The following is a 56,975-nucleotide window of genomic DNA, read 5'->3' on the forward strand; positions in this document are numbered from 1 at the left end:
CACGTGCGCACCGGGCCCGTGACCGGTCCCTGGGTGCTCATCGTGGTGTCAGTGGAGTGCTGGGCGTCGGACCCAGCCGCGAGCAGTCTACCGCTCCGTCTCACGGAGCGTGACCGGTCGGTCCCTCGCCACCCGGCGCGGCCCGGTGCGAGCCCCCGACGTCGTCCGCGGGTGCCGCCGCCCCGGGAGCCGCGACGTCCGACCGGATGTCGATCCGCCAGCCGGTGAGCTTGGCGGCGAGCCGCGCGTTCTGCCCCTCCTTGCCGATCGCGAGCGAGAGCTGGAAGTCGGGGACGACGACGCGCGCGGACCGGGTCTCGGGATCCACGACCGTGACCGACAGCACCCGGGCGGGCGAGAGCGCGTGCGCGACCATCTCGGCCGGGTCGTCGCTGTGGTCGACGATGTCGATCTTCTCGCCGTGGAGCTCGGCCATCACGGCGCGCACCCGGGACCCCATGGGGCCGATGCACGCGCCCTTGGCGTTGAGGCCGGGCGCCGTGGCCCGGACGGCCATCTTCGTGCGGTGCCCGGCCTCGCGCGCGATCGCGGTGATCTCGACCGTGCCGTCCGCGATCTCCGGGACCTCGAGCGCGAACAGCTTGCGGACGAGGTTGGGGTGCGTCCTGGACAGCGTGATCGAGGGTCCGCGCATCCCGCGGCCGACGTCGAGGACGTAGCCGCGCAGCCGCTCGCCGTGCACGTACTTCTCGGTCGGGACCTGCTCGTGCGCGGGCAGCACGGCCTCGGTCCCCCCGACGTCGACGAGCACGACCCGCGGGTCGCGGCCCTGCTGGATGACGCCGGCCAGGACCTCGCCCTCCTTGCCCCGGAAGGTGCCGAGCACCTGGTCGTCCTCGGCGTCGCGGAGCCGCTGGACGATGACCTGACGGGCGGTGGCGGTCGCGATGCGGCCGAAGCCCTCCGGCGTGTCGTCGTACTCGGGTCCGGGGTCGCCGGGGTGCCCGTCCTCGCCGAGGACCGGGTCGTCCGTGGCCCACACCGTCACGTGACCGGTCTTGCGGTCCACCACCACGCGCGCCTTCGAGCGCGCGCCCGGCGTCCGGTGGTATGCCGAGAGCAGCGCCTGCTCGATCGCCGAGACCAGGACGTCGAGGCTGATGTCGCGCTCACGCTCCAGCAGCCGCAGCGTGGTCATGTCGATGTCCATGTCAGCCCTCTCCGTCGTCGAGGTCGTCCGCGGAGCCCGTCCGCGAGAGCTCGACCTCGACCTGACCGCTCGCGACGTCCGCGAGCGGGATGAACGTGGGATCGCCCGCGACGTCGCGCAGCGTGGCCGGCTCGACCGGACCGAGCTCGAGCGCACCCGCCGCGACGTCACGCAGGCGTCCGACCACCTCGGCGCCGGTACGAAGCCGCAGGCGCACGAGCCGGGTCCGTGCGCGCGTGAAGTGACGCGCCTCGGTGAGCGGGCGTGACGTCCCGGGCGTGCTGACCTCGAGCGTGTACTCGCCGTGCACGGGGTCCGCCGCGTCGAGAGCCGCGCCGACCCGCCGCGAGACCTCGGCCAGCGTGTCGAGGTCGAGGCTGCCCACGGCGTCCTCGTCGAGGTCGATCGTCACCCGGACGACGGAGCGTCGGCCCGCCGACGTCACCTCGAGGTCCTCGAGGACGAGGCCGCTCCCGAGGACCACGGGCTCGACCACCGCCCGGACGCGTGCGGTGGTTGCTGGCGTCGCCATGCTCGTCTCCTGTCGGCTCCAGCGGGCGGTGCAGCGCTGTGCTGTTGTCGGACCGTGGGCGCGTCCCAGCCTATCGAGTCCGGTCCGTCGGCCCCGCATGGCAGGATCGCCGCGACATGAGCCGCCCCCTGTCCCCACCCACCTCGACCCGGCTGTCGACTCCCCCGACGACGTCCCGCCCTCGGCGCGATCACGCCCGGACGCGTCTCCTGGTGGCGCTGACCATGGTCGGGATCCTCGCGGGCTGCGGCCTCCGTCTCGAGACGCCCCCGCCCTCGCCGCTGACGCCGGACGTCCTCGAGTCCGCGCGCCAGCGCGCCACCGCAGACGCGGTCGGACTCGAGGTCCTGGCCGCGGCGCCCGCGGGCGACCCGGCCGGCGACCCGGCCGACCCGGTGCTGTCGACGCGCAGGACGATCGCCGCCCACGCACGCGAGCACGTCACGCAGCTCGGCGGGACCTACCGGTCCGGGCTGGAGCCGACCACCTCGCCGTCGAGCGCACCCACGCCCGTCGTCACACCGGGAGCCGTCCCCGCGGCCGCGACGCCCGAGGTCCTCGTGGACCGGCTCGAGGAGGCGGCCGCGAGCGCACGGGCGGACGCGTCGTCCGTCCCCGACGGTCCGTTCGCCCGGCTGCTCGCCTCCGTGGCGGCCGAGCGCCTGCTGGCCGCACGCGCGCTGGCCGCCGCGGCCGGGATCGAGGGCCCCGCCCTTCCCCAGGTCGTGGCGCCGGACGCGGTGCCGGGCGGGCTGGCGCCGAGTGCGCTGAGCGAGCTCGTGGCGGCCGAGGACGCCGCGGGCTACGGGTACGAGGTCGTCGCCGCCAAGCTGTCGGGCGCCGCGCGCGCCGCCGCGGTCGACCGCGCGCTGGTGCACCGCACGCGCGCCGAGCAGTGGGCGGAGCTGGCCGAGATCGCGCGGACCGGCTTCGACCCGCGGCGCACCGTGTACGCCGTGCCGCCCGGGCTCGAGGACCCGGCCGCCGCTGCCGCTCTCGCCCGGTCGATGGAGCAGTCGCTCGCGGCGACGTACGCCTCGCTCGTCGCGTCCGCAGATCCCGAGCTGCGCTCGGGGCTCGTCGACGCGCTCGCGGAGTCGTCCGCGGCGGCGGTCGCGTGGGGCGCGCCCGTCCCGGCCTTCCCCGGGCTGCCCGAGCGCGCGGCGCCCTGAACCCGGTACCGCAACCCGGTACCGCTCGAGGGCTGAGGAGCGCGCGAGGCGGTGGACGACCCGGCTCGGTGGACGACCCGGCTCGGTGGACGACCCGGCTCAGTGGACGAGCAGCGCGTCCACCAGCTCCAGGATTCGGTCGGGCGCGTCGGCGACCGGCACCTGCTCGGCGCCCACGTCGCCGTCGCCCGTCCGCCGCGGGCGGACCTCCACCACGCCCTCCGCCAGCCCGCGGCCCACGACGACGACGAGCGGCACGCCGAGGAGCTCCGCGTCGGCGAACTTCACGCCGGGCGAGACCTTGACGCGGTCGTCGTACAGCACCTCGATGCCGCGCCCGGACAGCGTGGTGGCGAGCGACTCCGCCGCCTCGAGCACGGCCGGGTCCTTGCCGGTCGCCACGACGTGCACGTGCGCCGGTGCGACCTGGGCGGGCCACGCGAGCCCGGCGTCGTCGTGGTGCGCCTCGGCGAGCGCCGCCATGACGCGCGAGACGCCGATGCCGTAGGAGCCCATCGTGACCACGACGGCCTTGCCGTTCTGGTCCAGGACCGTGAGGCCGAGCGCCTGGGCGTACTTGCGGCCGAGCGCGAAGATGTGGCCGATCTCGATCCCGCGCGCCAGCTCGAGCGGACCCGAGCCGTCGGGCGCCTCGTCCCCCGCGCGCACCTCGGCGGCCTCGACGGTGTTCTGCGCGCCGTCCTGCCCGGCAGCGAGGAAGTCGCGGCCCGCGACGAGGTCGACCACGTGGCGGCCCGGCTCGTTCGCGCCGGTGATCCAGCGCGTGCCCGCGACGATGCGCGGGTCCAGCAGGTAGCGCACTCCCCGAGCGACGCCGTCGGCGTCGACACCGGCGTTCTCCCCCAGCACGGCGGGGCCGATGTAGCCCTTGACCAGCTCGGGCCGCGCGGCGAGGTCGGCCTCGGTCGCCGTCTCGACCTCCGCGGGCGCGACCGACGCCTCGAGTCGCTTGGGGTCGACCTCGCGGTCGCCGGGGAGCCCGACGACGAGCAGCTCACGCTCGCCCGTCGGGTGCACCAGCGCCAGCACGACGTTCTTGAGCGTGTCGGCGGCCGTCCACGGCCGGTCGGAGCGCGGCAGCTTCTCGTTCGCGAACGCGACCAGGGTCTCGATCGTCGGCGTGTCCGGCGTGCTCTCGACGTGCGCGGCCGGTGCGTCGTGGAACGGGATCGCGGGCGGTGCCGGGGTCGTCACGGCTTCGACGTTGGCGGCGTAGCCGCCCGCCGACCGCACGTAGGTGTCCTCGCCGATCGGCGTCGGGGTGAGGAACTCCTCGCTGCGCGAACCCCCCATCGCGCCCGACGTCGCGGCGACGATGACGTAGTCGAGCCCGAGCCGGTCGAAGATCCGCTGGTACGTCGCGCGCTGCACCTGGTACGACCCCTCGAGCCCGGCGTCGTCGACGTCGAACGAGTAGGCGTCCTTCATGATGAACTCGCGACCGCGGATCAGGCCCGCGCGCGGCCGCGCCTCGTCGCGGTACTTCGTCTGGATCTGGTAGAGCGTGAGCGGCAGGTCCTTGTAGGAGGAGTACAGGTCCTTGACCGTGAGGGTGAACAGCTCCTCGTGGGTCGGGGCGAGCAGGTAGTCGCCGCCCTTGCGGTCCTGGAGCCGGAAGATGTTGGGCCCGTACTCGGTCCAGCGACCCGTCGCCTCGTAGGGCTCCTTGGGCAGCAGCGCCGGGAAGTGCACCTCCTGGGCGCCGGCGGCGTCCAGCTCCTCGCGCACGACGGCCTCGACCTTGCGCAGCACGCGCAGCCCGAGCGGCAGCCAGGTGTAGATCCCGGGGGCCGCCCGGCGGATGTACCCGGCGCGCACGAGGAGCCGGTGGCTGGCCACCTCGGCGTCGACCGGGTCCTCCCGCAGGGTCCGCACGAACAGGGACGACATCCGCAGCAGCATGGGCGCCAGCCTAGTGGCCGGGCGTGACGACGCCCGTCCCGTGCGCCACGATGGGGCGGTGCCCGAGCTTCCCGAGGTCGAGGCGCTCGCCCGGTTCCTGCGCGAGCGGGCGGTCGGTCGTGGCGTCGCCGCCGCCGACGTCGGAGCCATCAGTGCGCTGAAGACGTTCTCCCCCGCGCCGTCGGACCTGCTCGGACGGGAGCTCACCGGAGTCGAGCGGCACGGGAAGTGGCTCGACGTCACCACCGGCCCGTCCGGGGCCGACGACGTCGCGCCGCACCTGGTCTTCCACCTCGCCCGGGCCGGGTGGCTGCGCTGGTACGACGAGGCCCCGAGGACGCCGGCGCGGCCCGGCAGGTCGCCGCTCGCGCTGCGCGTGCGGCTCGACGACGGGGCCGGCTTCGACCTCACCGAGGCGGGGACCCGCAAGCGCCTGGCCGTGCACGTCGTGCGCGACCCGCGCGAGGTGCGCGCGATCGCGACGCTCGGCGTGGAGCCGCTCGGGCCCGAGTTCACGGTCGAGCGGCTCACCGCGCTGCTCACCGCGAAGAATCAGCAGGTCAAGGGTCTCCTGCGCGACCAGTCGGTGATCGCCGGCATCGGGAACGCGTACTCCGATGAGATCCTGCACGCCGCGCGCCTGAGCCCGTTCGCCCTGACCCGCTCGTTCGACGCCGAGCGCATCGCGACCCTGCACACCGCCGTCCTGGACGTGCTGACCGACGCGGTCGCGGCGTCGTCGGGCAAGCCTGCCGCGGAGCTCAAGGACGCCAAGCGGCGCGGGATGCGCGTCCACGCGCGGACCGGTCGACCGTGCCCCGGCTGGGACGGGGTCCCGTGCGGGGACACGGTCCACGAGGTCTCGTTCGCCGACTCGTCGCTGCAGTACTGCCCGACGTGCCAGACCGGCGGCACGCCGCTCGCCGACCGCCGGCTCTCGCGCCTCCTGCGCTGACGCGGCGCCGCGTCGACCGACCTCGACGACCGGGCGACCGGGGTCAGACCGGCGGCTCGAAGTGGCGGCGGCAGCGCGCCTGGTAGGCCTCGATGCCTCCGACGTGCTCGAGGGAAGCCACGCGGGCGTCCGCGGCGTCGCCGGCCCGTGCCCGTTGGTGGAACGCCGCGTCCGCTCCGCAGACGGCGCACACGGCCGTCAGCTTGGTGACGTCCTCCGCCAGCGCCATGAGCGCGGGCAACGGCTCGAACGGAGCGCCGTCGAACGTCACGCACAGGCCCGCCACCACGACCGTGGTCCCCCGGCGCGCGAGACCGTCCACGAGCGGGACCAGCCCGGCCCCGAAGAACTGGGCCTCGTCGATCGCCAGCAGGTCCAGGTGCCGGTCCCGGACCAGCCCCGCCAGGGAGCCCACGTCCGGCACCGCCTGGGAGGCGACGTCGAGCCCCGAGTGGGAGGCGACCCTGCCTGCGCCGTGCCGTTCGTCGAGCGCGTGGTTCACGACCTCCACGGCGAGCCCGGCGAGCCGCGCCCGACGTACCCGGCGGAGGAGCTCCTCGGACTTGCCGGCGAACATCGGCCCGCACACCACCTGGAGCCGACCGAGCCTGTCGCTGCGCATGGGCGCAGCCTAGAAGAGCGCAGCCTAGAAGAGCACCGTGGCGTACGTGCCCTCCTGGCGGAAACCGACGCGGCGGTAGGCGGCGATGGCACGCTCGTTGTAGTCGTTGACGTAGAGCGAGACCGTGGGTGCCACCTCGGCACGCGTCGTCACGACGACCGCCGCCATCCCGGCCTCCGAGAGCCGCCGACCGCGGAACGGGGGCGCGACCCAGACGCCCTGGACCTGCGCGACCCCGACCGCGACCGCTCCGAGCTCGGCCTTGAACGCGACCTCCGCCCCGTGCGTGCCGTGCGCCAGCCGGATGAACGAGCGGCGCTCGGCGATCAGCGAGCGGACGCGCTGCTCGTAGGGCCCCTGCGGTCCGGAGGCGGGCGAGTAACCGACCTCTTCGGCGAACATGCGCACGCAGGCCGGGAGCACGAGGTCGTACTCGGTCGGACGCGAGTACCGGACGAACGGGTCGGGATCCACGAGCGGGTCGCCGTCGATCACGAGCGAGGGCTGGTTGGCGCGGACCTCGCGCGGTCGTGACCACGATCCGGCGAGCAGGTTCCAGAGGCCGAGGGCGGCGTGGGCCTCGCCGACGATGGACGAGCACCGCCGGCCCTGCGCCAGGGCCATCGCGGCGAACGCCTCCACGGCGCCGTCGACGCCCGGCGGGACGAGGGGGACGAGGTTCGCGCCCGACCAGCACAGCGCCTGGAGGCCGCCGTCCTGCTCGAACCCCCAGAGCTGCCCGCCCGACGCCGCCATCCCCATCCTGCGCGCCGCCTCGATCCGGCTCGCGGCCAGGACCGACTCGACCGGGAGCCGGGCGCACAGGTCGAGGGCGGCGGGCAGGTCGGCGTCGTCGAGGAGGCGGCCGCCGACTGCGGTCCCACCCAGCGTCGAGCCGCGCCAGCGTGCCATGGGGGGATTGTGCACCACCCGACTGGACGGCGCCCGGACATGCTCGGTCCAGCTGACCCGAGCCGACGACGTGCTCGAGACGGTGCCTCAGGAGACGGTGCTCAGAGGACGGTGCTCAGGACACGGTGACGACCGGCGACGAGGCCTCGACCGTCTCCATCGACTCCGCGATGCGCATGGCCTCCTCGATCAGGGTCTCGACGATCTGCGACTCGGGCACGGTCTTGACCACCTGGCCCTTGACGAAGATCTGACCCTTCCCGTTCCCGGACGCCACGCCGAGATCGGCCTCACGGGCCTCGCCCGGTCCGTTCACGACGCAGCCCATCACGGCGACCCGCAGCGGCACCTCGAGGCCCTCGAGCCCGGCGGTGACGCGCTCGGCCAGCGAGTACACGTCCACCTGGGCGCGGCCGCAGGACGGGCACGAGACGATCTCGAGCTTGCGCGGCCGGAGGTTGAGCGACTGCAGGATCTGGATGCCGACCTTCACCTCCTCGACCGGCGGGGCCGACAGGGAGACGCGGATCGTGTCGCCGATGCCCTTGCTCAGCAGCGCGCCGAACGCCGTCGCGGACTTGATCGTGCCCTGGAACGCGGGTCCCGCCTCGGTCACACCGAGGTGCAGCGGCCAGTCGCCGCGCTCGGACAGCAGCTCGTAGGCGCGCACCATCACGACCGGGTCGTTGTGCTTGACGGAGATCTTGAAGTCGTGGAACCCGTGCTCCTCGAACAGCGACGCCTCCCACACGGCCGACTCCACGAGTGCCTCGGGCGTCGCCTTGCCGTACTTGGCGAGCAGCCGCGGGTCGAGCGACCCGGCGTTGACGCCGATGCGGATCGAGACGCCCGCCTCGGATGCCGCGCGTGCGATCTCCTTGACCTGGTCGTCGAACTTCCGGATGTTGCCTGGGTTGACCCGGACGGCGGCGCAGCCCGCGTCGATCGCGGCGAACACGTACTTGGGCTGGAAGTGGATGTCCGCGATCACCGGGATCTGCGACTTCCGCGCGATCACCGGCAGCGCCTCGGCGTCGTCCTGGCTCGGCACCGCGACACGCACGATGTCGCAGCCCGACGCCGTGAGCTCGGCGATCTGCTGCAGGGTCGCGTTGATGTCCGTGGTCGGCGTCGTCGTCATGGACTGCACGCTGATCGGGGCGTCGCCGCCGACGTCGACCTTGCCCACCTTGATCTTGCGGGTCGGTCGACGCGGGGCCAGCACCGGGGGCGGCGCTTCCGGCATGCCAAGGTTGATCGGGATCGTCACCGTGCCAGTATCCCCCTTCGGCCGCCGAGCGCCCTCACAGGGTGACCGGGCGCACGATGTCCGCGTAGACGAGCAGCAGGCCGACGCCCACGAGCACGACGAACATCCCGTACGCGACCGGCATCATCCTGGCGACGTCCGCCGGGCGAGGTCGTGGGAGCCCGCGCACCCGCGCGACCTGGCGCTTGGCCCCTTCCCACAGCGCGCCGACGACGTGCCCCCCGTCGAGCGGCAGCAGCGGGATCAGGTTGAAGACGAACAGCGCGATGTTCAGCGCGGCGAGCAGGCCGAGCAGCGTGCGGACCTGTCCCGTGAGACCGAGGTCACCTCCGCCCTCGGCCGCCACCTCGCCCGCGAGCCGACCGATCCCCACCGGGCCGATCACCGACGTCTGGTCGCGCTCCTCGAGCCCGAACGCGGCCTGGGCGACGTCGACGATCCGCGCCGGGAGGGTGAGGACGATCGCCGCCGTCCCCGAGACCCCGGTCCACAGCGCGGTCGGGACGGTCGCGAGCGGCTGCCGCTCGAGCGCCCACGCGGGACCGACACCGAGGTATCCCACCGGTGCGAGGCGCGGCTCGCCGCCGGCATCGAGCACGACGGCCCCGTCCTCGACGACCGGACGATCCACCGTCACCGGGGTCACCATGAGCTCCCGCTCGGCACCGTCGCGCTGGACGGTGACGGCCACGGTCTCGCCCCCCGACCCGCGGATGAGCCGCGAGAGCTGGTCCCAGGAGGTGACCGCGACCCCGCCGAACGTCCGCACGACGTCGCCCTCCTGGAGGCCTGCTGCGGTCGCCGGTGACTCGGGGTCGCCCGAGGCGCACTCGGCGGCACCGGCGGCCGGGACGCACGAGGTGACCGACGAGACCGTCGGGACCGGCGTCGGCGACCCGAACCCGACGAGCATCACGGCGAGCAGGACGCCCGCGATGAGCAGGTTCATGACCGGCCCCCCGAGCATGACCGTCAGCTTCTTCGGCGTGGAGAGGCGGTAGAAGGCGCGGTGCTCCTCCCCGGGCCGGATCTCCTCGGCGCTCACCTTCCGGGCGTCCTGGGCGAGCTGCCCCGACCAGCCGCGCACCGGCGGGTTCCCGACGGCGTCCGGCGGCGGGTACATCCCCACCATGCGGACGTACCCGCCCAGCGGGATCGCCTTGAGGCCGTACTCGGTCTCGCCCCGGGTCCGGGACCACAGCGTCGGGCCGAACCCGACCATGTACTGGCTGACCCGCACCCCGAACCGCTTCGCGGGCACCATGTGACCGACCTCGTGCAGGGCGATCGACACGAGCAGGCCGACGACCATCACCAGCACGCCCACGAGGTAGGCCATCAGTTCTCCGTTCCGTACCTGCGCACCGGCCGCGCGACGAGAGGGCGTCCATCATCCCCCGTCCTCCTGGGTGCCTGCTGCACGTCGACGGCGGTCAGGCGCTGGACGGCGTCGAGGGCGTCGTCGCCGTCCCCGCGGCGGGCCGAGGGGTGCGCTCCTCGAGCGTCCACGGCGACCCGTACCCCACCGGCTCGGGCGCGGAGAGCAGGTCGAGGAACGGGACGGCGTCGAACGCCTCGGGACCGAGCACGCCCGCTCCCGACCAGACGCCGCGGGCCAGCAGCTCGAGCGCGAGCACGGGGTTCACCGCCGTCTGCCACACGACGCACTGGGCGCCGTACTCCGCCATCGACCACGCGTTGTCGACGATGTGGTGCAGGTAGACCTCGCGCGGCTCACCGTCGCGACCCCGGCCCGTCACCAGCACGCCCGCGCACGTCTTCCCGCGCATCCGCTCGCCGAGCGCCGCGGGATCGGGCAGGACGGCGGCGACGACGTCGCGCGGGCTCACGGCCACGGAGCCCGGCGCCGCAGGGTCGGCCGACCGGACCGGGACCGCCTCGGTGCGGTCGAGCCCGAGGGTGTGCAGCGTGCGCAGGACCGCGATGAACTCCTCGCCGAGCCCGTACTTGAACGTCACCTTGCGGGCACCGAGGAAGCGCGGCATGAGCAGCACCTCCTCGTGCTCGACGTGGACGCACTCGACCGGCCCGATGCCGCCGGGGAAGTCGAACACCTCGGGCTCGGAGAACGGCGGGACGGTGTACCAGCCGCGGTCCGCCTCCCAGATCACGGGCGGGTTGAGGCACTCCTCGATCGTCGTCCAGATGGAGAACGACGGCGCGAAGACCGGCTCCCCGTCGTCGCCCAGCACCACGAGGTCGGCGCCGTCGCGGGTCCCGAGCTCGTCGACCTCGCTGAACAGGTGGTCGACGGCGTAGCGGGCGAAGACGTCGGACAGCCCGGGCTCGACCCCCATCCCGACGAGCGCGAGGCGCCCGGCGTCGCGCCACCGGGAGTCGGCTGCGAACTGGGCGTCGCCGAGTTTGACGCCCGTCTCCTCGTAGGGTCGTTCCGGGTGCGGGCGCGAGAGCGACATCGCCATGTCGAGGTAGTCCGCCCCGGCGTCGAACGCGCCCTGGAAGACCGACATCACGAACCGGGGGTCCACGGCGTTCAGCACGTGGGTGGCGCCGTGCTCCCGCGCGAGGGCGGTGATCGCCGCGGGGTCGCTCGCGTCGACCCGGGCCGCCACGAAGCGCGGGCCCACCCGCGCGAGGTCGCGCGCGTTCGCGGCGGCGACCGTGCGGTCCGCGCGCGCGACGTCGAAGTCCGCCACGACCATCCGCTCGAAGAACACCCGCCGGGCGGCGATCCGCGCGACCGCGTCACCGACCCCACCGCTGCCGACCACCAGGATGCGCACGGATCCTCCTAGACCGCTCGGGCCGCCCGGCGTCGTCGGGCGGCCGCCGCGACCTGCACGGCGACCACCAGCACGAGCGCGAGGGCGAACATGATCGAACCGATGACGTTCGCCTGGGGCGGGATGCCCCGCGCGGCGGACACGTAGACGAACTTCGGGAACGTGGTGAACGCGCCCGAGTTGAAGTTGGTGATGATGAAGTCGTCGAAGCTGAGGGAGAACGCCAGCAGCGCCGCGGCCGCGATGCCCGGCACGAGCAGCGGAAAGGTCACCTTCCAGAAAGCGAGCCACGACGAGGCGTAGAGGTCGGCGGCGGCCTCCTCGAGCCGCGGGTCCAGGCTCGCCACCCGCGCCTTGACCGTGACGACGACGAACGAGACGCTGAACATCACGTGCGCGATCACGACCGTGCCGAACCCCGGCTGCACCCGCAGCGAGAGGAACTGAGCCAGCAGCGCCGCCCCGAGCACGACCTCGGGCGTGGACATCGGCAGGAAGATCAGCAGGTTGGCGGCGCTCCGCCCGCGGAACCGGTACCGGACGAGCGCGACGGCGACCATCGTGCCGAGCACCGTCGCCCCGGCGGTCGCGAGCAGCCCGACGGTGAGCGAGTTGACGAACGCCTCGCACACCTGCGGGGCCCCGCACGGGTTGCGCCAGGCGTCGAGCGTGAAGCCCTGCCACACGAGGTTCGACCGGCCCGCGTCGTTGAACGAGAACGCCACGGTGTAGGCGACCGGCACCAGCAGGTACAGGAACGCGAGCCCCGCGAACACGGGCACGACGGCGTCGCCCAGCGACCAGCCCCGTCGCCGCCGCGCGGCGCTCACACGAGGTCCTCGGTGCCTGCGCGTCGCACGTACGCGGTCACCAGGGCAAGGATCGCGAGCATGAGCACGACGGACAGCGCCGACGCCGTCGGGTAGTCGGCGACCCGGAAGAACCGCGAGTCGATGACCTGCCCGATCATCGCCGTGCTCGTGGGGTTGCCGAGGAGCACCGCGTTCACGTAGTCGCCCGATGCGGGGATGAACGTGAGCAGCGTCCCGGAGACGACGCCGGGCATCGACAGGGGCAGGGTCACGCGCCGGAACGTCGTCAGCCCGTTCGCGTACAGGTCTCCCCCCGCCTCGACCAGCCGCGGGTCGAGCCGCCCGAGGCTCGCGTAGATCGGCAGCGCCATGAACGGCAGGAAGTTGTACGTCAGGCCCGCCACGACCGCGAACGCCGTGGCGGTGAGCCGCCCGTCCGCCGGGAGCACCTGGAGCCACTTCAGCGCGGAGACGACGAACGCGTCGTCGGCGAGGATCTGCTTCCACGCGATCGTCCGCAGGATGAAGCTCGTGAAGAACGGCGCGACGAGCAGCACGAGGAGCAGGCCCTGGGCGAGCTGTCGCCCCCGCAGCCGGACCGCGACGACGTACGCCATCGGGTACCCGATCAGGAGCGCCGCGACCGTCGCGACGAGCGCGAAGGCGAACGAGCGGACCAGCTGGGGCCAGAAGGCCCTGAGCGCGGACGCGTAGTTCTGCCACTCGAGCGCCGGCTGGAACTGCCCGACGTCGCCACCGGGCACCGGCACGTAGAGCGAGGTCGCGAGCAGGGCGACGACGGGCAGGACGAAGAACAGCAGGAGGTAGACCAGCCCAGGCGCCAGCAGGAGGTAGGCGCCGCCCCGCGGGCGTCGACCCGGACGGCTCGTACCCGGCGGGGCGGCCGCCGGTCCCGACGCCGCGGCCTCGCTGCCGAGGGCGGCCGCGATGGTCATGCGCGGTCCAGGTCGACGACGCCGTCGGACGCGTCCGTCGACCCGTCGAGCCCGAACGTGAAGCGCGGCGCCCACGCGAGGCGCACCTGCGCGCCGAGCGCGACCTGCGCGCCGCCCGCCAGATTCTGCGCGAAGACGCCGAGCGTCCCGAGCCCCGGCACCTCGACCTGGTACTGCGTGCTGACGCCGGCGAAGGACACGTCGGTGACGCGCCCCGGCCCGACGACGTTCGCGTCGTCCGACAGCTCCTCGTCGGCGGGCAGGAGATGGATCTTCTCGGGTCGGACCCCCACCAGCACGTCGCCGTGGGTGCTCACGGCGCGGTCCTGCGGGACCACCAACCGGGTGCCGCCGACGTCCACCCCGACCCACCCGTCGCGTACCTCGCGCACCCGACCCGGCAGCAGGTTCGACTGCCCGAGGAAGTTCGCCACGAAGACCGTGCGCGGCAGCTCGTACAGCTCCGCCGGCGTGCCGAGCTGCTCGATGCGCCCGGCGTTCATGACGGCGACCTGGTCGGCCATGGTCATGGCCTCCTCCTGGTCGTGGGTCACGTGCACGAACGTGAGGCCGACCTCGGTCTGGATGCGCTTGAGCTCGACCTGCATCTGGCGGCGCAGCTTGAGGTCCAGGGCGCCGAGCGGCTCGTCGAGCAGCAGCACGGCCGGGCTGTTGACGAGCGCACGGGCGAGGGCGACCCGCTGCTGCTGGCCACCGGACAGCTGGGCGGGCCTGCGGTCCGCGAGGTGCGGCAGCTCGACCAGCGCGAGGCCGTCGCGGGCGCGCGCCACGGCGTCGGGCACGCGTCGGCGCCGCAGGCCGAAGGCGACGTTCTCCAGCACCGTCAGGTGCGGGAAGAGCGCGTAGCTCTGGAACACGGTGTTGACCGGGCGCTGGTGCGCGCGGCGCGCCGTGACGTCGGTGCCGCCGATGGTGATGGACCCGGAGGTCGGGTGCTCGAGACCGGCGACCATGCGCAGGGTCGTCGTCTTGCCGCACCCGGACGGCCCCAGGAGGGCGAAGAACGTTCCCGCCGGCACTGTCAGGGTGAGGTCGTCGACCGCGAGGTACGAGCCGAACGCCTTGGTCACGCCGACCAGGCCGAGGTCGGCGCCCGAGCCACCGGACGTCGGTCCGTCGGTCGCGCCGGCCGGGCCCGCGGCGTCCTGCACGCCCGTCGTCGTGCCGTGCGCCATCACGCCCCGATCGCCGTGAGGAAGTCGCCGTTGTACCGCGTCTCCTCCTCCGGCGTGAGCGTGCGGAAGACGTGGGCCTTCGCGAGCGTGGCGTCGTCCGGGAAGATCAGCGGGTTCTCCACCAGCTCGGGGTCGATCTCCGCCATGGCCTCCTGGGCGCCCTTGACCGGGCAGATGTAGTTGACCCAGGCGGCCACCTGGGCCGCGACCGCCGGGTCGTAGTAGTAGTTCATGAGCTCCTCGGCGTTGCGCTTGTGCGTCGCGCCCACCGGGACCATGAGGTTGTCCGACCAGATCGTGCCCCCGGCGTCGGGCAGCGCGAACGACCAGCGGTCGTCGTTCTCGAAGTTGATCTGGGTGATGTCGCCCGACCACCCGATCACCGCGACGGCGTCGCCCGAGATGAGGTCCTCCTTGTACGAGTTGCCCTTGACCTGGCGGATCTGCCCGTTCGTGATCTGCTCCTCGAGCACCGCGAGCGCGGCGTAGAACTCGTCGTCGCCCCAGGCGCCCGCCAGGTCGACGCCCTGCTCGAGCATGATCAGGCCGACGGTGTCGCGCATCTCCGAGAGCACCTCGACCCGGCCGCGGTACTCGGGGTTCCACAGGTCCGACACGCTGCGCATCCCCGCCGGCACCCGGTCGTTCGCCCACGCGATCCCCGCGAACCCCGACTGCCAGGTGAGGGAGTTCTTGCGGCCCGGGTCGAAGTCCACGTTCTTGAGCCCGTCGAGCAGGTTGTCCGCGTTCGGGATGTTGGCCCGGTCGAACTCCTGGGTGTACCCGAGCCGGATCAGGCGCGCGGTCATCCAGTCCGTCAGCGTGATGATGTCCTGACCGATGTCCTGACCGCGCGCGAGCTGGCCCTGGACCTTGCCGAAGTAGGTGTCGTTGTCGTCGATGTCCTCGGCGTAGTAGACGGTGATCCCGGTCTGCTCCTGGAAGGTCTCCAGCGTCGGGTACGTCTGCGTCTCCTCGTCGTAGTCGAGGTAGAGGGTCCAGTTCGCCCAGTACACGCTCTTGTCGGTCGCCGAGACGTCCCGGCCCTGCACGGCCGACGACGACGTGCCCGTTGCGCCACCGCCCGTGCCGCACGCCGTGAGCACCGCCGCCAGGCCCGCCATCCCCGCGCCCAGCTGCAGCACGCTGCGGCGCGACACCGCCCCGGAGTCCCCGGGGCCGAACCGCCGCTCGCGCTGGGACCGCTCCCGCCGCGCCTGCTGGACGAGCGCACGGATCACCGGGTCTGCGGGGAGGTCGGGCCGACGGGTCATCTGGGCGCTCCGCTCTCGTGGCTGGCATAGCGGTCACCGCGGGACAGCGCCGCTGTGGGGATGCTGGCACCCCGAACCCGCCAGCACAAGCAAATCAGTGGCGCAACTCACCGGTAGCAACGAAAACGTGACCGTATCGCCCGGGCGACCGCCCGATCCGGTGTCGGCGCGCGACCGCCGGCGTCCCCCGACGACCTAGCCCGCCAGGTTGGTCATCACGTGCTTGATGCGCGTGTAGTCCTCCAGGCTGTACATCGACAGGTCCTTGCCGTACCCCGAGTGCTTGAACCCGCCGTGCGGCATCTCGGAGACGAACGGGATGTGCGTGTTGATCCAGACGACGCCGAAGTCGAGCGCCCTCGAGACCCGCATCGCGGTGCCGTGGTCCTTGGTCCACACCGAGCTCGACAGCCCGTAGTCGACGCCGTTCGCGAGCGCGATCACCTCGGCCTCGTCGCGGAACGTCTGGACGGTGATGACCGGGCCGAAGATCTCCACCTGGCTCGCCTCGTCGTCCTGCCGCAGCCCGTCGACGACGGTCGCCTCGTGGAAGAAGCCGACGTCGCCCTGCCGGTGCCCGCCGGTCAGGACGCGCGCGTGGTCGGGCAGCCGATCGAGGAAGCCGAGAACCTGCTCGAGCTGGTTGGCGCTGTTGACCGGGCCGTAGGCGATCCCCTCCTCGTCCGGGCGGCCGGTTCGCTGCGTCCTGGCCTGCGCGGTGAGAGCGGCGACGAAGTCGGCGTGCACCGACTCGTGCACCAGCACGCGCGTCGCGGCGGTGCAGTCCTGACCCGCGTTGTAGTAGCCGCCGACGGCGATCCCCTCGGCCGCCGCGGCGAGGTCGGCGTCGCCGAACACGATCACGGGCGCCTTGCCGCCCAGCTCGAGGTGCACGCGCTTGACGTCGTGCGCGGCGCTCCCCGCGACCTCCATCCCGGCCCGGACGGAGCCCGTGATCGAGACCATGTCGGGGATCCGGTGGTCGACCAGCGCGCGGCCCGTGTCGCGGTCCCCGCACACGACGTTGAGCACGCCCGCCGGGAGGAACTCGGCCGCGACCTCGGCCAGGAGCAGCGTCGAGGCGGGAGTGGTGTCCGACGGCTTGAGCACCACCGTGTTGCCCGCCGCCAGCGCCGGTGCGATCTTCCACACCGCCATCATCAGCGGGTAGTTCCAGGGCGTGACCTGAGCACACACCCCGATCGGCTCGCGGCGGACGAACGACGTGTGGCCCGCGAGGTACTCCCCCGCGCTCGCGCCCTCGAGGACCCGCGCGGCGCCGGCGAAGAAGCGGAAGTGGTCGCTCGACGGCGCGACCTCGTCGGTCGCCATGATGCCGAGCGGCTTGCCGGTGTTGCGCACCTCGGTGTCCACGAAGTCCTGGGTCCGGGCCTCGATCGCGTCCGCGAGCCGCAGCAACGCCAACTGGCGCTCGCCGGGTGTCGCGTCGCGCCAGGCCGGGAACGCCCGGGCCGCTGCCTGCAGGGCGCGGTCGACGTCCTCGGCGCTCGAGACCGGCGCGGTCGCGTACGCCTCGCCGGTGCTGGGGTCGACGACGTCCGAGGTGCGCCCGGACGTCGGGTCGACGTAGGCGCCGTCCACGAAGTTCCGCAGCGTCGTCAGTGCCGTGCTGGTGGTGGTCACAGCGTTCTCCTTCGAACCGGCCACGCGGGAGTGGATGGACCCCCGACGGATCCGAGGCTAGTGGAGTCGGCGCCGAAATCAACGGTGCGTCGGTGGCGACTGGACACCGGAATCAGCAGTTGCGCACCGCGTCGGCCACGAAATCGCTTGCGTCCGGGCATCGGGACAGGCAACTATCGTCGAGTGACCACGCGCCCCCGGAGCTCGTCGACCCCTGTGCTCGACGCGACGTCGAAGGCGATCATCGAACAGCTGCAGGAGGACGGCCGGCGCGCGTACGCGACGATCGGCAAGGCCGTGGGCCTCTCGGAGGCCGCGGTGCGGCAGCGGGTCCAGCGGCTCGTGGAGTCCGGCGTCGTCCAGATCGTCGCCGTGACCGACCCCGTGCAGGTCGGCTTCGCCCGTCAGGCGATGATCGGCATCCGCTGCGAGGGCGACCTCGAGGCGATGGCGGATGCCCTCGCCGACCTCCCCGAGGTCGACTACGTGGTGATCACCGCGGGCGGCTACGACCTGCTGGTGGAGGTCGTCTGCGAGGACGACGACCACCTGCTCGAGGTGCTCAACGGGCGGATCCGCGCCCTTCCGGGCGTCCACGGCACCGAGACGTTCGTGTACCTGAAGCTCCGCAAGCAGCTCTACAACTGGGGGACCCGATGAGCAGCGCCGCCCACTCCGTCACGCCGCGAGGCACGGCCCGCGACGACGCCGCGCGCCGCCACCTGTGGGGCCACTTCACGCGGCAGAGCGCCTGGGACCACGACGTGCCGACCATCGTGCGCGGCGAGGGGCACCACATCTGGGACGACACCGGCCGTCGCCTCATCGACGGCCTCTCGGGCCTCTTCGTCGTCCAGCTCGGTCACGGGCGCGCCGAGCTCGCCGAGCGCGCCCGTTCCCAGGCCCAGGAGCTCGCGTTCTTCCCGCTGTGGTCCTACGCCCACCCGCAGGCCATCGACCTCGCCGAGCGGCTCGCCCACCACGCCCCGGGCGACCTCAACCGGGTGTTCTTCACGACGGGCGGCGGGGAGGCCGTCGAGACGGCGTGGAAGCTCGCCAAGCAGTACTGGAAGCTGCGCGGCATGCCCACCAAGCACAAGGTGATCTCCCGGTCGATCGCCTACCACGGCACGCCGCAGGGAGCGCTGTCGATCACGGGCATCCCGAGCATGAAGGCGCCGTTCGAACCGCTCGTGCCCGGCGCCCACAAGGTGCCGAACACCAACATCTACCGCGGACCCGTCGAGCTGCGCGACGACCCGAAGGCGTTCGGCCGGTGGGCCGCGGACCGGATCGAGGAGGCGATCCTCTTCGAGGGGGCAGACACGGTCGCCGCGGTCTTCCTCGAGCCGGTGCAGAACGCCGGGGGCTGCTTCCCGCCGCCCCCGGGCTACTTCGAGCGGGTCCGGGAGATCTGCGACACGCACGACGTGCTGCTCGTCTCCGACGAGGTCATCTGCGCGTTCGGCCGGATCGGTGAGGTCTTCGCGTGCGACGACCTGGGCTACGTCCCGGACATGATCACGTGCGCCAAGGGGATGACGTCGGGGTACTCCCCCATCGGCGCGCTCATCGCCTCCGACCGGCTGTTCGAGCCGTTCGCCACCGGCGCGACGACCTTCTACCACGGGTACACGTTCGGGGGTCATCCCGTGTCGGCCGCGGTCGCCATGGCGAACCTCGACCTCTTCGAGGAGGAGGGCATCACCGACCGCGTGCACCAGAACGCGCCGGTCTTCCGGCGGACGCTCGAGAAGCTGCTCGACCTGCCCATCGTCGGCGACGTCCGCGGCGAGGGGTACTTCTACGGCATCGAGCTCGTCAAGGACAAGGAGACCCGCGAGACGTTCGACGACGACGAGAGCGAGCGGCTGCTGCGCGGGTTCCTGTCCAAGGCCCTGTACGACGCCGGCCTCTACTGCCGGGCGGACGACCGCGGCGACCCGGTGGTCCAGCTCGCCCCCCCGCTCACGTGCGGACCCGCCGAGTTCGACGAGATGGAGCAGATCCTGCGCGGCGTGCTGTCGGAGGCGTGGTCGCACCTCTGACCCGGTGCGGTCAGGAGTGCGTGAGGAGCTCGTTCGTGCGCGCCCTCGCCCACGTCTCGGCGGCCAGGACCTCGTCCAGCGTCAGCGCGTCCAGCGCCGTCGCGCCGTCGTGCTCGGCCAGCGCCCGCTCGACGGTGTCGACGATGTCGAGGAAGCCGATCCGGCCCGCGAGGAACGCGGCGACGCACTCCTCGTTCGCCGCGTTGTACACGGCGGGGTGGGTCGCCGAGGCCGCCACGGCGGCCCGCGCCAGCCCGACGGCGGGGAACGCCTCCTCGTCGAGCGGCTCGAACGTCCAGCTGGTCGCGGTCGACCAGTCGCACGCGGGCGCGACGTCGTCGAGCCGCTCGGGCCAGGACAGGCCCAGGGCGATCGGCAGCCGCATGTCGGGGGGCGACGCCTGGGCGATCGTCGACCCGTCGACGAACTCGACCATCGAGTGCACGACGGACTGCGGGTGGACCACCACGGTGATGTCGTCGGTCGGGACGCCGAACAGCAGGTGCGCCTCGATGAGCTCGAGCCCCTTGTTCATGAGCGTCGCGGAGTTCACGGTGACGACCGGGCCCATCGACCACGTCGGGTGCGCGAGCGCCTCGTCGGGCGTGACCGGCTTGAGATCGTCGCGCCGCCGGCCGCGGAAGGGACCGCCGGACGCCGTCAGGATCAGCCGGCGCACCTCGCTGCGGGCACCGGACCGCAGGGCCTGTGCGATCGCCGAGTGCTCGGAGTCGACCGGGACGACCTGGTCCGGCCGACGCAGCGCACGCGCGACGAGCGGCCCGCCGACGACCAGCGACTCCTTGTTGGCGAGGGCGAGCGTGCTCCCCGCCTCGAGGGCAGCGAGGGTCGGACCGAGGCCGACCGAGCCGGTGATCCCGTTGAGCACGACGTCGGTGCCCCGCCCGGCGAGCTCCGTGGCGGCGTCGGGCCCGACCAGCACCTCGACGCCTGCGGACGCGTACCCCGCCGCGAACGCGGCGTCGGCGACCGCCGCGAGCACGGCCGGGGCGGCGTCGGCGTCGGCGACGGCCACCGTCCGGACCCCGAGCGCGACCGCCTGGCGGGCCAGGGCGACGGGGTCGCCGCCGCCTGCGGCCAGCCCTGTGACCGTGAACCGGTCACGGTGCCGGGAGAGGACGTCGATCGCCTGGGTCCCGATGGACCCGGTCGACCCGAGCAGGATGACGCTGCGCTGGTTCACCGTGGCATTCTGCCCTGCCCTGCCCTGCGCTCCGCCTCACTCGGCGTCGAGGTCCGTCTCGAGGAGCCCGGCGAGAGCCTCGAGCGCGTCGTCGGCCCCGTCCCCCTCGGCGCGCAGCACGACGACGTCGCCGTGCGAGGCGCCGAGGCTCATGAGGGACAGGATGCTCGAGGCGTCCATCGCCTCCTCGGCCGGCTCGCCGTCCATGGCGATGGTCACCGGCACGGGCTGGGCCCCGGCGGCCTTGGCGAAGATCGCGGCAGGCCGGGCGTGCAGCCCGACGCGGCTGGCGATGGTGGCTCGGCGTTCGGTCATGGTCTCTCCTCAGGTGGTTCGGGTCAGGTGGGACGTGTCAGGTGGGGTCGTGCTCAGACGGTGGCGAGCGCCGGCGTGTCGACGGCAGCAGGCCGACGGCTCACGGCGTAGCGCTTGAGGGCGACGACGGCCACGGCCGAGATCACGGTCCCGAGCGCGATCGCCCCGACGAACCACAGCACGTTGCCGATGGCGAAGAAGACGAAGATCCCCCCGTGCGGCGCCTGCGACGTCACGTCCGTCGCCATGACGAGCGCTCCCGTGGCGGCGGCCCCGAGCATGCTCGCGGGGATCACGCGCAACGGGTCTGCCGCCGCGAACGGGATCGCGCCCTCGGAGATGAAGGACGCCCCGAGCAGCCAGGCGGCCTTGCCGTTCTCGCGCTCGGCGAGGCTGAAGAGCCTCCGGTCGATCACGGTGGCCAGCGCCATCGCGAGCGGCGGCACCATGCCCGCCGCCATGACGGCCGCCATGATCTGCCACGGCGCGGTGTTGTCGACGCTCGCCGTCCCGAGACCCGCCACCGCGAAGGAGTAGGCCACCTTGTTGACCGGACCGCCGAGGTCGAACGCCATCATGAGGCCGAGGATGATCCCGAGGGTCACGGCGGACGCGCCGGTCATGCCCGCGAGCCACGCGTTGAGCCGCTCGGTGACGAACGCGATCGGGCCGCCGAGCACGAGGAACATCAGGCCGGACGCCACGATCGACGCCGCGAGCGGGATGATCACGACCGGCATGAGGCTGCGGAGCCAGCGCGGGACGTCGAGGCGCTCGAAGCTCTTGGCCACCACCCCGGCGAGGAGCCCGCCGACGATGCCGCCGAGGAAGCCCGCGCCCATGAAGCCCGCCACGGCCCCGGCGGTGAAGCCGGGCGCGATGCCCGGCCGGTCCGCGATCCCGTACGCGATGTAGCCCGCCAGCGCCGGCACCAGGAAGCCCATCGAGAGCTGGCCAATCTTGAAGAACACCGCGCCGAGGTAGGCACCGAGGCCGCCGTCGGGCAGGGCGAGGAAGGTGTTCTCGAGCACGATCTGGTCCGCCGTGCCGGTGATGTCGAACCCGCCCAGGAGGAACCCGAGCGCGATCATCAGCCCACCCGCGGCGACGAACGGGATCATGTAGCTCACGCCGGTGAGGAGGGCGCGCTTGAGCTGGTGGCCGAGGTGCTCGCTCCGCTCCTCCTCCGTGGCGGCGTCGGGGTGGAACCCGCCGCTCACCCGCCGGGCGTGCGGGTCGTCGGCGGCGGCCAGCGCCTCGGCGACCATCCGCGCGGGCTCGTCGATGCCGCGCTTGACGGGCGCGTTCACGACGGGCTTGCCGGCGAAGCGCTCGCGGCCCCGCACGTCCACGTCGACCGCGAAGATCACGGCGTCGGCCGCGGCGATCACCGCCGGGTCGAGGGCCGCCATGCCCGCCGAGCCCTGGGTCTCCACCTGGAGGTCGACCCCGGCCTCGGCGGCGGCGGCCGAGAGCGCATCGGCCGCCATGTAGGTGTGGGCGATCCCGGTCGGGCAGGCGGTCACGGCGACGAGGCGCCGGGTCCGCGGTGCGCCGGAGGGCACCGGCTCCGTCATGCTGCCGGCCACCGGTGCTGCGGGTTCCGCTGCTCCTGCCGGCGCCGGTGCAGGGCTGACGACCGCGGTGACGATCGCGACGACGTCGGCCGCCGAGCCCGCGGCCCGCAGCGACGTCGTGAAGTCCTTCTTCATGAGCGATCGGGCGAGCTTGGCGAGGAGCTTGAGGTGCTCCTGATCCGCACCGGCCGGCGCCGCGATGAAGAACACGAGGTCGGCGGGACCGTCGTTCGCCCCGAAGTCGACGGGCGGGGACAGCCGCGCCATCGCGAGGGTCGGCTCGGTGACCGCCTCCGACCGGCAGTGCGGGATCGCGATCCCGCCGGGGATGCCCGTGGCCGTCTTGGCCTCGCGGGCCAGGGCGTCGGCGGCGAGGCCCTCGACCTCGGTGGCCCGGCCCGCGGCGACGACACGCTCCGCCAGGTGCCGGATGACGGTGGTCGGTGAAGCTCCCAGGTCGGCGTCGAGCGCGACGAGGTCGGTGGTGATCAGAGCACCCACTGGTCATCCTCCATCGGATGGGTGGCGACAGCCGTCACGGTGACGGCGTCGGGTCGGGTCTGCTCCAGCGCGGGAACGGTGGAGCCGGGGAGCGAGGCTGCAGCGGCCCCGTGAGCGACGGCCTGGCGCAGGCGGTCGGGAGCGGACGACCCGGCGAGGTCGGCGAGGAGGTACCCGGCGAGTGCCGAGTCCCCGGCACCGACCGTGCTCCGGGGAACCATGGGAGGAGTACGGCCGAGCCAGCTGCCCTCCGCAGTGACCAGGACGGCCCCCTGAGAGCCGAGGGTCGCCAGGACGGCGCCCACGCCGGCGTCGACCAGCGACCGCGCCGCGGCCGCCGCGAGCGACGGGTCAGTCTCGAGACCGGGCCCGTCACCGACGCCGGTGAGCTCGGCGAGCTCCTCGGCGTTCGGCTTGAGCAGGTCCGGGTGCGCGGCGACCGCCGCGGCGAGCGGTGGGCCGGACGCGTCGACCGCGACCCGCGGGGCTGCGGCCCCGAGCCGCGCACGCAGCTCGCGGACCAGTCCGGCGTAGAAGTCGTCCGGGACCCCTCCGGGCAGGGATCCGGCGAGCACCAGCCATCGGGCGCCCGTCACCCGGGCGAGCACGAGCTCGACGAGTGCCGCCTGCTGGTCCGCCCGAAGGGACGGACCCGGCGCGTTGACCTTCGTGGTGGTGCCGTCGGGCTCGGTGAGCGCCACGTTGCTGCGCAGCGGGGTGCCGATCGGGAGTCCGACGTGCGGGATCCGCTGCGCCACCAGGGCAAGCATCACGGGGTCGTCCGCGTCGCCCGGGAGCACCGCCAGGCACGGCGCTCCCGTGGCCTGCAGGGCTCGGCAGATGTTGACGCCCTTGCCGCCGGGCTCCTGGCTGTCGCCGACCGCCCGTTGCACCGCACCACGGGCGAGCGGCTCGGCGAGCTCGACGGTGCGGTCGAGGCTCGGGTTCGGGGTCAGCGTGACGATCATGCGACCACGACCTCCACCTCGGCCTCGGCCAGCGCACGCGCCAGGTCGGGCGGCGGAGAGTCGTCGGTGACGAGGGCATCGATCTGGTCGAGCGTCGCGAACCGGACCAGCGTGTCCTCGCCGAGCTTCGAGGAGTCCACGAGCGCGACGACGCGTCGCGCCGATCGCACCATGGCGGCCTTGACCGCGGCCTCGGCCGAGTCGGGGGTGCTCAGACCGAAGTCGGCGGTCAGGCCGTTCGCACCCACGAACGCGACGTCGGCGCGCAGCGCGTCGAGCTGGCGGGTCGTCGTCGGGCCCACGAGGGCGCTGGTCAGGCCACGCACGCGGCCGCCGAGGAGGTCGAGCTGGATCTCGACGCTGGCCGCGAGGACGGAGGCGATCGGCAGGGCGTTCGTGATCACGAGCAGCTCGTCGCCGACCCGCTCGGCGCGCCAGGTCGCGAGCCGGTCCGCGAGCCGCTCCGTCGTGGTCCCGGCGTCGAGGATCACCGACGCCGCGCGGCCCGCGGGGACGAGCGCCAGCGCTGCGTCCGCGATGCGGTTCTTCTCGTCGAGTCGCTGGGTGCGGCGCTCGAGGAGGCTGGGCTCGGACAGGCTGACCCGGTGCATAGCCACCGCTCCACCGTGGACCCGGCGCAGCCGACGAACGCCCTCCAGCGTGTCGAGGTCTCGCCGGACCGTCTCGGGAGTGACGTCGAGCTCGGCCGCGAGCTCGGCCACGGTGACGCGGCCGCGGTCCGCGACGACGTCGGCGATCCGGTCCTGGCGTTCGTGTGCGAACACGGGTGCTCCTCGGCGTTGAGGTGACGGCGTTTGAGGTGACGGCGTTTGAGGTGACGGCGTTGACGTGGCGAGGACGGGTGTCCGGCGCGGTGATCCGCCTGCGTTCTTGTGACTCTATGCCCGTTTGAGTTTGCTTGTCAACGAATCACAGGTAAACAAATCCTGCGGGCGTGAGCGGCCCGCGTTGGAGGAGCACGAAGGGCACCCGGGTTCTCCGCCGGTGCCCTTCGTCAGGTGGTACGGCGGCCTACTCCACGCCCAGCAGGACCTCGACGGCGCGGTCGCAGAAGGCGTCGACCGGACCCTCGGCATAGCCGCGGCGTCCGCCCCGCCGGCGGAAGGTCGCCGACCGCACCGCCTGCGCCGTCAGCGGCTCGCCCCGATCGAAGTAGGCGACGAGCCGCTGGCACAGCGCGTCGACGTCCGCCGGCTCGTACCCGGGCTCACCGCGGTGGGCCGGCGCGAACCGCTCGCCGTCGGGGCGGGTGAGCCGGCCGTAGAGCGTCCGCGCGCCGTCGGCCAGCTGGTCCATCCACGCCTGCTGCCCGTGCTGAGCGACGAACTCCTCGCGCGTCCGGGCGACGAACGCCGCCTCCAGACGATCGAGCGCGCCGTCGACCGCGCGGATCGAGTAGCCGCCCCGCACGACGTCGAACGCGATCGAACGGACGTCGCGGCCCGTCAGCGCCTCCGCGACCTGCGCCTCGTAGACGCGGCGCGCGTGGTCGAAGAACTCGTCCACCTCGTCCGTCGCGTACCCCGAACGGAGCCGCGAGACGGTCCGGAACATGCCCTGGCTCACTCGTCCTCCTCGGCGGCCAGCTGGCCGCACGCCCCGTCGATGTCGCTGCCTCGCGTGTCGCGGATCGTCGTCGGAACACCGTGCGCCCGCAGCCGCGCCACGAACTCGTCCTCGACCGCGGGGTCGCTCGCGGTCCACTTCGAGCCCGGGGTGGGGTTGAGCGGGATCGGGTTGCAGTGCACCCAGCCCTTGCCGCGCGCGTTGAGCTTCTCCCCGAGCAGGTCGGCACGCCACGCGTGGTCGTTGATGTCGCGGATCAGGGCGTACTCGATGGAGACGCGACGGCCCGTCACGTCGAAGTAGCGGCGGGCGGCGTCGAGCGTCTCGTCGACGCTCCAGCGCGTGTTGATGGGGACGAGCTCGTCACGCAGCTCGTCGTCCGGGGCGTGCAGCGACACCGCGAGGGTCACCGGGACGCCCTCCGTGGTGAGCTTCTCGATCGCGGGCACGAGGCCGACCGTCGAGACGGTGATGTTGCGGGCCGACATCCCGAGGCCGTCGGGCGTCGGCGCGACGAGCCGGCGCACCGTCTCCATGACGGCCTTGTAGTTGGCGAGCGGCTCACCCATCCCCATGAAGACGAGGTTGGACAGGCGCGTCGGGCCGCCGGGGACCTCCCCGTCCGCGAGCGAGCGCGCGGCCGCGCGCACCTGCTCGACGATCTCGGCCGTGGAGAGGTTGCGCGTCAGGCCGAGCTGACCGGTGGCGCAGAACGGGCACGCCATGCCGCAGCCCGCCTGGCTCGAGACGCACAGCGTCGTGCGGTTCGGGTAGCGCATGAGCACCGACTCGACCTTGGCCCCGTCGAACAGGTGCCAGAGCGTCTTGACCGTGGTCCCGCCGTCGGCCTGCATGGTGCGTGCCGCGGTGAGGAGCTGGGGGAACAGGTCGGCCACGAGGAGGTCACGGCTCGCCCTGGGCAGGTCCGTCATGGCGGCCGGGTCGGCGGTCAGGTGCGTGAAGTAGTGCGTCGCGAGCTGCTTGGCCCGGAACGGCTTCTCACCGAGGTCGGTGACGGCCTGCACGCGCTGCTCGGGCGTGAGGTCGACGAAGTGCCGCGGAGGCTTGCCGCGCGGCCCACGACGGCTCGCGGAGAAGTCGAGGGCGACCGAGGTGGGGTTCGACGGCGCGGCGGCGGCGGTGGGGACGGTCATCGGTTCGAGTCTTCCAGTTCAGTCGCCGACCGGCAGGAACGCCAGCAGCACGAGGTACACGACGGGCGCGCTCAGCAGCATCGAGTCCAGGCGGTCGAGGACTCCGCCGTGGCCGGGCAGCAGGCTGCCCATGTCCTTGAGCTGCAGGTCGCGCTTGAGGAGCGACTCGGACAGGTCGCCCACCGTCGCGGTGATCACGGTCGCCAGGCCGAGCCCGACGCCGATCAGCGGGTTGGCGCCGAAGCCCCACGCGATGCCGATCGCACCCACCACGCAGGACAGCACCACCGACCCGGCCAGACCTTCCCAGGTCTTCTTGGGGCTCACCGCGGGGGCCAGCGGGTGGCGACCCACGAGAACCCCGGCGACGTACCCGCCCACGTCGCTCGCGACCGCCAGGAGGACGAAGAGCAGGACCCGCCGCGCGCCGTCGGGCATCGACAGCATGATCATCGCGAAGCCGGCCATGAACGGCAGGTAGGCGGCCGCGAAGATGCCCGCGTTCGCGTCGCGGAGCGCCGCCGGTCCCGTCCCGTCCAGCACCCGCCAGACGACGACGCCGCCCGCAGTGAGCATGAACGACACCAGCAGCGCCTCGCTGCCCGCGACGTACGACGAGACGAGGATGCCGACCGCGCCGACGAGCAGCGGCAGCAGCGGCAGGTGGATGTCCCGGCGCGCCAGCGCCTGAGCCAGCTCCCAGAGCGCCGCCCCGACGGCGAGCAGCGCGAGCCCGAGGAAGATCTCCTTGTGCCAGAACAGGGACGCCCCGACCGCGCCGAGCAGGAGCAGGCCGACGACGATGGCCACCGGCACGTTCCGGCCGGAGCGCGGGACCTGCGGTGGCGCGGCGGGGCCGGCGAGCTGAGTCATCAGACCTCGAGCAGCTCGCTCTCCTTGGCCGCGAGGACCGTGTCGATGACCTCGATGCGCTTCTTGGTCTGCACCTCGAGCTCCTTCTCGGCCCTGGCCACCTCGTCCTCCCCCGCCTCGCCGTCCTTCGCGATGCGGTCGAGCTCCTCCTTCGCGCGGCGGCGGATGTTGCGCACGGAGACCCGCGCGTCCTCGGCCTTCGCGCGAGCGAGCTTCACGAAGTCCTTGCGGCGCTCCTGCGTGAGGCTGGGCAGGACGACGCGGATGACGTTGCCGTCGTTGCTGGGGTTGACCCCGAGGTCGGAGTCGCGCAGCGCCTTCTCGATGCCCGTCATGACGGACTTGTCGAACGGCGAGATCAGGATCGTGCGTGCCTCGGGCGTGTTGAACGAGGCGAGCTGCTGGAGCGGCGTCGGCGTGCCGTAGTACTCGACGGTGATCTTGGAGAACATCGCCGCGTTGGCCCGACCGGTCCGGATGGTCGCGAAGTCCTCCTTGGCGACCTCGATCGCCTTGTCCATCTTCTGCTCGGCCTCGAGAAGGGTCTCGTCGATCACCGGTGCTCCTTTGTTCGCGTCGTTCGCGGATCGTCGTGGCGCTGCGGCCACGGGGGTGCGGGTCAGTCCGCCGTGACCAACGTGCCGATCTTCTCACCCAGCAGCGCGCGCGTGACGTTCCCGGGCTCGCTCATGCCGAACACTCGCATGCGCACGTCGTTGTCCTTGCACAGGCTGAACGCGGTCGAGTCGACCACCTCGAGCCCCTGGAGCAGCGCGTCCGCGTACGTGAGGTGGTCGAGCCTGACGGCGGTGGGGTCGGTGCGCGGGTCGGCGGTGTAGACGCCGTCGACGCCGTTCTTGCCCATGAGCACCTCCTGGCAGTGCGTCTCGAGCGCTCGCTGCACCGCCACGGTGTCCGTCGAGAAGTAGGGCATGCCCGCGCCCGCGCCGAAGATCACGACGCGGCCCTTCTCCATGTGCCGGATGGCGCGCAGCGGGATGTAGGGCTCGGCGACCTGACCCATGGTGATGGCGGTCTGGACCCGCGTGTCGACGCCGGCCTGCTCGAGGAAGTCCTGGAGCGCCAGGCAGTTCATCACGGTGCCGAGCATGCCCATGTAGTCGGCGCGCGCACGGTCGAGGCCGCGCTGGGAGAGCTCGGCGCCGCGGAAGAAGTTGCCGCCGCCCGTGACGACCGCGACCTGGACACCCGCGCGCACCGCCGCCGCGATCTCCGCGGCGACCCGCTGGACGACGTCGGGCGCCAGGCCGATCCCCCCGCCGCCGAACGTCTCGCCCGAGAGCTTGAGGAGGACCCGGCGGGGGCCACCGTCCTCATCGCGCACCGGGCCGGAACCGCCGGTCAGCGCGTCGTGGTCCTGCGTCACATGTCCTCCGCTCGCCGGGGGCCCGCTCCGGGCCGGTCCGGTTCGTGCTCGTCGCCGGTGTCACGTCCCGGCCCGTGGTGGAGCGCCGTGTGCGGAAGTGGCCCCGGCCCCGAAGGACCGGGGCCACCCCGCGCTGCGTGTCAGGCCCCGACGCGGAACCGCGCGAAGCCGGTGACCGTGCCGCCGGCCTCGGCGAGCACCTGGCCGACCGTCTTCTTCGGGTCCTTCGCGAACGCCTGGTCCACCAGGACGTTCTCCTTGAAGAAGCCGTTCAGGCGGCCCTCGACGATCTTCGGGAGCGCGGCCTCGGGCTTGCCCTCGTTCCGCGAGGTCTCCTCGGCGATGCGCCGCTCCGACTCGACCACGTCCGCAGGGACGTCGTCCTTCGTCAGGTACTGGGGCGAGTACGCCGCGACGTGCATCGCCACGTCCTTCGCCACGTCGGCGCCCGCGGCGTCCGTCGCGACGAGCACCCCGACCTGCGGCGGGAGGTCCTTGTTGACCTTGTGCAGGTAGAGCGCCACCTTCTCGCCGGCGACCCGCGCGAGCCGGCGGACGACGACCTTCTCGCCGAGCGTCGCGGCCGTCTCGTCGACGACGTCCTGCAGCTTCGTCCCGTCGACCTCGGACGCCAGCAGTGCGTCGGCGTCCTGCGCGCCGGACGAGACCGCCGCGGCGATCACCTTGTCGGCGAGCCCGAGGAAGGTGACGTTCTTCGCCACGAAGTCCGTCTCGGAGTTGATCTCGACGAGGACGCCGAGCTCACCGGACCCGGCCGGGTTCGCGGAGACGTTCGCGGCCACGAGGCCGTCGGAGGCCGAGCGGCCCTCGCGCTTGCTCACGCCCTTGAGGCCCTTGACCCGGATGATCTCGAGCGCCTTCTCGGCGTCGCCGTTCGCCTCGTCGAGAGCCTTCTTGACGTCGAGCATGCCCGCGCCGGTGCGCTCGCGGAGTGCCTTGATGTCAGCGGCGGTGTAGTTCGCCATGGAGTTTCCGTTCTGGTCGATTCGGTTGCGGCAGCGGTGCGAGGACTACTCGGACTTCGCTGCGGCGTCGGCGTCGGCGTCGGCGTCGGTCGAGACGTCGCCCACGGCCGGCTCCTCGGCAGCCAGGGTCGGCGCCTCGGCTGCCGCAGCAGCGACCGCTGCGTCGACCGCCGGAGCGGCGTCCTGGCCGGGGGTCGCAGCGCTCTCGGTCGGCAGCGACTCACCCGCGGGCGCCTCGGTGGCGGCAGCGGCCTCGACCGCGACCTCTGCCGGGACGTCGGCGACAGCGGCCTCCGCAGCGGCGGCAGGCGCTGTCGCGCTCTCGCCGGCGGCACCCGCGGTGAGACCGGCCTCGGCGCCGGCGAGGAGCTCGCGCTCCCACTCGGCCAGCGGCTCGGCGTCGACCTCGGCCCCGCCCTCGGCGGCACCCGCACGACCCGAGTGGCGCTGGATCAGGCCCTCGGCCGCGGCGTCCGCGATGACGCGGGTCAGCAGCGAGACGGCGCGGATCGCGTCGTCGTTGCCGGGGATCTTGTAGTCGACGACGTCGGGGTCGCAGTTCGTGTCGAGGATCGCGACGATCGGGATGCCGAGCTTGCGTGCCTCGTCGACCGCGAGGTGCTCCTTGTTGGTGTCGACGATCCACACCGCGGAGGGAACACGGGTCATGTCCCGGATGCCGCCCAGCGTCTTCGCGAGCTTGTCGCGCTCGCGGCGCATGATCAGCAGCTCCTTCTTCGTGAACGCGCTGCCCGCGACGTCGTCGAAGTCGACGAGCTCGAGCTCCTTGAGCCGCTGGAGCCGCTTGTTCACCGTCTGGAAGTTGGTGAGCATGCCACCGAGCCAGCGCTGGTTGACGTAGGGCATGCCGACGCGGGCGGCCTGCTCCGCGACGGGCTCCTGCGCCTGCTTCTTCGTGCCGACGAAGAGGATGGTGCCGCCGTGGGCGACCGTCTCCTTGACGAAGTCGTACGCGGTGTCGATGTAGTGCAGCGACTGCTGCAGGTCGACGATGTAGATGCCGTTGCGCTCGGTGAAGATGAAGCGCTTCATCTTGGGGTTCCAGCGGCGGGTCTGGTGCCCGAAGTGGACACCGCTCTCGAGCAGCTGGCGCATGGTCACGACGGCCATGGCACGTCCTTCCGGCGCGCACCCTCACGGTGTGCGCGCAAAGTGGCGGGTCCGCGGCGGGACCCGCATTCCGGTTGTCGACGCCGACCGGGCGGTCGGTGCCCCTGGCGCCACGTCCGTGCTGGCGCCGAGGATCGCTCCTCGGACCGCTGCCAGCGCGTACGCCTGCTCTGCCGTCCGTGCCTCGGGCCCGGGTGCAGAGCGCGGCTGATGGCGCGCGATGTCGACCGGCACGCGCCGGTCGCGGCGCCAACTCTACCCGACCCCAGGGCGCCCGACGGACTGCCTGCGCACCGGCGGGCCGGCGCGCACCGGCACCGCGCGTCCACGCTCGCCAGGATCGACCCCATGCCGACCTCACTGACCCAGCTGGCCGTGCTCGGCGTCGCGGTGGCCGCCCTCGCGACCGGCGTCGCCGTCACCCCGTCCCCGACGTCGCTGCCCGGCCCGCCGGGGACGCCCGCCACCACCGGGGCGGCCGTCTCGTACGTGTCACCGGTGCCCGGGGGGACCGGGACGCCGACCGTGGTCCGCCCGTTCGACGGGCCCGACGAACGCTGGGCGGCGGGGCACCGGGGCGTGGACCTCGCGTCGGGCGTGGGCGACGAGCTGGTGAGTCCCGCTCCGGGCACGGTGACTTTCGCCGGCACCGTGGTGGACCGCGGCGTGCTCAGCATCCTGCATCCCGACGGTCTCCGGACCAGCCTCGAGCCGATCGTGCCGGTGGTCGTCGCAGGCCAGGACGTCCGCGCCGGCGAGCCCGTCGGGACGCTCGGGCCGGAGCGGGGTCACTGCGCCCCCGCGCCGTGCCTGCACTGGGGCGTCCGGCGCGGCGAGGAGTACCTCGACCCGCTGACGCTGCTGGCCGGCTCGGCACCGATCGTCCTGCTGCCCGGCGACTGAGCGCGCTGCGCGGGGCGTGCCCGCGATCGGGTGGAGCGGACTCAGTCGCGCTCGGCGTCCATCAGCTTGGCGCGCAGGCGCAACATCGCCGCGGTGTGCATCTGGGAGATGCGTGACTCGGTCACACCGAGGACACGACCGATCTCGGCGAGCGTCATGCCCTCGTAGTAGTAGAGGACGAGGACGATCTTCTCGCGCTCGCCGAGCTGCTCGATCGCCCGCGCGAGCAGGTACTTGGTCTCCTGCGCTTCGAAGGAGCCCGCCGGGTCCGGCGTGCGGTGGTCCTCGAGCGTGTCGATCAGCGAGAAGGAGTCGGTCCGCTCCGAGCCGCCGCCGAGGAGGTCGTCCAGCGCGGCCACGTTCACGGTGGAGAGCTGCGCGAACACCGTGCGGAGCTCACCCACCCCGACCTCGAGTCGCTCGGCGACCTCGGACTCGGTCGGGGTCCGCCGGAGCTCGCCCTCGAGATCGGCGTACGCGCGGTCGACGGCGCGTGCCTTGGTCCGCACGGACCGCGGGATCCAGTCGATCGCCCGCAGCTCGTCGATGATCGCGCCACGGATGCGGGCGCTCGCGTAGGTCTCGAACTTCACGGCGCGCCCGAGCTCGTACTTCTCGATCGCGTCGATCAGCCCGAACATGCCGTACGAGACGAGGTCCGCCTGCTCGACGCTGCTCGGCAGGCGCATGCCGACGCGCCCCGCGACCGCGGTCACGAGCGGCGCGTAGTGCAGGATCAGTCGCTCTCGGGGCATGCGGTCGCCCGTGGCCTTGAACTCGGCCCACGCACGCTCGATCAGGTCGGCGACGGTCTCGTCGGTGAGGTCCAGCACGAGGTCGAGGTCGTCCGCGGGAACGGTGTCCTCGGTGCGCACCGCGTCCTCGACCAGCACGTGGTTGTCGACCGGCACGTGGTTGTCGACCAGCACCGAGCCGGCTGCCCGCGCCACGTCGCCGGGGAGCACGGCGTCGCCTGCCAGTACCGCGTCGCGCGGGTCCACCTCGTGGACGAGCAGGCTCTGCGCGCCGCGCTGGTGCGGCAGCAGGACCGCCGGCGCAGTCCGGTCGCTCGCCGCGGCGCGCTCCTGGGTCTGGGCTGTCATCGAACGTTCCCCCGTCGTCCTCATGCTCGTGGATGCGCTTGCTCGAACGAGCGACGCAGCCGCTCGGCAGACACGTGCGTGTACCGCTGGGTCGTCGCGAGAGTCGCGTGCCCCAGGACCTCCTGCACGCTGCGGAGGTCGGACCCGCCGTCGAGCAGGTGCGTGGCCGCGCTGTGCCGCAGCCCGTGCGGCGCGACGTCGTCGACCTCGGCGAGGGCCGCGACCTCGTGCGACGCCGCCCGGATCTGGCGTGCGTCCGCGCGGCGACCGCGGCGACCCAGCAGCAACGCCGGTCCGGACGTTCCCGTGGCGAGCAGCGGCCGGCCGTCCGCGAGCCACCGCGTGACGGCTGTCGCGGCCGGCACGCCGAACGGCACCAGACGCTCCTTCGCGCCCTTGCCCATGACGCGGAGCAGCCTCTGGTCCAGGTCGACGTCGTCCACGTCGACCGCCACCAGCTCGCCCACCCGTGCCCCGGTCGCGTAGAGCAGCTCGAGAGCCGCCCAGTCGCGCAGGTGGACCGGGTCGCCGTCGTCGGCGCGGGTCCGCGCGACATCCAGCAGTCGAGCGGCCGGTGCGACGCCGAGCACCGTCGGGAGGCTGACCGTCGCCCGGGCCGAGGCGAGGCGGAGCGCCGGGTCCGCGGCCACCCGACCGGTGCGCTGCGCCCATGCGAAGAACGTGCGAGCGGCTGCACCCCGGCGCGCGAGGGTCGCGCGGCTCAACGGCACCGCGGCCATGACGGCGAGCCAGCCGCGCAGCACGGAGAGGTCGACGCCGTCGAGCGTCGTGACGCCGCGGTCCGCGGCATACGCGAGCAGGTGCTCGAGGTCACCGAGGTACGCCCGCACGGTGTGCTCCGACAGTCCGCGCTGCGCAGCCAGGTGGGTCTCGAACGCGACCTGCAGCTCCGACGACCACAGCGCGGGGCGAACCCCCGGCGCGTCCATGGTTGCGGTCTGCATGTCCCTACGGTGACCGGCGGGCGACCCGCCCACAAGGGCCAGTTCTGGGGGGTCGGTGGGGACGGATGCGCGTTCGTCCCTTGCGTCCGATTCGCCCCGGCGTTCCCGGTGGTTCTCGACCCCTGCCGTGACGAACTTCACCCGGTCCCCCCTCAAGTACGCGGCGCGGCGCGTCGACGCCGCCACCCGGCTCCTTGCCTCTCAGCCAGCCCGTCGAGCTCGAGCGGGCCGAGCGCGGCCAGCGTCTCACCTTGCGACAGCCCTGCGGCGCGCGCCACCGACTCCGGCGGGGCGGGCCGCACCACGGGGAGCGCGTCGAGCACCCGGCGAGCGACGGCGTCCAGGCCGTCGACGTCCGAGCGTGCGACCGTCCGCTCGGGTGCGAGGTCGGTGCCGGCCGCTCCCGCGAGCTCGGCGACCTCGGCCGCGTCCGTGACGCAGACGGCGGCACCGTCGCGCAGGAGCCGGTGGCACCCGGCCGATGCCATCGACGTGACCGGACCGGGCACCGCGCCGACAGGTCGCAGGAGGGTTCCGGCGTGGCCCGCGGTGTTCAACGCGCCAGACCGCCACGCGGCCTCGACCACGACCGTGGCGGCACTCGCCGCGGCGATCAGCCGGTTGCGCTGGAGGAACCGGCTCTTGCTCGGGACGCTCCCGGGTGGCACCTCGCTGACGAGCGCCCCACCGGCGTCGACCACCCGGCCCAGCAGGTCGGCGTTGCCCGCCGGGTACGGACGGTCCACACCGCCGGCCAGGAAGACGAGCGTGTCTCCCCCGACGGCGATCGTCGCCCGGTGCGCGGCGGCGTCGATCCCGTAGGCACCGCCGGACACGACCGTGAAGCCCCGAGCGCTCACCCCCGCGGCCAGGTCGGCGGTGACATGGGTGCCGTAGGCCGTGGCCGCGCGGGCCCCGACGAGCGCGACGGATCGCGCGAGCGCGGAGTCGAGCGCGGTCGTCCCGCGGACCCAGAGGCACGGCGGGGCGGCCGGGCCGAGGTCGTCCAGGCGCGTCGGCCAGGACGCGCTGCCCGGGTGCAGGAGCACCCCGCCCAACCGGGCCAGGACCGCCAGCTCCCGACGCGGGTCCGTGTGCTCGAGCCGAGGGGCCCAGCGGCCGAGGGCGGTGACGAGTCGGCGTCGCGAGGCGCCTTCCAGCCGGCCGACGCGCTCGCTCAGCTCGTCGACGGAACGCCGGACGCCTGGAGCGTCGCCCGTGAGCCCGCCCCCACCGCCGGTGCCCGTCGTCCGCGCGAGGGCGGCGCGGACCCAGGCGAGTGCGTCCTGCGCGCCGAGGACCGACACGAGCGCCCCTGCCGTGGTGTCCCCCGGCTCCGCGAGGCGGCTCCAGGCGGCTCTCGCAAGGGTCTCCCCGTCGTGGTCGGCACCCCCGGCCAGCGTGCTCACGCGGCCACCTGCCCGCGCGTACGCAGGAGCAGGCCCTGACCGATCTCGCTGCGGCTCGGCGCCGAGCGCCCGGCGAGGTCCGCGAGGGTCCACGCGACCCGCAGCACGCGGTCCACGCCACGCAGGCTGAGCGCGCCACGGTCCAGGGCGCGGTCGAGATCCGCCATCAGGGACCGGTCGGCGCCGAGCGCGGCCCTGATCCAGTGGCCGGGCACCTCGGCGTTGGTCCGCCACGGCGTTCCCGCCAGCCGCTCCACCTGCGCCTCCCGAGCACCCGCGACGCGCCGCGCCACGACGGCTGTGGACTCGCCACGGCCGGCTCCGTCGATCTCGGCGCGTGAGGCGGGGTGCACCTCGACCTGCAGGTCCACACGGTCGAGGAGCGGGCCGGAGAGCCGCGACCAGTACCGGCGCCTCGTCATGGGTGGGCAGACGCACTCGAGGCCCTTGCCGACCGCCTTGCCGCACGGGCACGGGTTCGCGGCGAGCACGAGCTGGAACCGGGCGGGATACCGGGCCGAGCCGCCGGCGCGCTGGATCACGAGCTCCCCGTGCTCGAGCGGCTGTCGCAGCGTCTCGAGCACCCGCGGGGAGAACTCGGGCGCCTCGTCCATGAAGAGCACCCCACGGTGCGCGCGGGACGCGGCCCCGGGTCGCGGCATCCCGGAGCCGCCGCCCACCACAGCAGCCGCGGTCGCCGTGTGGTGGGGGTCCTCGAACGGTGGTCGCCGCAGCAGCCCCTCCGCGGGGTCGAAGGTCCCGGCGAGCGAGTGCACCGCGGTGACCTCGACCGCCTCGGGCTCGGTGAGGTCCGGCAGCAGCCCTGGCAGCCGCGCGGCCAGCATGGTCTTGCCGGCGCCGGGCGGTCCCACCATGAGCAGGTGGTGCCCGCCCGCCGCCGCGACCTCGAGCGCCGCGCGCGCCTGGTGCTGGCCCAGCACCTCGGCGAGGTCGACCGGGAGCGGTGCCCGGCGGACCGCCCCGACGGGCTCGACCGCGGACGGTGCGGGCTGCTCGATCTCGGCGCCGTAGCGCCAGGCCACCTCGGCGAGACTCGCCGCGCCGAGCACGACGGCGCCCGGCACGAGCGCCGCCTCGGTCGCGTTCGCCGCGGGGACGACGACGTGCGGGTGACCGGCGGCGACCGCCGCGGCGACCGCGGGCAGCACCCCGCGCACGGGACGCAGCCGCCCGTCGAGGCCGAGCTCGCCGAGGTGGACGACCCCGGCCACCCGCGCGGCGTCGCACACCCCCGCACCCGCCAGCATCGCCACCGCGATCGCGAGGTCGAAGCCGGACCCCGACTTGGGCAGCGACGCGGGCGAGAGGTTGACGGTGATCTTGCGCTGCGGCCAGCCGATGCCCGACGACGAGACCGCCGCCCTGACCCGGTCCCGCGACTCGGCGAGCGCGGCGTCGGGCAGGCCCACGAGCGAGAATCCCGGCACCGACGCCGCCAGGTGCGCCTCGACCTCGATCAGGTGCCCGGACAGCCCGAGCAGCGAGACGCCCAGCGTTCGACCGAGCCCCATCAGACGACCCCGACCAGGTGCTCGACGCGGGCCGCGCCGCTCGGCGGCACGACGACGGCGACGACGTCGATCCGGATCGTCGGTGGCCGGACGTCGTGCGCCGCGAGCCACTGCGCCGTCAACCGCCGGAGCCGCGCGAGCTTGCGCGGGGTGACCGCCTCGGCCGGGTGGCCGAACGCCGACCCGCGCCGCGTCTTGACCTCGACGACCACGAGCGCGTCGGCGTCCCGCGCGACGATGTCCAGCTCGCCGTCCGGGCCCCGCCAGTTGCGGTCGAGCACCTGCCAGCCCGCGGCGACGAGATACTCCGTCGCCACCTTCTCCCCGTACCGCCCGACCGCGTCCTTGGCGCGCATGCCGACCACCTCCGGTCCCGAGGCTGCCCCGGGCCGCGCGGGGATGGAGCGTCGGGTCCAGGAGGCTAGGGACGAGCGCACGTCGCGCGCTGCTGGGGACGGTCCGCCACCGGAGCCACCCGCTGCCGACCCGCACACGGGACCGCCCACCGGGCCTCGGCGGAGGCGCCCCCGTCAGCGAGGGAAGGCGCCGCCCTGCCCCAGGTCGAGCTCGGCCTTGGCGAGCTCCTCGACGTTGACGTCGCGGAACGTCACGACGCGGACCGACTTCACGAAGCGGGCCGACCGGTAGACGTCCCACACCCAGGCATCGGCGAGCGTCAGCTCGAAGTAGACCTCGCCCGCCGCCGACCGCACCTGCAGGTCCACCTGGTTGGCGAGGTAGAACCGACGCTCGGTCTCCACCACGTACGAGAACAGGCCCACCACGTCTCGGTACTCGCGGTAGAGGGCGAGCTCCATCTCGGTCTCGTAGTTCTCCAGGTCCTCCGCACTCACGGACCCATCATGGCCCATCGATCGCGGCGGTGCGCCGACCGCGGGCCACCGCCGGGTGCAGCCGACCGGTGCTCGTCAGTCGTCCGCCGCCGCGTCGGGGTGGTCCACCGGCAGGCGCCAGCTCTGCCGGTGAAGCCTGCTGGGCCCGTGCACCCGGAGCGCCGCCACGTGCTCGGCCGAGCCGTAGCCCTTGTTGTCCGCCCAGCCGTACAGCGGGTGCGCGCCCGCGAGGGAGGCCATGAGCGCGTCGCGCTCGCACTTGGCGAGGATGCTCGCAGCGGCCACCGACGCGCACGTGCGGTCGGCCTTGACCAGGAGGTGCACCCGGGGCTGCGGCGCCTCGACCGCGGCCCTGCCGAGCCCGGCGAGCGGCGGCCCGAGCTCCGTCACGCCGTCGGGCGACGCCACGCCGTCGGGCGATCCCTCGAAGAGCCGACCCTGGCGCGGCGCCGAGAGCCAGTCGTGCGACCCGTCCAGCAGGACGGCGTCGACCGGGCCGAGGGCGTCGACCACCTCGGCGAGCGCGCGTCGGCCCGCGAGCCGCAGGGCGGCGATGATCCCGAACGCGTCGATCTCCGCGGCGGACGCGTGGCCGACGGCGCGCGCGAGGCCCCAGCGGGAGAGGCTGGGGAGCAGCGCCGTGCGAGCGGCCGGCGTGAGGAGCTTGGAGTCCGCGACGCCGCGCGGGCACGTCCGCGTGGTCGCACCGACGGCGACCGCTCCCACGCTGACGGGACCGGCGAGCGCGCCCCGCCCCACCTCGTCCATCCCGACCACGAGCGCGGCGCCCGCGCCGAGGAGGGCGCGCTCACGTCGCAGCGTCGGCGTCGGTGTCGGTGTCGTCCGACGCTGCGTGCTCCGGGTCGGCGTGGCCGCGCGACGCGCCTGCCGCGCCCGGTCGAGCGCCGTCCCGTCCTGCGTCGTCGTCGTCATGCTGCCCCTCACGACCCGGCCGAGGCCGCCGGGACGTCCGCGAAGGTGGGTCCGGGGTTCCGCAGCAGCGCCAGCCGGTCCGCCGGCCACACCCGCGCGAAGCTGGTACCGACCACGTTCGCCACGGGGATGCTGCCCCCCCCGGGGTCGCCGAGGTGACCCCGCGAGTCGCGCGAGTTCTGCCGGTTGTCGCCCATGACCCACAGGCTGCCCGCCGGCACCGTCACGTCGAACTCGGCCTCGCTCGGTGCGGAGCCCGGCTTGAGGTACGGCTCGTCGATCCCGACGCCGTTGACCGTGACGCGACCGGCTTCGTCGCAGCACGCCACCTGGTCGCCCGGCAGCCCGATGACCCGCTTGATCAGGTGCTCGCCCGAGTCCTGCGGCAGCAGCCCGATGAACGTCATCCCGGCCTCGAACGCGTCGCGCAACGCGCTCTGCTGCTCCGGCTGCACAGGCGGCAGCCAGCCTCCCGGGTCCTTGAAGACCACCGTGTCACCGCGCTGGAGCTCGAACGGTCCGGGGACGAGTTTGCTCACGAGCACGCGGTCGCCCACCTGGAGCGTGTCCTCCATCGAGGCGCTCGGGATGAAGAAGGCCTGCACCAGGAACGTCTTGATCAGGAGCGAGAGGGCGAGCGCGCCCACGAGGATGATCACCGTCTCGCGCAGCCACGACGCACCGCTCGAGGGCGGCGCGTGGCGCGCAGCCGACCCGACCTCGGCGCCTCGCTGGGGGGACACGGACTCCGACTGGTCGCTCACCCGCTCACTGTGCCATTCCGCCTGCGCCCGAACCTAACCGCGCACGAGCGGCGTGCCGCCCGTCGTCGGTGGGGATCGCGCGTCCAGCGAGGCGTGCCGCGCGCCGGCCGCAGGTCCCCCGAGGGGCTCGGGGGACGCCGACGGGCGGCCACCGGGGCTCCGGTGGCCGCCCGTCGGGCGGAGCTGTGCGGGACTGCCGGCGTCACTTCGCCGGGACGGTCTCGCGCTTCTCCTTGATCTTCGCCTTCTTGCCGCGCAGCTTGCGCAGGTAGTAGAGCTTCGCGCGACGGACGTCACCGCGGGTGACGACCTCGACCGAGTCGATCGTCGGCGAGTGGACGGGGAACGTGCGCTCGACGCCCACCCCGAAGCTGATCTTGCGGACGGTGAACGTCTCGCGGACGCCGCCGCCGGCGCGGGCGATGACCACGCCCTGGAAGACCTGGATGCGGGAGCGGTTGCCCTCGACGACCTTGACGTTGACCTTGAGCGTGTCGCCGGCACGGAAGGCCGGGATGTCGGTGCGCAGCGAAGCTGCGTCGACCGCGTCGAGCGTGTGCATGTGGTTCGCTTCCCCGCCCTGCCACAGGTCAGGCGCGATGTCGGGGCCGCTCGGGTCGAGCGGTCCGGTGGTGTTCGTTCGGAGGGGTGCGCTCGCGGTCGAGACCGACTCCCCTGTGGCAGAGACGCGACCGGCACACACCGACCGACCATTCTGCCACACCACCTGCGCCGGCCCGAACCCGCCGGTGCGCGGGGTCGGCCGGTCACCCTCAGGAGCGCGGCTCGTCCCGCCGACGCAGCACCCCGGCGTCGGCGGTCCACCCGAGCGAGTCGAGGAGCGCGAGGTCGTGCGTGTCGAGCCCAGCCACGTCGAGCGCCACGACGAGGTCGGGACGCCGCTCGGCGGTGCGGGTCAGCGCCTCGTCCCGGCGCCACCGTGCGATGCGCGCGTGGTGCCCCGAGAGCAGCACCTCGGGCACCTCGAGCCCCGCCCACCGCGGCGGCTTGGTGTAGACCGGGTACTCGAGGAGACCGGCGGCGCCGTGCGACTCCTCGACGAGCGACTCGGGGTTCCCGACGACGCCGGGCAGCAGCCGCGCGACCGCCTCCACCACGACGAGCGCCGCCACCTCGCCCCCGTTGAGCACGTAGTCGCCGATCGACACCTCGTCGACCGCCACGCCGCGCTCGCGGTAGTGCGCGGCGACGCGGGCATCGATGCCCTCGTACCGGCCGCACGCCACCACGAGGTGCTGCTCGTGCGCCAGCGCCTCGGCGGTGCGCTGCGTGAACGTCGTCCCCGACGGGGTCGGGACGACCAGGCGGGCCGACGGCGCGGCGCCCGCGAGCACGTCGTCGAGCGCTGCCCCCCAGACGTCCGGCCGCATGACCATCCCGGCGCCGCCACCGAACGGTGTGTCGTCGACCGTCCGGTGCTTGTCCGACGCCCAGTCCCGCAGGTCGTGCACGCGGACGTCGAGGAGGCCCGCGGTCCGCGCCTTGCCGACGAGCGACAGCTCCAGCGGCGCGAGGTACCCGGGGAAGATCGAGACGACGTCGATCCGCACGTCAGGCCTTGTCGGCGTCGGTGTCCCGGCCCGACGACGCGCCGTCCGTCTCCTCGGACGCGACCATGTTCGCGGCGTCGGACGCGAGCAGGCCCGCCGGCGGGTCGATCACGACGCGACCGCCGTCGACGTCCACCACGGGGACGATCGCCCGCACGAAGGGCACCAGGGTCCGGTCGCCGGACTCCTCGACGAGCACCAGGACGTCGTGGGCCGGCAGGTGCTCGAGACCCGCGATCGTGCCGAGGGCGGTCCCGTCGACGTGCTCGGCCCGCAGCCCGGACAGCTCGTGCGGGTACCAGGCGTCCTCCTCGGCGTCGGCGGTCGCCTCGACGACGAGCTCGACCCCCCGCAGCGCCTCCGCGGCCGTCCGGTCGTCCGCCTCGGCGAAGGCCACGAACCACCGTCCGTGCTGCTCCCGGACGCGCGTGAGGGTGAGCGGGCCCGCCGACGCCGGATCGGTCGCGAGCGTCGCGCCGACCTCGAGCCGACGCGCGGGCGAGTCGGTGCGGAGCTCGAGGGCGACCTCGCCGCGCAGGCCGTGGGCGCGGCCGATCCGGGCGACGGTGAGCTGCATGGTTCCTCCGGGCGGGGCGGGCGGACGGACGAGGTGTCGTGGCCGGCGTGCGGCGACGACGAGGCCCGGCCCCAGGCTACGTGTGCAGCGTGGGGACCGGGCCTCGTCGGTGGAGCGGGTGCGGTGCCTCAGCGCCGGTCGACGTCCACGACGTCGATCCTGACCGGGCCGTCCGTGGCGAGGGCGCCGACCACGGTGCGCAGCGCGCGCGCGGTGCGCCCGCCGCGGCCGATCACGCGCCCGAGGTCCTCGGGATGGACCCGGACCTCGAGGAGCTCGCCCCGGCGCAGGGTCTTCGCGTCCACCTGGACGTCGTCCGGGTGGTCCACGATGCCGCGCACCAGGTGCTCGAGCGCGTCCGCGAGCATCAGGCCTGCTCGTCCGCGGGAGCCTCGGCGGTCTCGCCGGCGGCGTCGTCCGCAGCGGGGGCCTCAGCGGCGTCGACGGACGCGGCCGCCGACTTCGCTGCCTTCTGCTCCGACGCCTTGGCCTTGGCCTTCTCGGCGTCGAGCGCGGCGGCGTCGATCGCGGCCTGCGGGTCGACCTTGTCGCCCTTGGTACGCAGCGTGCCCTCGGCACCCGGGAGGCCCTTGAACTTCTGCCAGTCACCGGTCACCTTGAGCAGCGCGAGCACCTGCTCGGTCGGCTGGGCGCCGACGCCGAGCCAGTACTGGGCGCGCTCGCTCTGGATGTCGATGAGCGAAGGCTCCTCGGTGGGGTGGTACTTGCCGATCTCCTCGATCACGCGGCCGTCACGCTTGGTGCGCGAGTCGGCGACGACGACGCGGTAGTACGGCTGACGGATCTTGCCGAGACGCTTGAGACGGATCTTGGTGGCCACGGTGTGGTCTTCTCCTGAAGGGTGAGCTGTGGTGGTCCGGCTGCGACGACCCGTGGGGGCAGGTCGGCAGCAGGCGCCGAAGGACACGGTGACGTGCGGCTAGAGGGTCCGACGTACCGGGTACAGCCGACCATTGTGCCACGGCGGGCGAGGTCACCCCAACCGCACCAGGACCGGGGCGCCCCCGGTCCCCGCCCGACGTCTCAGGCCACCCGGCGCCCACGCAGGACGACGGCACGGGGGTCGGCGAGCACCCGCGCGTCGAGCCGCGGGTCGGCGTCGTAGACGACGAGGTCCGCGCTCGCGCCCTCCTCGAGCCCGGGCACGCGCAGGTACTCGCGCGTCCGCCAGCTCGCCGCCGCCACCACCGCGGCGTCCGGGAGCCCGGCGTGCACGAGCTCGGCGACCTCGTCGGCGATCCGGCCGTGCTCGAGCGTGCCGCCGGCGTCGGTGCCGACGAGCAGCCGCACCCCCGCGTCGTGCAGGTCGCGGACGTGCTCGTAGCGGCGCGCGTGCAGGTGGCGCATCCGGGCCGCGAACAGCGGGTAGCGGCCGTCCGCCTGCGCCGCGATCGCCTCGAACTGCGCGACCTGGAGCAGCGTCGGCGTCACGGGGATCCCGCGGTGCGCGACCTCGTCGATGAGCTCGTGCGTCAGCCCGGTGCCGTGCTCGAGACAGTCGATCCCGGCCGCGAGCAACCCCGGCAGCGCCTCGGTGGAGAACGTGTGCGCCGTCACGCGGGCACCTCGCTCGTGCGCGACGGCGATGGCCTTGGCGAGCACGTCGTCGGGCCAGAGCGGGCGGAGGTCCCCGTCGGCGCCGAGGTCACGGTCGATCCAGTCGGCGACGAGCTTGATCCAGCCGTCGCCGCGCTCGGCCTCCTCGGCGATCGCCTCGGGCAGCTGCCCGACGTCGGCGAGGTCGCGGCCGTAGTTGCGCAGGTACCGCTTGGGTCGGGCCAGGTGGTGGCCCGAGCGCAGGAGGCGCGGGAGGTCCTCGCGGTCGTGGACCCAGGCGGTGTCGGCGGGTGAGCCGGCGTCGCGGATGAGCAGCGTCCCGGCAGCGCGATCGGCCAGCGCCTGCTGCTCGGCGGTCGCCCGGTCGACCGGACCGTCGGCTCCCAGGCCGATGTGGCAGTGCACGTCCACCAGGCCGGGCAGCGCCCACCCGTCCAGCGTGGCGACCTCGCGTGCGGTGGTGGGCCGCTCGAACGTGACCCGGCCGTCCACGGCCCAGACCTCGCCGAGCTCGCGGTCGTCGTCGAGCACCACCGTGCCCCGCACGTGGATCACCGCGTCGTCCGTGCCCCGGTGCGCGGGCGCGGGTGCCACGTCAGCGACCCAGGAACTTCTCGAGCCCCGCGGGCAGCTGGATCTCGTCGGCGTCGCGCGCGCCGTCCTGCGCCTCCCCGAGCCCGAACGCCGAGCCTTGCGGCGCGCGCGGCGCCAGACCGGCGGCGCGCTCGGCCGCGAGCCGCTCCTGCTCGGCGCGCTTGGCCGGGTTCCCCGACTTGCCCTTCTTGCCGCGCGGCGCCGGCGCGGTCCTGCCACGGGACTTCTTGCCACCCATGCCCGGCAGGTTGCCCATCCCGGGCATGCCCGCCATGCCGGGCATGCCGCCGCCCTTGGCCATCTGCGCCATCATCTTCTGGGCGCCGGCGAACCGGTCGAGCAGCTGGTTGACGTCGGTCGCCGTCGTGCCGGAGCCGCGAGCGATGCGCGCACGTCGCGAGCCGTTGATGATCTTCGGGGCGCGCCGCTCGGCGGGCGTCATCGAGCGGACGATCGCCTCGATCCGGTCGACCTCGCGCTCGTCGAAGTCGTCGAGGGCCTCACGCATCTGCCCCATGCCGGGCAGCATGCCCAGCATCTTCTTCATCGAGCCCATCTTCCTGAGCTGCTGCATCTGCACGAGGAAGTCCTCGAGCGTGAAGCCGTCGCCCGAGACGAGCTTGGCCGCCATCGCCTCCGCCTGGTCGGCGTCGAACGCCTTCTCGGCCTGCTCGATGAGCGTGAGCACGTCGCCCATGTCGAGGATGCGCGAGGCCATGCGGTCCGGGTGGAAGACCTCGAAGTCGGTGAGCTTCTCACCGGTCGACGCGAAGAGGATCGGGCGGCCGGTCACCGAGGCGACCGAGAGCGCCGCGCCACCGCGCGCGTCGCCGTCGAGCTTCGACAGCACCACACCGGTGAACCCGACGCCGTCGGCGAAGGCCTGCGCGGTCGCGACCGCGTCCTGCCCGATCATCGCGTCGATGACGAACAGGATCTCGTCAGGGTCGACGGCGTCCCGGATGTCGGAGGCCTGCTGCATCAGCTCGGCGTCGACGCCGAGACGGCCGGCCGTGTCGACGATGACCACGTCGTGCTGGCGTGAGCGGGCCGTCGCGAGCCCGTCGCGGGCGACCGCGACCGGGTCGCCGGGCACACCGGCGCCCTCGTGGCCCGCCGTGCCGGGGTGCGGGGCGAAGACCGGGACGCCGGCGCGCTCCCCCACCACCTTGAGCTGGGTCACCGCGTTCGGCCGCTGGAGATCGGCGGCGACGAGCAACGGCGTGTGGCCCTGGCCGCGCAGGTGGAGCGCGAGCTTGCCGGCGAGCGTCGTCTTGCCCGCGCCCTGGAGACCCGCCAGCAGGATGACGGTCGGGGGGGCCTTCGCGAAGGTCAGCGGACGGTTGTCGCCGCCGAGGATCGCGACGAGCTCCTCGTTGACGATCTTGACGACCTGCTGCGCAGGGTTGAGCGCGCCGGACACCTCGGCCGAGAGCGCGCGCTCGCGCACCGTCGACGTGAACGCGCGGACGACCTGCACCGCGACGTCGGCGTCGAGCAGGGCCCGACGGATCTCGCGGACGGTCGCGTCGATGTCCGCCTCGGAGAGCCGGCCCTTGGTGCGCAGGTTCTTGAAGGTCGACGTCAGTCGATCGGACAGGGTGGCGAACACCGGGGATCCTCACCGTTCGTTCTCAGGACCGTTCGTTCTCAGGTCACGGACGGTCCAGCGTACCTGCCAGCCCCGCCGTGGCCCGGTCCGTGAGGTCGTCCACGAGTCTCGCGCGCCACGCGGTCCAGGCGGTCGGCCCGGCGGCGGACGCGTCCGCCTCCGTCAGCGCGCGCAGCAGCACGAGCAGGTCGAGCCGGTGGTCGACGGCGTCGAGCAGCTCCCGGAGGGTCGCGGGGTCGTCGGGATCCCGGGTCGTCGCGAGCCCCGCGAGCGTCAGGTGGTGGCGCACGAGCCGTGCGACGTCCGCGCGGGTCGCGTCCTCGAACCCCATCCGCGCCAGGATCGGCTCCACGAGCCGCGACCCCTGTGCGCAGTGGTCGGTCGCGCCGGGCCGCTTGCCGATGTCGTGCAGGAGAGCCGCGAGCAGGAGCGTCCCGAGCCCGTCGCCGAGCCGGAGGCCACGGGCGACGCGCGACGCCCGGGCCGCGGTCTCGACCAGGTGCCGGTCGACGGTGTGCCGGTGGACGGCCGAGCGCTGCGGCCGGTTGCGCACCGCGGCCCACTCGGGGATCCAGGAGGTGACGACTCCCGCCAGGTCGAGCTGCTCCCACACCGGCACCTGCGCCCGTCCGCTGCCCAGCAGCTGGAGCAGCGACTCGCGGGCCGCGCGGGGCCACGGCTCGGGCAGCGACGGGGTGCGGCTCAGGCTCGCGACGGTGACGGGTGACAGCGGGAGCCCGGTCCGGGCCGACGTCGAGGCGGCCCGCAGCGGGAGCAGGGCGTCGTCCGCGGGGCGCGCGTCCACGCCGAGCACCAGCTCGCCGTCGTGCTCCACGAGCCCCTCGCCGACCGAGCGCAGCCGCGGCGCGGCGCGCCGTCCGCGCACCAGCACGGGGCGCCGCGTGAGCGCGGGACGCTGGAGCGCCTGGCGCGCGTGCCGGACCGTCGTGTCGAGCGCCGCGGAGATGATGCGCCCGGCCTCGGCGAGCCCGGCGAGGAGGTCGTCCGCATCGTCGGCACCGACCAGGTCCGCGACCTCGTCCTGGTCGGCGAGCAGCAGCCGGTTGGTGCGTCGGCGCGTCGCGACCTGGAGCGCGTCCCGGACGTCGAGGAGGTGGGCGTGCGCGGCGTCGACGGCGCCGTGCGGTCGGTCCGTGAGCCAGGTCGCCGCGAGCGCGGACAGCACGACGGCGTCGCGGATCCCGCCGCGCGACTCCTTGAGGTCGGGCTCGACGAGGTAGGCCAGCTCGCCGTGCCGTTCCGCGCGCTCGCGCGTCGAGGCGAGCAGCTCGGGCAGGCGGCGCCGGGCGGCCGACCGCCAGTCGGTCAGCAGCGCCGACCGCGCGCGGTGCACGACGACGACGTCGCCCGCGACCGGCCGCAGCTCGAGCAGCCCGACGGCCGCAGGAAGGTCCGTCGACGCCACCTGGCGGCACTGCGCGAGCGAGCGCACCGCGTGGTCCAGGTCGAGGCCGGCGTCCCACAGGGGGTACCAGAGGCGCTCCGCGAGCCCGGCGAGCTGTTCGGCGGAGTGCCCGCGCCCGTCGTGCACGAGGACGAGGTCCAGGTCGCTCGCCGGGCTCGGGTCACCGCGCCCCACGCTCCCCACGGCGCCGAGCGCGATGCCCGACGGGCCGTCGGGGCCGCCGTCGGCCTCCTCCGTCACCGACGCCCAGAGCCCCGCGAGCCGCGCCATGACCAGCTCGGCGACGGCGGCACGCCGCGCGGCCCCGTCGGACCCGGGTCCGCTCAGGCGGGTGGCGAGGTCCAGCCGGTCGACCCGGAGGTCCCGCACCCCGTCACGGGGGTGCGGGACCTCGGGCGCCCGGGTGGCCATGCCTAGAGGGCCTCGGCGCCGTGCTCGCCGGTGCGGACGCGGGCGACGTCCTCGACCGGCACGACCCAGACCTTGCCGTCGCCGATCTTGCCCGTCTGGGCCGCCTTGACGATCACCTGCGTCACCGAAGCCGCGTCCTCGTCCGTGACGAGCACCTCGATCCGGACCTTGGGCACGAGGTCGACGGTGTACTCGGCGCCCCGGTAGACCTCGGTGTGCCCGCGCTGCCGGCCGTACCCGCTCGCCTCGCTCACCGTCATGCCACGCACGCCGAACGCCTCGAGCGCGGACTTCACGTCGTCGAGCCGGTGGGGCTGGATCACCCCGGTCACGAGCTTGGTCATGCCGTCACCTCCGTCCGCGTCACGGGGACGCTGTCCGTCGTCGTCGTCGTCGTGCGGGCCCCGTCGTGCGAGGAGATACGAGCGCCGAGCGCCTCGTACGCCGTCTCGCCGTGCACCCCGAGGTCGATCCCGCCGACCTCGGTCTCCTCCGGGACCCGCCAGCCCATCGTGGCCTTGAGCGCGAGCGCGATCACCAGGGTCACCACGCCGGAGAAGAGCATCGCCACCGCGGCGATGATCACCTGGATCACGAGCTGGTCGATCCCGCCGCCGAGCAGGAGCCCGGTGTCGGTCGCGAGGAACCCGAGCGCCACGGTGCCGACCAGGCCACCGACCAGGTGGACGCCGACGACGTCGAGCGAGTCGTCGTAGCCGAACCGGAACTTGAGCCCGACGGCGAGCGCGCACAGCGCCCCGGCGACCAGCCCGAGGACGAGCGACGTGACCGGGGTGAGCGCCCCGGCCGCCGGCGTGACCGCGACCAGGCCCGCCACGATGCCCGACGCCGCACCGAGCGACGTCGCGTGGCCGTCACGGATCCGCTCGGTGGCGAGCCAGCCGAGCACCGCCGCGGCGGTGGCCGCCGACGTGTTGACCCACGCGAGGCCCGCGAGCCCGTCGGCCGTGAACGCCGAGCCCGCGTTGAACCCGAACCAGCCGAACCACAGCAGGGCCGCGCCGAGCATCACGAACGGCAGGTTGTGCGGGCGCATCGGCTCCTTGCCGAAGCCCCTGCGCCTGCCCACGACCAGCGCGAGCACGAGCGCCGCGACGCCGGCGTTGATGTGGACCACGGTGCCGCCCGCGAAGTCGATCGGGGTCGTGTTCGCGGTGCCGTCGGTGGCCCCGAACAGCGCCGCCGCGATCCCGCCCTCCGCGCCGCTCAGCAGGCCGCCGCCCCAGACCATGTGCGCGAGCGGGAAGTAGCTCAGCGTGACCCAGATCGCCGCGAAGACCATCCAGGTGCTGAACCGCACGCGGTCGGCGATCGCGCCGCTGATGAGGGCCGTCGTGATGATCGCGAAGGTCACCTGGAAGGCGACTCCCACCGCCACGGGGACGCCGAACCCGTCGATCGCGAACTCCCCCGCGTCGTCGTACAGCGTCCCGGCGAGACCGAACTGGTCGAACGGGTTGCCCACGATGCCGCCGAGGTCCGAGCCGTAGGACATCGACCAGCCCCACAGCACGTACACGACCATGATCACGGCCATCGCGCCGAACGACATCATCAGCATGTTGAGGACGGACTTGCCGCGGACCATGCCGCCGTAGAAGAACGCCAGGCCTGGCGTCATGAGGAGCACCAAGGACGCTGACATCAGCATCCAGGCTGTCGCTCCGGTGTCCAGCTCCATGTGGATCGCCTCTCCCCTCGCCGGCCGGGCGGCCGGTCGGGCACCACGGTCGGGGAGTGCGGTTTCCCCTGGTGGCACGAGGCGTTACGGCGGTGTGACAAGGTGCGCACCCACGTAAACGTTGCGTTTCGCGGGTCGTGCAGCGGCCGGTCGATGGGCCGGCGCTACGCCGTACCGTCCCCCAGCAGGCCGTCCACGAAGTCGTCGACGTCGAACGGCGCGAGGTCGTCCGCCCCCTCGCCGAGGCCGACGAGCTTGACCGGCAGCCCGAGCTCCCGCTGGACCGCGACGACGATGCCGCCCTTGGCCGTGCCGTCGAGCTTCGTCAGCACGACCCCGGTCACGCCCGCGACCTCGGCGAACACCCGGGCCTGGTTCATGCCGTTCTGGCCCGTCGTGGCGTCCAGCACGAGGAGCACCTCGCTCAGCGGGGCCTCCCGGGTGATCACCCGCGTGATCTTCCCGAGCTCGTCCATGAGTCCGGCCTTGTTCTGCAGCCGGCCGGCGGTGTCCACCAGCACGACGTCGGCGCCCGTGCTGCGACCCGTGCGCACCGCGTCGAACGCGACCGCGGCCGGGTCGGCGCCGTCGCGGTCCGACCGGACGGTCGGCACGCCGACCCGCGAGCCCCAGGTCTCGAGCTGGTCGGCGGCCGCGGCGCGGAACGTGTCCGCGGCACCGAGGACCACGGTGCGCCCCTCGGCCACGAGCACGCGCGCGAGCTTGCCGACGGTCGTCGTCTTCCCCGTGCCGTTGACCCCGACGACGAGCACGACGGCGGGGCGCGGCTCGCCGTCGTCCCCCACCACCGGCTGGGTGGCGAGCGAGCGGTCGAGCGACGGGTCGACCAGCGCGACGAGCTGCTCGCGCAGCAGCGCTCGTGCCGCCGCCGGGTCCTGGATCCCCCGGACCCGGACCTCCGTGCGGAGCGCGTCGATCAGCTCACCGGTCGGCCCGGCGCCCACGTCCGCGAGCAGCAGGGTCTCCTCGAGCTCGTCCCAGTCGTCCTCGGTGAGGTGGTCACGCGAGAGGACGGCGAGCAGCCGGGCGCCGAGCGGTGAGCCCGAGCGGGCGAGACGCCCGCGGAGGCGCGCGAGCCGTCCGCCGACCGCCTCGGGCACCTCGAGCTCGGGCGCGAGCTCCGCCGGGGTGTCGGGCACGACGACGTCGGGCTCGGTGACCGGCGGCGGGACGAGTCCCTCGGTCGGCGGCGCGTCGGTGGGAGGCGCGTCGGCTGGAGGAGTCTCGGGGGCGCGCTCCGCGGGCGGCAGCGTCGGGGGCCGCCGGCGCCGGCGGGACACCACGGCGACCGCCGTCCCGAGGGCGGCAAGGGTCGGCAGGCCGATGGCGAGGAGGAGCTCGAGGGTCTCGTTCACCGGAGAAGTGTCTCAGGAGGGGCCGGGCGTGCCGCGCAGCAGGGGCCGGGTGGAGGCGGCGGCGGACGGCTCAGCGACGGGCGTGCGCGACGCCGCGCACCGCCCGCGCGCGCACCCGTCCCCAGGTCCCGGTGAGGTCGTCCACGCGCAGGTACGGGTCCTCGTCGACCTCCGTCGCCGCGAAGAACTCGTCGAGGTCGTCGTCGACCGCGTCGTCGTGCGTCGTGACCAGCGGTCGGCCGCCGCGCACCTGCTGGATGCCGCCGCGCAGCGTGGCGAGGAGGCCGGCGGGCCCGCCCTCGCGCCCGCCGGCCACGCTCGCGAGGACGAGGACGAGGACGGCCGCAGCGAGCGCGACGAGGGTCCCGACGAGGATGGAGGTCATGGGCCCATCCTCTCCCGCCCACCGTGGCCGGACGCGCCGGCAGGGCGCTGCGGCGGTGCGATCCGCACCACATCTTCACGTGCCGCCTTCACGGGCCGCCGACACGGACCGGCGTCCGGCGCGGTGTCACGCGGGCGCGGGCTGGCGGTCCTCCCGCATGCGCTGACTGATCACGGTGGTCACGCCGTCACCCCGCATGGTGACGCCGTACAGCGCGTCGGCGATCTCCATCGTGCGCTTCTGGTGCGTCACCACGATGAGCTGGCTGTCCTCCTGGAGCTCGGTGAAGATCCCGAGCAGCCGGCCCAGGTTCGCGTCGTCGAGCGCGGCCTCGACCTCGTCCATGACGTAGAACGGGCTCGGGCGCGCCTTGAAGATCGACACCAGGAGCGCGACCGCCGTCAGCGACCGCTCGCCGCCCGAGAGCAGGGACAGCCGCTTGACCTTCTTGCCGGCCGGCCGGGCCTCGACCTCGATCCCGGTCGCGAGCATGTCGTCCGGCTCGGTCAGGACGAGCCGCCCCTCGCCGCCGGGGAAGAGTCGCGGGAAGACGCGCTCGAACTGCGCGGCGGTGTCGCGGTAGGCGTCGGTGAACACCTGCTCGACGCGCTCGTCGATCTCGCGCACGATCTCGAGCAGGTCGGCCCGGGACTTCTTGAGGTCGGCGAGCTGGTCGGTGAGGAACTTGTGCCGCTCCTCGAGCGCCGCGAACTCCTCGAGCGCGAGCGGGTTGACCCGGCCGAGGAGCGCGAGGGCGCGCTCGGCCGCCCGCAGGCGCTTGGTCTGCTCGTCGCGCACGTACGGGATCTCGTGCGGGCCCTCGTCGGCGTCCGCGCCCCGCTCGCCCAGCACCGGGACCGGCCGGTCGGGCCCGAACTCGTCGAGCAGCACCTGCGGGTCGAGGCCGAGGTCCTCGACCGACCGCGTCTGGAGCTGCTCGATCCGGAGCAGCTGCTGCGCCCGCGCCACCTCGTCCCGGTGCGCGACGTCCGTGAGCTCGGCGAGCTGTCGCGCGAGCACGTCGGCGTCGGCCCGGAGCGCGGTCAGCGTCACGTCGCGCTCGGCGCGCGCCGCCTCCGCGGCCTCGCGCTCCGCACCGGCGCGGTGCAGCGAGACCTCGAGCGCCGCGAGGGTCTGCTGCGCCCCGCTGCGCACCGCCTCGGCGAGGCGGGCCTGGTGCACGCGCACGCGCTCGCGCTCGGCCGCCCGGGCCCGCGCGACGCGCTCGGCCTCCGCGGCGCGTTCGAGCGACTCCGCCCGGCCGGCGAGGGCGCGTGCGCGCTCCTCGCTCGTCCGCAACGTGAGGCGTGCGTCCGTCTCGCGCCCCCGCGCCTGCGTGGCGAGCTCGGCGAGCCGGTCGCGCTCGACGGTCCCTGCGGCGATCGCCGCCTCCGTCTCGGCGGGCTCGGTCTCGGCGGCCGCGAGCCGCTCGGCGAGCTCGACCAGCTCGGCCTGATCGGCGGCGAGCGCCTCCGCCGCCCTCGCGAGCGAGACCTGGACGCGCTCGGCCTCGGCACGGGCGCCCCGCGCGGTCGCGCCGAGGTGACCGAGCTGCTCGGCCACGGCCGCGAGAGCGGCGTCGGACTGGTTGAGCCGGTCGAGCGTGTCCTCGTACGCGGCCCGCGCGGCGGCCTCCGCCTCGGTGGCGACGGCGAGCTCGAACCGGGCGCGCTCGCCCCGCGCGACCGCGTCGGCCTGGGCAGCGCGCGCCTCCTCGAGCGCGGCCTGCAGGTGCAGGACGCTCGGGGCGGTCGCGGACCCGCCGGACGCCCGGGTGCTCGAGAGCAGGTCCCCGCCGCGGGTGACGACGCGGAGCCCCGGGTGGTCGGCCACGATCGCCCGGGCCGTCGCGAGGTCCTCGACCACGACGACGTCGGCGAGCAGCGCGTCGACCGCCTGCCGCACCTCCTGCGGCGCCCGCACGAGGTCGACGGCCCGCTCGGCGCCCGGCGGCACGTCACCCGCCACCGGCAGCGCGGAGGAGCCGCCGATCACGAGCGTGGCGCGTCCGGCGTCGTCGGTCCGGAGCCGGCGGATGGCGTCGACGGCCGCGTCGACCGACTCGACCGCGACCGCGTCGGCCGCCGGGCCGAGCGCCGCCGCGATGGCGTCCTCGTTGCCGGGGGTGATGCTGAGCAGCGCGGCGAGCGACCCGAGCGTGCCGGCGAGCCCGTCCGCAGACAGCAGCGCGCCGGCGCCGTCCTTGCGCGTGAGGCTCAGCTCGAGCGTCTCGATCCGCGCGCTCGACGCCGACCGGTCACGCTCGGCCGCGGCCAGCTCCTCGCGGACGGTCCGCACCCGCGTGGTCGCCTGCTCGACGGCGTCCGCCGCGGCCTCGTGCTCGGCGTCGAGGCCCTCCTCGCCCTCCTCGACCCCGGCGACCTGGGTCTCGAGCGCCGCGAAGTCGCTCGTCGCCTGCGCGGCGCGGCGCTCCGCCTCGGCGAGCGACTCACGGAGCCGGCCGATCTCGCTCTCGGTCGCCTCGACCCGGCTGCGCCGCGCGGCCACCTGGCCGGCGAGCCGCGCGAGCCCCTCCCGGCGGTCTGCCGCGCCGCGCAGCGACGTCGCGAGGCTCCGCTCGGCCTCCGTCGACGCCGTCTCCGCCTCGTGACGCGCCGTCACCGCGGCCGCGAGCGCGGCCCGCGCGAGGTCGACCTCGGCCGCGAGCTCGGCCTCGGCCGCCCGCACCCGTTGGGCCTGCGCCTCGAGGTCGTTCGGGTCGCGGCGCGCCTCGGGCTCGGCGGCCGCGGAGCCGAGCAGGCGCAGCCGCTCGGACGCGAGCGTCGACGTGCCACGCAGGCGCTCACGCAGCGACGAGAGCCGGTACCAGACCTCGCTCGCGTCCGAGAGCCGGGGGGCCTCCTCGGCGGCGAGCCGCTCGACGTCGGCCAGCCGGGCCCGTGCACCGTCCAGCCGGGTCTCGACCTCGGTGCGCCGCGCGCGCAGCGCGGACTCGTCCGCGATCTCCTGCTCGAGCGTGGCGCTGAGCTGGGCGAGGTCGTCGGCGAGCAGCCGCGCGCGGGCGTCGCGCAGGTCCGCCTGCACCGTCTGCGCGCGTCGGGCCACCTCGGCCTGCTTGCCGAGCGGTCCGAGCTGCCGGCGGATCTCGCTCGTCAGGTCCCCCAGACGCGTGAGGTTGGCCTGCATCGCCTCGAGCTTGCGGAGCGCCTTCTCCTTGCGCTTGCGGTGCTTGAGGACCCCGGCGGCCTCCTCGATGAAGCCGCGGCGCTCCTCGGGCGTGGCGCGCAGGACCGCGTCGAGCTGCCCCTGCCCGACGATCACGTGCATCTCCCGGCCGAGGCCCGAGTCGGAGAGCAGGTCCTGGATGTCGAGGAGCCGGCACGACGAGCCGTTGATCGCGTACTCGGACCCGCCGTTGCGGAACAGCGTCCGCGAGATCGTGACCTCGGTGTACTCGATCGGGAGCGCGCCGTCGGTGTTGTCGATCGTGAGCGACACCTCGGCCCGACCGAGCGGCGGCCGGCCGGCGGTGCCGGCGAAGATGACGTCCTCCATCTTGCCGCCGCGCAGGGACTTGGCGCCCTGCTCGCCCATCACCCAGGCGAGCGCGTCGACGACGTTCGACTTGCCCGACCCGTTGGGGCCGACGACGCACGTGACGCCCGGCTCGAAGCGCAGCGTCGTCGCCGAGGCGAACGACTTGAAGCCGCGCAGCGTCAGGGTCTTGAGGTGCACCGGGGCAGCCTACGAGGTGCGCGGCGGGATCGCGGACTGCCGTGCCGTGCGCGAGCGGTGCGTCACCCGCGGGATCACGGACGCCTCACCTGCAGCTCACGCGGGCGTCACAGGCCCGGGAACCACAGCCCGATCTCGCGCGCCGCCGACTCCGGGGAGTCGGAGCCGTGCACGAGGTTCTGCTGGACCGCGAGCCCCCAGTCCCGCCCGAGGTCGCCGCGGATCGTCCCCGGCGCGGCCCCGGTAGGGTCGGTGGTCCCCGCGAGCGCACGGAAGCCCTCGATCACGCGCTGACCCTCCGCGACCACCGCGAGGACCGGGCCCGACCGCATGAAGTCGACGAGCGGGGCGTAGAACGGCTTGCCCTCGTGCTCGGCGTAGTGGGCGGCCAGGAGCGCGTCGTCGGCGGTCCGCAGCTCGGCGGCGACCAGCCGGTACCCCTTGGCCTCCACGCGGCGCAGGATCTCCCCCGTGAGCCCACGTTCGACGGCGTCCGGCTTGACGAGGACGAGGGTGCGCTCGGTCTGGGCAGCGGTGTCGGTCATGAGGTCAGACCCTAACCAACTCAGCCCTGGCCGACCGGGTGCGCCGCATCCCAGTCGGCCTTCTCGCGGTCGATCCGCGCGCCCAGCCGCAGCCCCGTGACCCACAACGCCACGAACACGCCGGCGACCACGAGCGTCATCGTGCCGACGAAACCGGCCGCCTCGACCGGCGCGACGAGGAGCGCGACGCCGCCCAGGAGCAGCAGCACCTGGACGATGCTGCCCGCCACGTACCCGCCCGGGCTGCGCAGCATCCCGGAGAGCAGGAGGAGCACGATGCTGAGCGTCCCCCCGATCGCCCAGACCACGCTCCCGGGCGCGGCCCGCAGCGCGTACGCCATCGCTGTCGCGAAGAGCACCACGAACGCCTCGAGCACCAGCGTGGTCGCGGCGAAGGTGCGCCGGGCGGAGCGACGCCGCGCGGCTCCGGCGGGCACGTCGGACTGCGGGGTGGTCATCGCGTCAGGCTACCGGCGCCCGGCGGTCGCCCCGCCGGCCTCGACCGCCTGCCGGGCCGTCGTCGTCGAGCACCTCCCCCGAGGACCGTCGGCCCGCCTCGGGGCCGTACCCGGCCGCCGTGAGCTCGCCCGGCGTGCCCTCGACGAGCGCCCCGCGATCGGCCACCGCCTCACCGCGCGCCACCATCCCGGCGACGTCGGAGAGCTTCACCTCGCGCAGGAAGAGCGTGAGGACGAAGCCGAGGGCGATCAGCGGCACGAGGTACCAGAACGCCGGCGCCAGGGCGTTCGCGTACGCGTCCACCACGCCCGAGTGCAGCGGCTCGGGCAGCTCGGCCACGATCGCCGGGGTGAGCCCGTCGGTCGTGCCCGCCCGGGCCGGCGCGCCCGCGAAGACGTCCCCGAGGTCGTCCTCGAGACGCGAGACGAAGATCGTGCTGAACAGCGCCGTGCCGACGGCCGCGCCGATCTCCCGGAAGAAGTTGTTCGAGCTCGTGGCCGTGCCGAGCTCGTGCGGGTCGACCGAGTTCTGGACCGCCAGGACGATCGTCTGCATGACGAGCCCGAGGCCGGCGCCGAGCACGAAGATCATCGTGCCGAACAGCAGCATCGAGGTCTCGCCGGTCAGCCGCGTGAGCCAGATGAGGCCGAGCGTCGCGATCGCCATGCCGACGATGGGGTACGCCCGGTAGCGCCCGGTCCTCGTGATCGCGATCCCGGACCCGATGGCGGTGAGCATGACGCCGGCCATCATCGGGAGCATGAGGAAGCCCGACTCGGTCACGCCCGCGCCGGTCGCCATCTGCAGGAAGAGGGGCAGGAAGCCGAGCGCCGCGAACATCCCCATGCCGATGACGAGGCCGACCGAGGTCGCGATGGCGAACGTCGGGTTCCTGAACAGGTGGAGCGGCAGCAGCGGCTCCTCGGCGCGCTGCTCGACCAGGACGAACGCGACGGCCGAGACCAGCGTGCCGACGACGAGAGCGAGCAGGCCCGGGTTCGACCAGTCGAAGCCGCGGTTGCCGCTCCAGCTCTCCCAGCTCGTCGCGAGGACCAGCCCGGACGTGGCGAGCACCATGAGCACGATGCCCGCGACGTCGATCGTGCGGCCCGCGCGGTGGCTCGGGAGCCTGAGCGTCTTCCAGGCGACCGCGAACGCCGCGATGCCGATCGGGATGTTGATCCAGAAGGTCCAGCGCCAGTCGAGCTTGTCCGTGAACACGCCGCCGAGCAGCGGGCCGATCACGGCCGCGATGCCGAACAGGGCGCCCATCGGCCCCATGTACTTGCCGCGGTCCTTGGCTGGCACGATGTCCGCGATGATCGCCTGGGACAGGATCATCAGCCCGCCGCCGCCCAGGCCCTGGACCCCTCGCCAGAACACGAGCTCGCCGAAGCCCTGGGCGAAGCCCGCGCCGGCGGACGCGACCGTGAACAGCCCGATCGCGACGAGGAACGGGTAGCGGCGGCCCCACAGGTCGCCGAACTTGCCGTACAGCGGCATGACGATCGCGATCGCGAGGATGTAGGCCGTGATGACCCACCCCTGGTGCGCGACGCCGTCCAGCTCGCCGACGATCGTCGGCATGGCCGTGCCGACGATCGACTGGTCGAGCGACGACAGGAACATGCTCGCCAGGAGGGCG

55 protein-coding genes (2 of these 55 running past the window's edge) are annotated in these 56,975 nt (G+C 73.8%); 5 read left to right on the plus strand and 50 right to left on the minus strand.

Features of this window, described 5'->3' with window-relative positions:
• The 3 genes in view from HIR71_RS04840 to HIR71_RS04850 are tightly spaced (at most 59 nt apart) and all read right to left on the minus strand, a layout consistent with a single transcriptional unit that may run on beyond the window.
• A protein-coding gene (locus HIR71_RS04840) for a YlxR family protein (RefSeq protein WP_169323929.1) crosses the window boundary here: on the minus strand, positions 1–41 show its 5' portion. The gene continues 280 nt to the left of window position 1, outside the view; the window shows 41 of its 321 coding nt (coding positions 1–41); the start codon lies at positions 39–41; its stop codon lies beyond the left edge, outside the window.
• A 59-nt stretch (positions 42–100) separates the two neighbouring features.
• Complete coding sequence (nusA, locus tag HIR71_RS04845; RefSeq protein ID WP_169323930.1) at positions 101–1,171, minus strand: transcription termination factor NusA; 1,071 nt, start codon at positions 1,169–1,171, stop codon at positions 101–103.
• A 1-nt stretch (position 1,172) separates the two neighbouring features.
• Positions 1,173–1,703, minus strand: coding sequence for a ribosome maturation factor RimP (locus HIR71_RS04850; protein WP_169323931.1), 531 nt, complete (start codon positions 1,701–1,703; stop codon positions 1,173–1,175).
• Positions 1,704–1,915: 212 nt separating this feature from the next.
• Between HIR71_RS04850 and HIR71_RS04855 the strand changes: the two genes are divergently transcribed.
• Positions 1,916–2,875 carry a ferritin-like domain-containing protein gene (locus HIR71_RS04855; RefSeq protein WP_169323932.1) on the plus strand — a complete coding sequence of 320 codons (960 nt, stop codon included), beginning with the start codon at positions 1,916–1,918 and terminating at the stop codon, positions 2,873–2,875.
• 99 nt (positions 2,876–2,974) lie between these two features.
• On the opposite strand, the gene HIR71_RS04860 is transcribed toward HIR71_RS04855, so the two are convergent.
• Positions 2,975–4,798 carry a proline--tRNA ligase gene (locus HIR71_RS04860; RefSeq protein ID WP_169323933.1) on the minus strand — a complete coding sequence of 608 codons (1,824 nt, stop codon included), beginning with the start codon at positions 4,796–4,798 and terminating at the stop codon, positions 2,975–2,977.
• A gap of 58 nt (positions 4,799–4,856) precedes the next feature.
• Here HIR71_RS04860 and HIR71_RS04865 point away from each other — a divergent pair, with 58 nt between their 5' ends.
• Positions 4,857–5,753, plus strand: coding sequence for an Fpg/Nei family DNA glycosylase (locus HIR71_RS04865; protein WP_169323934.1), 897 nt, complete (start codon positions 4,857–4,859; stop codon positions 5,751–5,753).
• A gap of 43 nt (positions 5,754–5,796) precedes the next feature.
• Here the strand turns inward: HIR71_RS04865 and HIR71_RS04870 are convergent, their stop codons facing one another.
• The 10 genes from HIR71_RS04870 to HIR71_RS04915 all read right to left on the minus strand — a co-directional run bounded on the left by HIR71_RS04870 (position 5,797) and on the right by HIR71_RS04915 (position 17,204).
• Positions 5,797–6,375 (minus strand): thymidine kinase, encoded by a 579-nt coding sequence (locus HIR71_RS04870; RefSeq protein WP_169323935.1) that lies wholly within the window; start codon positions 6,373–6,375, stop codon positions 5,797–5,799.
• A gap of 24 nt (positions 6,376–6,399) precedes the next feature.
• Positions 6,400–7,287, minus strand: coding sequence for a GNAT family N-acetyltransferase (locus HIR71_RS04875; RefSeq protein WP_169323936.1), 888 nt, complete (start codon positions 7,285–7,287; stop codon positions 6,400–6,402).
• Between the two features lie 115 nt (positions 7,288–7,402).
• Positions 7,403–8,533 (minus strand): flavodoxin-dependent (E)-4-hydroxy-3-methylbut-2-enyl-diphosphate synthase, encoded by a 1,131-nt coding sequence (gene ispG, locus HIR71_RS04880; RefSeq protein WP_211373807.1) that lies wholly within the window; start codon positions 8,531–8,533, stop codon positions 7,403–7,405.
• A gap of 58 nt (positions 8,534–8,591) precedes the next feature.
• Positions 8,592–9,896 carry a M50 family metallopeptidase gene (locus HIR71_RS04885; RefSeq protein WP_169323938.1) on the minus strand — a complete coding sequence of 435 codons (1,305 nt, stop codon included), beginning with the start codon at positions 9,894–9,896 and terminating at the stop codon, positions 8,592–8,594.
• 94 nt (positions 9,897–9,990) lie between these two features.
• Positions 9,991–11,322 (minus strand): saccharopine dehydrogenase family protein, encoded by a 1,332-nt coding sequence (locus HIR71_RS04890; RefSeq protein ID WP_169323939.1) that lies wholly within the window; start codon positions 11,320–11,322, stop codon positions 9,991–9,993.
• An 8-nt stretch (positions 11,323–11,330) separates the two neighbouring features.
• A complete protein-coding gene (locus HIR71_RS04895; protein WP_169323940.1) occupies positions 11,331–12,152 on the minus strand; it encodes an ABC transporter permease in 822 nt (273 codons plus the stop codon).
• The gene (locus HIR71_RS04900; protein ID WP_169323941.1) at positions 12,149–13,090 is read right to left on the minus strand and encodes an ABC transporter permease; all 942 of its coding nucleotides are present in this window, start codon (positions 13,088–13,090) and stop codon (positions 12,149–12,151) included. Before HIR71_RS04900 ends, HIR71_RS04895 begins: the two co-directional genes overlap by 4 nt.
• Positions 13,087–14,286: an ABC transporter ATP-binding protein gene (locus HIR71_RS04905; protein ID WP_169323942.1), complete on the minus strand. Its 1,200-nt coding sequence runs from the start codon at positions 14,284–14,286 to the stop codon at positions 13,087–13,089. The genes HIR71_RS04900 and HIR71_RS04905 overlap by 4 nt, the downstream gene beginning before the upstream one ends.
• Positions 14,286–15,560 carry an ABC transporter substrate-binding protein gene (locus HIR71_RS04910; RefSeq protein ID WP_169323943.1) on the minus strand — a complete coding sequence of 425 codons (1,275 nt, stop codon included), beginning with the start codon at positions 15,558–15,560 and terminating at the stop codon, positions 14,286–14,288. The genes HIR71_RS04905 and HIR71_RS04910 overlap by 1 nt, the downstream gene beginning before the upstream one ends.
• 195 nt (positions 15,561–15,755) lie before the next feature.
• On the minus strand, positions 15,756–17,204 hold the full coding sequence (locus tag HIR71_RS04915) for a gamma-aminobutyraldehyde dehydrogenase (RefSeq protein WP_311836096.1): 1,449 nt from the start codon (positions 17,202–17,204) through the stop codon (positions 15,756–15,758).
• A gap of 183 nt (positions 17,205–17,387) precedes the next feature.
• Here HIR71_RS04915 and HIR71_RS04920 point away from each other — a divergent pair, with 183 nt between their 5' ends.
• Positions 17,388–17,864: an Lrp/AsnC family transcriptional regulator gene (locus HIR71_RS04920; RefSeq protein ID WP_169323944.1), complete on the plus strand. Its 477-nt coding sequence runs from the start codon at positions 17,388–17,390 to the stop codon at positions 17,862–17,864.
• Positions 17,861–19,252, plus strand: coding sequence for an aspartate aminotransferase family protein (locus tag HIR71_RS04925; protein ID WP_169323945.1), 1,392 nt, complete (start codon positions 17,861–17,863; stop codon positions 19,250–19,252). The genes HIR71_RS04920 and HIR71_RS04925 overlap by 4 nt, the downstream gene beginning before the upstream one ends.
• A gap of 10 nt (positions 19,253–19,262) precedes the next feature.
• Here HIR71_RS04925 and dxr read toward each other — a convergent pair whose 3' ends face one another.
• The 12 genes from dxr to rpsB form a co-directional block, all read right to left on the minus strand.
• On the minus strand, positions 19,263–20,456 hold the full coding sequence (gene dxr, locus HIR71_RS04930) for a 1-deoxy-D-xylulose-5-phosphate reductoisomerase (RefSeq protein ID WP_169323946.1): 1,194 nt from the start codon (positions 20,454–20,456) through the stop codon (positions 19,263–19,265).
• Positions 20,457–20,492: 36 nt separating this feature from the next.
• Positions 20,493–20,771 carry an HPr family phosphocarrier protein gene (locus HIR71_RS04935; RefSeq protein WP_169323947.1) on the minus strand — a complete coding sequence of 93 codons (279 nt, stop codon included), beginning with the start codon at positions 20,769–20,771 and terminating at the stop codon, positions 20,493–20,495.
• A 53-nt stretch (positions 20,772–20,824) separates the two neighbouring features.
• Positions 20,825–22,849, minus strand: coding sequence for a PTS fructose transporter subunit IIABC (locus tag HIR71_RS04940; RefSeq protein ID WP_169323948.1), 2,025 nt, complete (start codon positions 22,847–22,849; stop codon positions 20,825–20,827).
• On the minus strand, positions 22,837–23,817 hold the full coding sequence (locus tag HIR71_RS04945; RefSeq protein WP_169323949.1) for a 1-phosphofructokinase family hexose kinase: 981 nt from the start codon (positions 23,815–23,817) through the stop codon (positions 22,837–22,839). The genes HIR71_RS04940 and HIR71_RS04945 overlap by 13 nt, the downstream gene beginning before the upstream one ends.
• Positions 23,814–24,602: a DeoR/GlpR family DNA-binding transcription regulator gene (locus tag HIR71_RS04950; protein ID WP_169323950.1), complete on the minus strand. Its 789-nt coding sequence runs from the start codon at positions 24,600–24,602 to the stop codon at positions 23,814–23,816. The genes HIR71_RS04945 and HIR71_RS04950 overlap by 4 nt, the downstream gene beginning before the upstream one ends.
• A gap of 247 nt (positions 24,603–24,849) precedes the next feature.
• The gene (locus tag HIR71_RS04955) at positions 24,850–25,404 is read right to left on the minus strand and encodes a DivIVA domain-containing protein (protein WP_169323951.1); all 555 of its coding nucleotides are present in this window, start codon (positions 25,402–25,404) and stop codon (positions 24,850–24,852) included.
• Complete coding sequence (rlmN, locus tag HIR71_RS04960; protein WP_169323952.1) at positions 25,401–26,558, minus strand: dual-specificity RNA methyltransferase RlmN; 1,158 nt, start codon at positions 26,556–26,558, stop codon at positions 25,401–25,403. Before rlmN ends, HIR71_RS04955 begins: the two co-directional genes overlap by 4 nt.
• An 18-nt stretch (positions 26,559–26,576) precedes the next feature.
• Complete coding sequence (locus tag HIR71_RS04965; protein ID WP_169323953.1) at positions 26,577–27,431, minus strand: phosphatidate cytidylyltransferase; 855 nt, start codon at positions 27,429–27,431, stop codon at positions 26,577–26,579.
• Positions 27,431–27,988 (minus strand): ribosome recycling factor, encoded by a 558-nt coding sequence (frr, locus tag HIR71_RS04970; RefSeq protein ID WP_169323954.1) that lies wholly within the window; start codon positions 27,986–27,988, stop codon positions 27,431–27,433. Before frr ends, HIR71_RS04965 begins: the two co-directional genes overlap by 1 nt.
• Before the next feature lie 62 nt (positions 27,989–28,050).
• A complete protein-coding gene (gene pyrH / locus HIR71_RS04975; protein WP_211373813.1) occupies positions 28,051–28,797 on the minus strand; it encodes a UMP kinase in 747 nt (248 codons plus the stop codon).
• A gap of 161 nt (positions 28,798–28,958) precedes the next feature.
• Positions 28,959–29,804 (minus strand): translation elongation factor Ts, encoded by an 846-nt coding sequence (gene tsf / locus HIR71_RS04980; RefSeq protein ID WP_169323956.1) that lies wholly within the window; start codon positions 29,802–29,804, stop codon positions 28,959–28,961.
• A gap of 45 nt (positions 29,805–29,849) precedes the next feature.
• Positions 29,850–30,935 (minus strand): 30S ribosomal protein S2, encoded by a 1,086-nt coding sequence (gene rpsB / locus HIR71_RS04985; protein ID WP_169323957.1) that lies wholly within the window; start codon positions 30,933–30,935, stop codon positions 29,850–29,852.
• 348 nt (positions 30,936–31,283) lie between these two features.
• Between rpsB and HIR71_RS04990 the strand changes: the two genes are divergently transcribed.
• Entirely contained in the window at positions 31,284–31,838 is a 555-nt protein-coding gene (locus HIR71_RS04990; protein WP_169323958.1) for a M23 family metallopeptidase, read from the plus strand.
• Between the two features lie 41 nt (positions 31,839–31,879).
• Here the strand turns inward: HIR71_RS04990 and whiG are convergent, their stop codons facing one another.
• The 24 genes from whiG to HIR71_RS05110 form a co-directional block, all read right to left on the minus strand.
• Positions 31,880–32,941, minus strand: coding sequence for an RNA polymerase sigma factor WhiG (gene whiG / locus HIR71_RS04995; protein WP_169323959.1), 1,062 nt, complete (start codon positions 32,939–32,941; stop codon positions 31,880–31,882).
• 20 nt (positions 32,942–32,961) lie between these two features.
• Positions 32,962–33,906: a tyrosine-type recombinase/integrase gene (locus HIR71_RS05000; RefSeq protein ID WP_249051574.1), complete on the minus strand. Its 945-nt coding sequence runs from the start codon at positions 33,904–33,906 to the stop codon at positions 32,962–32,964.
• Between the two features lie 152 nt (positions 33,907–34,058).
• Complete coding sequence (gene dprA / locus HIR71_RS05005; protein WP_311836097.1) at positions 34,059–35,315, minus strand: DNA-processing protein DprA; 1,257 nt, start codon at positions 35,313–35,315, stop codon at positions 34,059–34,061.
• Positions 35,312–36,847 (minus strand): YifB family Mg chelatase-like AAA ATPase, encoded by a 1,536-nt coding sequence (locus HIR71_RS05010; RefSeq protein WP_169323960.1) that lies wholly within the window; start codon positions 36,845–36,847, stop codon positions 35,312–35,314. The genes dprA and HIR71_RS05010 overlap by 4 nt, the downstream gene beginning before the upstream one ends.
• Positions 36,847–37,203, minus strand: a complete 357-nt coding sequence (locus HIR71_RS05015; RefSeq protein ID WP_169323961.1) for a YraN family protein — start codon at positions 37,201–37,203, stop codon at positions 36,847–36,849. Before HIR71_RS05015 ends, HIR71_RS05010 begins: the two co-directional genes overlap by 1 nt.
• A gap of 174 nt (positions 37,204–37,377) precedes the next feature.
• Positions 37,378–37,701 (minus strand): DUF2469 domain-containing protein, encoded by a 324-nt coding sequence (locus HIR71_RS05020; protein ID WP_169323962.1) that lies wholly within the window; start codon positions 37,699–37,701, stop codon positions 37,378–37,380.
• Between the two features lie 75 nt (positions 37,702–37,776).
• On the minus strand, positions 37,777–38,634 hold the full coding sequence (locus HIR71_RS05025; protein ID WP_169323963.1) for a ribonuclease HII: 858 nt from the start codon (positions 38,632–38,634) through the stop codon (positions 37,777–37,779).
• Positions 38,635–38,642: 8 nt separating this feature from the next.
• On the minus strand, positions 38,643–39,398 hold the full coding sequence (gene lepB, locus HIR71_RS05030; protein WP_169323964.1) for a signal peptidase I: 756 nt from the start codon (positions 39,396–39,398) through the stop codon (positions 38,643–38,645).
• Positions 39,399–39,600: 202 nt separating this feature from the next.
• Positions 39,601–39,960 carry a 50S ribosomal protein L19 gene (rplS, locus tag HIR71_RS05035; RefSeq protein WP_169323965.1) on the minus strand — a complete coding sequence of 120 codons (360 nt, stop codon included), beginning with the start codon at positions 39,958–39,960 and terminating at the stop codon, positions 39,601–39,603.
• A 211-nt stretch (positions 39,961–40,171) separates the two neighbouring features.
• Positions 40,172–40,969, minus strand: coding sequence for a tRNA (guanosine(37)-N1)-methyltransferase TrmD (trmD, locus tag HIR71_RS05040; RefSeq protein WP_169323966.1), 798 nt, complete (start codon positions 40,967–40,969; stop codon positions 40,172–40,174).
• A gap of 1 nt (position 40,970) precedes the next feature.
• Complete coding sequence (rimM, locus tag HIR71_RS05045) at positions 40,971–41,546, minus strand: ribosome maturation factor RimM (protein WP_169323967.1); 576 nt, start codon at positions 41,544–41,546, stop codon at positions 40,971–40,973.
• Positions 41,547–41,674: 128 nt separating this feature from the next.
• Positions 41,675–41,914, minus strand: a complete 240-nt coding sequence (locus HIR71_RS05050; protein WP_169323968.1) for an RNA-binding protein — start codon at positions 41,912–41,914, stop codon at positions 41,675–41,677.
• Positions 41,914–42,387 (minus strand): 30S ribosomal protein S16, encoded by a 474-nt coding sequence (rpsP, locus tag HIR71_RS05055; protein ID WP_169323969.1) that lies wholly within the window; start codon positions 42,385–42,387, stop codon positions 41,914–41,916. Before rpsP ends, HIR71_RS05050 begins: the two co-directional genes overlap by 1 nt.
• A gap of 203 nt (positions 42,388–42,590) precedes the next feature.
• On the minus strand, positions 42,591–43,718 hold the full coding sequence (locus HIR71_RS05060) for an amidohydrolase family protein (RefSeq protein ID WP_311836098.1): 1,128 nt from the start codon (positions 43,716–43,718) through the stop codon (positions 42,591–42,593).
• 1 nt (position 43,719) lies between these two features.
• On the minus strand, positions 43,720–45,330 hold the full coding sequence (gene ffh / locus HIR71_RS05065) for a signal recognition particle protein (protein ID WP_169323970.1): 1,611 nt from the start codon (positions 45,328–45,330) through the stop codon (positions 43,720–43,722).
• Positions 45,331–45,373: 43 nt separating this feature from the next.
• Positions 45,374–47,167: a [protein-PII] uridylyltransferase family protein gene (locus tag HIR71_RS05070; protein WP_169323971.1), complete on the minus strand. Its 1,794-nt coding sequence runs from the start codon at positions 47,165–47,167 to the stop codon at positions 45,374–45,376.
• A gap of 2 nt (positions 47,168–47,169) precedes the next feature.
• A complete protein-coding gene (locus HIR71_RS05075) occupies positions 47,170–47,511 on the minus strand; it encodes a P-II family nitrogen regulator (RefSeq protein ID WP_169323972.1) in 342 nt (113 codons plus the stop codon).
• On the minus strand, positions 47,508–48,869 hold the full coding sequence (locus HIR71_RS05080) for an ammonium transporter (protein WP_169323973.1): 1,362 nt from the start codon (positions 48,867–48,869) through the stop codon (positions 47,508–47,510). Before HIR71_RS05080 ends, HIR71_RS05075 begins: the two co-directional genes overlap by 4 nt.
• Positions 48,870–49,033: 164 nt before the next feature.
• Positions 49,034–50,245: a signal recognition particle-docking protein FtsY gene (gene ftsY / locus HIR71_RS05085; RefSeq protein ID WP_169323974.1), complete on the minus strand. Its 1,212-nt coding sequence runs from the start codon at positions 50,243–50,245 to the stop codon at positions 49,034–49,036.
• A gap of 70 nt (positions 50,246–50,315) precedes the next feature.
• Positions 50,316–50,630, minus strand: coding sequence for a hypothetical protein (locus tag HIR71_RS05090; RefSeq protein ID WP_169323975.1), 315 nt, complete (start codon positions 50,628–50,630; stop codon positions 50,316–50,318).
• A 126-nt stretch (positions 50,631–50,756) separates the two neighbouring features.
• Positions 50,757–54,326, minus strand: a complete 3,570-nt coding sequence (gene smc / locus HIR71_RS05095; RefSeq protein WP_169323976.1) for a chromosome segregation protein SMC — start codon at positions 54,324–54,326, stop codon at positions 50,757–50,759.
• Between the two features lie 107 nt (positions 54,327–54,433).
• Entirely contained in the window at positions 54,434–54,871 is a 438-nt protein-coding gene (gene ndk, locus HIR71_RS05100; RefSeq protein WP_169323977.1) for a nucleoside-diphosphate kinase, read from the minus strand.
• Positions 54,872–54,891: 20 nt separating this feature from the next.
• Entirely contained in the window at positions 54,892–55,329 is a 438-nt protein-coding gene (locus tag HIR71_RS05105; protein WP_169323978.1) for a DUF4233 domain-containing protein, read from the minus strand.
• Positions 55,330–55,333: 4 nt separating this feature from the next.
• On the minus strand, positions 55,334–56,975 hold the 3' portion of the coding sequence (locus HIR71_RS05110) for an MDR family MFS transporter (RefSeq protein ID WP_169323979.1). 83 nt of this gene lie beyond the right edge of the window; 1,642 of the gene's 1,725 nt are visible here — the last part of the coding sequence; its start codon lies beyond the right edge, outside the window — the gene reads right to left on this strand; the stop codon is at positions 55,334–55,336.

It is taken from the genome of Cellulomonas fimi, assembly GCF_012952065.1.
Taxonomy (GTDB): Bacteria; Actinomycetota; Actinomycetes; order Actinomycetales; family Cellulomonadaceae; genus Pengzhenrongella; species Pengzhenrongella fimi_A.

Excerpts from the sequence above, each read along its gene's own strand:
- nusA (WP_169323930.1), bottom strand. The coding sequence starts at position 1,171 with ATGGACATCGACATGACCACGCTGCGGCTGCTGGAGCGTGAGCGCGAC.
- HIR71_RS04850 (WP_169323931.1), bottom strand. The coding sequence starts at position 1,703 with ATGGCGACGCCAGCAACCACCGCACGCGTCCGGGCGGTGGTCGAGCCC.
- HIR71_RS04860 (WP_169323933.1), bottom strand. The coding sequence starts at position 4,798 with ATGCTGCTGCGGATGTCGTCCCTGTTCGTGCGGACCCTGCGGGAGGAC.
- HIR71_RS04870 (WP_169323935.1), bottom strand. The coding sequence starts at position 6,375 with ATGCGCAGCGACAGGCTCGGTCGGCTCCAGGTGGTGTGCGGGCCGATG.
- HIR71_RS04875 (WP_169323936.1), bottom strand. The coding sequence starts at position 7,287 with ATGGCACGCTGGCGCGGCTCGACGCTGGGTGGGACCGCAGTCGGCGGC.
- ispG (WP_211373807.1), bottom strand. The coding sequence starts at position 8,533 with ATGCCGGAAGCGCCGCCCCCGGTGCTGGCCCCGCGTCGACCGACCCGC.
- HIR71_RS04885 (WP_169323938.1), bottom strand. The coding sequence starts at position 9,896 with ATGGCCTACCTCGTGGGCGTGCTGGTGATGGTCGTCGGCCTGCTCGTG.
- HIR71_RS04900 (WP_169323941.1), bottom strand. The coding sequence starts at position 13,090 with ATGACCATCGCGGCCGCCCTCGGCAGCGAGGCCGCGGCGTCGGGACCG.
- HIR71_RS04905 (WP_169323942.1), bottom strand. The coding sequence starts at position 14,286 with ATGGCGCACGGCACGACGACGGGCGTGCAGGACGCCGCGGGCCCGGCC.
- HIR71_RS04910 (WP_169323943.1), bottom strand. The coding sequence starts at position 15,560 with ATGACCCGTCGGCCCGACCTCCCCGCAGACCCGGTGATCCGTGCGCTC.
- HIR71_RS04925 (WP_169323945.1), top strand. The coding sequence starts at position 17,861 with ATGAGCAGCGCCGCCCACTCCGTCACGCCGCGAGGCACGGCCCGCGAC.
- HIR71_RS04935 (WP_169323947.1), bottom strand. The coding sequence starts at position 20,771 with ATGACCGAACGCCGAGCCACCATCGCCAGCCGCGTCGGGCTGCACGCC.
- HIR71_RS04945 (WP_169323949.1), bottom strand. The coding sequence starts at position 23,817 with ATGATCGTCACGCTGACCCCGAACCCGAGCCTCGACCGCACCGTCGAG.
- rlmN (WP_169323952.1), bottom strand. The coding sequence starts at position 26,558 with ATGACCGTCCCCACCGCCGCCGCCGCGCCGTCGAACCCCACCTCGGTC.
- HIR71_RS04965 (WP_169323953.1), bottom strand. The coding sequence starts at position 27,431 with ATGACTCAGCTCGCCGGCCCCGCCGCGCCACCGCAGGTCCCGCGCTCC.
- tsf (WP_169323956.1), bottom strand. The coding sequence starts at position 29,804 with ATGGCGAACTACACCGCCGCTGACATCAAGGCACTCCGCGAGCGCACC.
- rpsB (WP_169323957.1), bottom strand. The coding sequence starts at position 30,935 with ATGGCCGTCGTGACCATGCGCCAGCTGCTCGAGAGCGGTGTCCACTTC.
- HIR71_RS04990 (WP_169323958.1), top strand. The coding sequence starts at position 31,284 with ATGCCGACCTCACTGACCCAGCTGGCCGTGCTCGGCGTCGCGGTGGCC.
- whiG (WP_169323959.1), bottom strand. The coding sequence starts at position 32,941 with ATGACAGCCCAGACCCAGGAGCGCGCCGCGGCGAGCGACCGGACTGCG.
- HIR71_RS05000 (WP_249051574.1), bottom strand. The coding sequence starts at position 33,906 with ATGCAGACCGCAACCATGGACGCGCCGGGGGTTCGCCCCGCGCTGTGG.
- HIR71_RS05010 (WP_169323960.1), bottom strand. The coding sequence starts at position 36,847 with ATGGGGCTCGGTCGAACGCTGGGCGTCTCGCTGCTCGGGCTGTCCGGG.
- HIR71_RS05015 (WP_169323961.1), bottom strand. The coding sequence starts at position 37,203 with ATGCGCGCCAAGGACGCGGTCGGGCGGTACGGGGAGAAGGTGGCGACG.
- HIR71_RS05025 (WP_169323963.1), bottom strand. The coding sequence starts at position 38,634 with ATGACGACGACGACGCAGGACGGGACGGCGCTCGACCGGGCGCGGCAG.
- rplS (WP_169323965.1), bottom strand. The coding sequence starts at position 39,960 with ATGCACACGCTCGACGCGGTCGACGCAGCTTCGCTGCGCACCGACATC.
- rimM (WP_169323967.1), bottom strand. The coding sequence starts at position 41,546 with ATGCAGCTCACCGTCGCCCGGATCGGCCGCGCCCACGGCCTGCGCGGC.
- HIR71_RS05050 (WP_169323968.1), bottom strand. The coding sequence starts at position 41,914 with ATGCTCGCGGACGCGCTCGAGCACCTGGTGCGCGGCATCGTGGACCAC.
- HIR71_RS05070 (WP_169323971.1), bottom strand. The coding sequence starts at position 47,167 with ATGGCCACCCGGGCGCCCGAGGTCCCGCACCCCCGTGACGGGGTGCGG.
- HIR71_RS05075 (WP_169323972.1), bottom strand. The coding sequence starts at position 47,511 with ATGACCAAGCTCGTGACCGGGGTGATCCAGCCCCACCGGCTCGACGAC.
- HIR71_RS05080 (WP_169323973.1), bottom strand. The coding sequence starts at position 48,869 with ATGGAGCTGGACACCGGAGCGACAGCCTGGATGCTGATGTCAGCGTCC.
- HIR71_RS05090 (WP_169323975.1), bottom strand. The coding sequence starts at position 50,630 with ATGACCTCCATCCTCGTCGGGACCCTCGTCGCGCTCGCTGCGGCCGTC.
- ndk (WP_169323977.1), bottom strand. The coding sequence starts at position 54,871 with ATGACCGACACCGCTGCCCAGACCGAGCGCACCCTCGTCCTCGTCAAG.
- HIR71_RS05105 (WP_169323978.1), bottom strand. The coding sequence starts at position 55,329 with ATGACCACCCCGCAGTCCGACGTGCCCGCCGGAGCCGCGCGGCGTCGC.